Consider the following 43,944-nt stretch of genomic DNA (forward strand, 5'->3'; position numbering starts at 1 on the left):
CCGCCCATAATAACCAGCACGAGTGCTGGCCCGCTGTGCATTGCGTTCATAGCGCTTGGCCTGGCACAATGCTTCCGCTTCGGCATCCAGCAGACCGTTCAGCGTTTCTTCAACGCTCTGCCGGACAACCTCGGACACATGTGACCGTAATTCCTGCTCATCCACTGCGATAACCGGAACTTTCTTTTTCTCAAGCTCCTTGATACCTTTCATCCGTAGCCCTCCTTGTTGCTTGGGTGGTTTTGCTTAACCAAAGCCTAACCAACTTGGCGGGCTACTTCCATTTTTTAAATGTGCGAAAAATACCGTACGTTATCCAGGCCGCCCCCCTGACCACGCAGTATTACAGCCTGGATCTGCCTCCCGACTGGGTGGTGGTCAACGGCCCGGTCAAACTACAGGGCGCGGTGCAGGTGCTGCTGGGACAAAAAGACCACAAGGCCTCGGCCCTCATCATTGCGGGCCCGGCCCAGCCCGGCGAGGCCGAGCAGGCCGCCAGGGCCAACGCCCGTCGCCTGGGCGGCAACGAACCCGTGCGCCGCGCCGACGGGCAGTGGGAGTTCGCCTTCATCCAGGAGGGCGTCAAAGGCCTGGGGCTGGCCAGAGAAGACCCCGCCGCCAGACTTCTGCTTATGCTTGTGGTCAGCGGCGACGCCGCCCGCGCGGACTTCGTCTACCGCATGCGCGGCCCCTACAAAGCCCTGCTGCCCGTGGCCCCGGAGAAGCGCTGAGAAGTTGGGAGAGGGGGGGCGTTTTTTGTGGGGGAAAAGGAAACTTTTGAGCGCTGCTGTCTTTGCCCGTAACTAGCGCTGCTGTCTTTGCCCGTAACTTCCTTCGTCGTAACGGGCCAAGCTCCTCCGTCGTAACGGGCCAAGCTGACCAAACGTTTCCTCCCCCCACGCCCCGCCCCCCCTTTCTTCCCGGCAACGCCGCGGGCGCGGCCAGGATAAAAAAAGGGGGCCGCACGGCCCCCCGAAAAAAGTTTGTGGGGGCACGGCCCCGGCAGGGTTATCCCTTGGCTTTTTTGCCGGCCATCTGGTAGCGCTTCTGGGCGGAGAGCTCCAGCTTGCGCAGGCGGATGGACTGCGGGGTCACCTCTACCAGCTCGTCCTCGCGCACAAAGTGCAGGGCGTGCTCCAGGGTCATTTTTTTCACCGGCGTGAGGATGACGTTTTCGTCCTTGCCCGCGGCGCGCAGGTTGGTGAGCTTTTTCCCCTTGGTGGCGTTGACGTCGATGTCGTTTTCCCGGTTGTGCTCGCCCACGACCATGCCTTCATAGACAGGGTCGCTGGGTTCCACAAAGAGCACGCCGCGCGGCTCCAGGTTAAACAGGGCGTAGGCCACGGCGCTGCCGGCCCTGTCCGCCACGATGGAACCGGTGTAGCGGGTGGGAAAGTCGCCGCGCCAGCGGTCATAGCCTTCCAGGTAGGAATTCATGATGCCGGTGCCCTTGGTGTCCGTAAGAAATTCGTCCCGGTAGCCGATCAACCCGCGCGACGGCACGGAAAACTCCAGCCGCACCCGGCCCGTGCCGTTGTTGACGCAGTTGAGCAGACGGCCCTTGCGCTGGGCCAGCTTATCCGTCACCACGCCCATAAAAGTTTCGTCGCAGTCCACATAGAGGCGTTCCACCGGCTCCAGAGTGGCGCCGGTTTCGTCTTTTTTCAGGATAACCTGGGGCCGCCCCACGGAGAGCTCAAAGCCCTCGCGGCGCATGGTCTCAATCAGAATGGCCATCTGAAATTCGCCCCGCCCTTTGACCAGAAAGGCGTCCTTGTCTGTCGTGTCTTCCATGCGGATAGCCACGTTGCGCAGGGTTTCCTTGACCAGGCGGTCGCGGATGGCGCGGCTCTGCACAATTTTGCCTTCGCGCCCCGCCAGGGGGGAAGTATTGATGCCGAAGCGCATGGCCACGGTGGGCTCGTCCACGCGGATGCGGGGCAGGGCGCGCGGATTCTCGCGGGTGCAGATGGTGTCGCCGATGGTTACGTCCTCAATGCCGGCCATAACCACGATGTCGCCGGGGTTGGCCTGTTCCACCTCGGCCAGCTGCAGGCCGTCGTAAACCTGGATTTTGGTGGCGCGCAGGGGCCGGGGCTGGCCGTCTTCGCCGATGCAGGCCAGGGCCTCCTTGGCGTGCACGGTGCCGTGCATGATGCGGCCCACGGCCAGGCGGCCCAGGTAGTCGGAGTAGTCCAGGTCCGCCACCAGCATCTGGAAGGGCTGCTCCGGGTCGTGCACCGGGCCGGGGATGTGGCTGAGAATGGCCTCAAACAGGGGGGTAAGATCCTGCTGCTCGTCGTCCAGATTGTTCATGGCCACGCCCGTGCGGCCGATGGCGTAGAGCACGGGGAATTCCAGCTGCTCTTCGCTGGCGTCCAGGTCAATGAAGAGGTCGTAGATTTCGTTGAGCACTTCCTGGGGCCGGGCGTCCTTGCGGTCGATTTTGTTGATGACCACCACCACGGGCAGGCCGGCTTCCAGGGTTTTGCGCAGCACGAACCGGGTCTGGGGCAGGGGCCCTTCGGAGGCGTCCACCAGCAGGATGGCCCCGGTGGCCATGGAGAGGGAGCGCTCCACCTCACCGCCGAAGTCGGCGTGGCCGGGCGTATCAATAATGTTGATCTTGACCCCGCGCCAGGTGACGGCGCAGTTTTTAGCGGCAATGGTAATGCCGCGTTCGCGCTCCAGATCCATGTTGTCCATGACGCGCTCGTCCACCTGCTGGTCGGCGCGAAAGACGCCCGCCTGCTTGAAAAGCGCATCCACCAGAGTGGTCTTGCCGTGGTCCACGTGGGCGATGATGGCCACGTTGCGAAGATATTCATTGTGCTGCATGAAAAGGTGCCTCTATAGATCGCTGCAAAAATAGTGTAGGCCGCGCTTGTACGCATTTTTCAAAGTTTTGTCACCAGTGCCCGGATCAGGCGGCCCAGCTGCCTGCCCGTGGTCTGCGCCGCGGCAATGACCTCTTCCAGCGATACCGGGGCCATGCAGTCGGGGCGGTTTTTGTTGGTCAGGCAGGAAAGCCCCAGGACCCGCAGCCCCAGGTGGCGGGCGGCAATGACCTCCAGCACGGTGCTCATGCCTACGGCGTCGGCCCCCCACTGGCGGTAAAGGCGCGTTTCCGCCGGGGTTTCCATTTCCGGGCCGTGCACGCCGATGTAGACGCCGCGCTCCAGCCGGATGCCCATTTTGCAGGCGGTTTCCACGGCCAGATCCCGCAGCTGCGGGTCAAAAGGCTCGCTCATGTCGGGAAAGCGTGGCCCCCAGGCGTCGCAGTTGAGGCCCGTAAGCGGCGAAACCCCGGTGTGGTTGATCATGTCTGTCATGCACATGATGGAACCGGCGTCGAAATTGGGGTTGAGGGCCCCGGCGGCGTTGGTGACGATAAGGGTGCGCACGCCCAGGCCAGCCATGACCCGCACCCCCATACAGACTTCCGCCGGGCTGCGGCCTTCATAAAGATGGCAGCGCCCCTGCTGGATGATGACCGCCCGCCCCAGGCCCTCGTCCTCGCCGCAGCGGGCGGGGAAGCGCCCGCAGAGGAAGGCCCCGCTGTGCGAGGCCACGCTGGACGGGGGAAAGCCCGGCAGCGCGTCGTAAGGGACGGCGCGGGCGTCGGCCATTTTGTCCGCCAGGCCGGAAAGGCCTGTGCCCAGGACAATGCCCACGGGTTCGTCCGCGCCCGAGGGCGCGGGAAGGGCCGGTGCGGACAGCCCGGCCGACAGGCGCTTGGTCAGCTCGGCGGCAGCGCGCTGGACTTCCTGCGGATTTTGCATAAAATTATCCTCCCTCAGGGGCCCTACCCGTGCGGCACGCCGCGCGGCCCCGGCCGCGGCGCGGGTTTTGCGCGGGGACCAGCCCGCGCCAGTGGATTTTCTTGCTGAAAGCGGCTATATTGTGCCGCTGCAGCGTATGTATAGCCCGCCCGGCCCCGTCCCACAAGGGCCGGCGACGCATGCGCCCCGGCCCGGCGGCGCGCCGTCGGCCGGAGCAACCGCCACTGAGCGCCGCCCGGCGCGGATTTTTTACAGGAGATACGGCTTGGATACCCTTCAGGAAGGCTCTGCCTTGCAAAACCACAAAGTCCTGGTGGCCAACCGGGGTGAAATAGCCATGCGCATCATGCGGGCCTGCCGCAAGCTGGGCCTGGCCTTTGCCGCCGTGTACACAGCGGAGGACGCGGCATCGGGCCATGTGCGCCTGGCCCAGGAGATCGGAGGCGAAAAAAGCCTCTACCGCGTGGCCTCCTACCACGACGCCAATGAGCTGATGGCCGTGGCCGATGATGCGGGCTGCACCGCCGTGCATCCCGGCTACGGTTTTTTTGCCGAGGACTTCCGCTTTGCCCGGCGCGTGGCCAAACGCGACCGCAAGATGATTTTCATCGGCCCTTCGTGGAAGATCATCCGCGAGCTGGGGGACAAAATCAACACCAAGCGCCTGGCCCGCAGCCTGGGCGTGCCCACGGTGCCCGGATCGGACAGGCCCATTTACGACGAAATGGAAGCCGAGCGCATTGCCAAAAGCGTCTTTGAGTTCCAGGCGCAGCAGGGCATCAAGCGTCCGCTGGTGCTGGTCAAGGCCTCAGCGGGCGGCGGCGGCATGGGCATTGAAGAAGTGTACGATCCGGACCAGTTCCGCTCCGTGTTCCGGCGGGTGCGCAGCTACGCCCTCAGGCAGTTCAAGGACGAAGGCGTGCTCATTGAGCAGCGCATCACTGATTTCAACCACCTGGAAGTGCAGGTGGTTTCTGACCGCAGCGGCGCGAACCCCGTGCATTTCGGCACGCGCAACTGCTCCATCCAGTCCACGGGAAGGCAGAAGCGCATTGAGGTGGCCCCCGGCTTTGCGCCGGAAACCCTGGAATATACTTTTGACGCCACCAAGGTGCTGCACGACATTGTGGACTACTCCCTGACCATGGCCCGCAAGGTGGGCTACGACAACGTGGGCACCTGGGAGTGGATCGTCACCCGCCAGGGCGAGCCTTTCCTTATGGAAGTGAATACCCGCATCCAGGTGGAAAACGGCGTTTCGGCGCGCATCTCCAAGGTTAAAGGGCAGGGGGACGTGGACCTCATTGCCGAGCAGATCCGCATCGGGCTGGGCGAAGCCCTGGGCTATGCCCAGGCGGACATCAGCTTTGAAGGCGTGGGCATAGAATACCGTCTGATCGCTGAAGACCCGGACAACAACTTCACCCCCTGGGTGGGGCGCATTGAGAAGTTTGCCTGGCGCGATCAGCCCTGGCTGACGGTGCTGACCCATGTGCCCAGCACGGAGCCCTATGAAATTCCTACGGAATTTGACCCCAACTTGGCCCTGGCCATTGTCTGGGGCCAAGACCTGGAGGAAGCCAAGGCCCGTGGGCTGGAATTTTTGGGCGATCTCAGGCTGGAGGGGCACAATGGCGCGGGCGAGGCCCTCAAGTCCAACGTGGGCTTCCTGACGGCCCATACGGAGCGCATCCTGCGTTTCTGACGGCGCCGTCACCATGGCGCAGAAGTGTTGCGGCCATTATCCTAAGGAGTCTCCGTCCATGAGCAGCCTTACCCCGCCGCATTGCGCCGCCTGTCCGTTCAGGCGAGAAGAGCGGCTGTGCATGACCCCGGACGGCAAGCACCCGCCGGATTGCCCCACGGCCCTCTGCGCCGCCCAGGCGGAAGCCTGCCTGGCGGACTACGAACAGCCGGAAGTCCGGCGCATGGCCCGTGAAGCGGCCATTGTGGAGCGCGAAAGCTATGCCCTGCGCCCCGACGGCATGCGCCTGCCCTGTCGGCCGCGCATTCTGGAAATTGTGGCCTTTGCCAAGGCCATGGACTACCGGCGGCTGGGGCTTGTTTTCTGCATCGGCCTGCGCGCCGAGGCTAAGGAAACGGCCTTGATCTTTGAGGCCCACGGTCTGGAGGTGGTTTCGGCCGTCTGCAAGGTGGGGCGCATCCCCAAAACGCGCCTGGGGCTTGCGGAAGGGCAGCTCTTGTGCCCCCGGAACCCCGAAAGCATGTGCAACCCCTTGCTTCAGGCCCGACTCATGAACGAAGCCCAGGTGGAGCTCAACGTACTGCTGGGCCTTTGCGTGGGGCACGATACCCTGGCCCTGCGGCAGCTCAAGGCCCCGACCACCGTACTGGCCGTCAAGGACCGCATGCTTGGGCACAATCCCCTGGCCGCCCTGTATTCCGGCTATTTCGCCTATCTCAAAAAACCAGTGTAGCTGGCCGTACCCATTATGGACAATACGATAGAAAAACATATTCAGAATCTGCGCGACAGGCTCGCCTATCTGGTGGATATCTTCGCCGGCAAGCACAAGGACAACGCCCAGCTGCTGGAAGAAAAGCTCGCAGCCTTCGCAAGCCGCGCCCGTGCCGGGCAGCTGGAAGACCCTTTTGCCGAACTGGCCACGGTGGAGGATCTTTTTGGCTATGTGGAGCGCCGTCTTGACGCCGGCATCACGCCCATGGACCGGGTGCGCATTGTGCGCCACCCGCAGCGCATCTGCCTGCGGGACATCCTGGAAAACGTCTACGACAACTTCACGGAAGTGGGCGGCCAGGACGAGCACAGCCTGGACCCCAGCATGCTCATTGCCCGCGCCGTCATCACCCGCCGGCGCGGCAAAAAGACCTACACCCAGTCGGTCATGGTCATCGGGCAGGAGAAGGGCCACGGGGCGGAGTTTCGCAACGGCGGTTCGGTAAAGCCCTGGGGCAACGCCAAGGCGCAGCAGTATATGCGCGTGGCTGAAACCGAGGGCATCCCCATCCATACCTATATTTTTACGCCCGGTTCCTATCCCCTTGAGGACTACCCCGGCGCGGCCCAGCAGATCGCCCGCAATATTTACAGCATGGCGGGCCTGCGGGTGCCGGTCGTTACGGTTATTTCCGAAGGCGGCTCCGGCGGGGCCGAGGCCATCGGCCTGGCGGACAAGCGGCTTATGCTCTCCCACGGCTACTATTCCGTCATTTCGCCCGAAGGGGCCGCCGCCATTGAGGGCCGCCTCAAGGCCGGGCAGCGCGCCACGCCGGAGCTTATTGAGCACTGCGCGGAGCACCTCAAAATTACGGCGCAGGACAACCTGAAGTTCGGCTATATCGACCGCATTGTGCAGGAGCCCCCCTTGGGGGCGCGGCCCTGGCATTTCGACTTTTTCCGTCAGCTCAGGCAGGAAGTGCTGCGCGCCACGGACGAGGTGGTCATTTCCACCCGCAAGATGCCTGTGCTCAAGCGCCTGGCGCTTTCGCGCGTGCGGCGGCCCGACGCCAATCTGGACGACATGTACACCCGCTGGGGGCTTTCCTCCGCGGCCAAGGACCGCCTGCGCGCAAAGCGGCAGCAGAAGTTTCTGCGGCTCTCGCGCCAGGCCGCGCGCGACCGCCGCCCCTTCCTCACCAAGATGGCCGCCGCCTCCTGGGACTGGATCTCCAAACCCTGGATCAGCTTCAAGTACGATTTCTACCGCAAGCACCAGCGGCAGATACGCACCTTTGTGGAAGAGATGGGCAACGAGTGGGAGGTATTCAAGGGCAGGCTGCTGGCCCCTTGGCGTCGGCTCACCCGCAAGCTGCCCAGCGCCCGGCCAGATAACAAGGCCAAGGAGCTGACGGCCCTTTCCACCTGGTCGGACGACGGCCGCCGCAGCAAGTGGAACTACATCTCGCCCCGCTACAAGATCGACCGCGCCGTAACCTGCCCCAACAGCGCCTCTTACGGCTGCCTGGACCTCTGGGGGCCGGACCTTTTTGCCGAATTTGCCGGCGTGTGCAGCCACTGCGGCTACCACTTCCCCATGGAGCCGGAATGGTATGTGAAAAACGTCTTTGACCTCGGCTCGGTGTTTGAATTTAACAGCGAAATTGAGGCGGGCAACCCCCTGGACTTTCCCGGCTTCGGGGAGCGCATCGCCGCCGCCCAAAAGAAGACCGGGGCCAAGAGCGGCTGCATGACCTTTGAGGCCCGCATCGACAACATCAAGATGGTGGTGGCCATGCTCATGGGCACCTTCCGCGGCGGCTCCGTGGGCGCGGCCGAAGGCTATAAGTTTGTGGAGGCCGCCCAGCGCGCCGCCAAAAAGCGCTACCCCTTCCTGGCCTATGTGCACGGCACCGCCGGCATCCGCATCCAGGAGGGCACCCACGGCGTCATCCAGATGCCGCGCTGCACCGTGGCCGTGCGCCGCTACATTGAATCCGGCGGGCTGTACATGGTGCTCTACGACACCAATTCCTTTGCCGGGCCGGTGGCCAGCTTTCTTGGCTGCTCGCCCTACCAGTTTGCCGTGCGCTCGTCCAACATCGGCTTTGCCGGGCCGGGCGTCATTAAAGAAACCACGGGCATGGACGTGCCGCCCAAGTACCACCGCTCCTACCGGGCCCTCTCGCGCGGGCACATTCAGGCCATCTGGGACCGGCGGCAGATTCGCGCCAACCTCAAACAGGCCCTGCTCACCATCGGCGGGCGGAACCTGTATTATCGCTAGGACGTTATGATCAACATCTCCGCACTGCTGGACGAAATCAAGGCCGCGCCCTACCGCGAAATCGTCATCAGCACCCCCCACACGGGGCGCGTGACCTTCGCCGGGCTGCACCAGGGGGAAACGGCCCTGGGGCCGCAAGGCCTCTGGAAGGAAAAACCCGGCACCCTCGTGGCCACCCTGGAGCGCGAACACAACCCCAAGCCCATCTGCGCCCCGGAAAAAGGCGAGGTCAGCCGCATTCATACGGAGCTGGAAGGGGCCTTTGTGGAGGCGGGCACGCCTTTGGCCGTGCTGCGGCACAAGCTCACCCGCGCCGAGGTGGAGCACATCATTCTGCAAAAAGCCCTGCACCTCTTCCTTGCGCCGGAGCGCGCCAAATACTACTTCACGCCTGAGGTGGACAAAAAAATCCGCGCGGCGGACGCCCAGTCCGTGGCGGTGCGCGACGGTATGGAAATTCTGATCATGTCGCGCATGAAGCGGGAAGTGCCCCTCAACTACACGGGGCCGGACGGCGTCATCTACGCCGTTTACTTTAAATACAACGAGAATATGGACGTCGGCGCGCCGCTTATCGGCGTCTGCCCCAAGGACCAGTTGTCCGCCATTCAGGAAGTGGTCATGCGCGTGCGCACGGAATGGTCTGAAACGGAATAGTCGAGGCCCCGCAGCGCTCGCTGTCCTGGCGGCGCACAGGCGCACGCCGCCGCAAAGGCGCACGGCGAGGCCCTGCGACGCTGGGCGGGAGGGCCTGCCAGCCTGCGCGAAGGCGCATTCGCAAACCCCAATGAGCTGAAAATCCGTTGCGCTTTGGGCGGGCTTCGGCCCGCGCCCGGAGCCGGTTTTTTTGAGGAGGGCGTATGGGTAAGGCCCTGCAGATTCGCGTCACAGCCGTGACCTGGAACGAAGACCTGCTGGAGCAGCTTTGGCCGCAGCTGACCGAGCTGGCTTTCAGCGTGCCCATCAAACACGAAAAGCACGGCGTGCTGGAAATGGTGCGCGCCCTGGACGAGGGCCTGCAGTTTCTGCCCTGGTCCGAAGCCCGGCGCGCGGCCCTGGGCCCCGGCATCCGCGAGGCGGCCCGCATCAAGACCGCGCTGGAGGCCGCCCTGGCCGATTGGCAACCCCGTGAGGCCAACGCCCTGAGCGACAAGCTGGAAGACGTGCTGGACAGCCTGGAACAGGCCTTTGTGGCCTGACGCACGGCCCAACGCAACCTAACGGAGAATACTCCATGCTGAACAAAGTAATGATCATCGGCCGGCTGGGGCGCGACCCGGAGCTGCGCTACACGCAGAGCGGCGCTCCTGTGGCTTCCTTGAACGTGGCTACGGACGAATCCTATACCGACCGTGACGGCAACAAGGTGGAGCGCACCGAGTGGCACCGGGTTTCGGTGTTCCAGCGCCAGGCGGAAAACTGCGCCGCGTACCTTGCCAAGGGCAGCCTTGTCTATGTGGAGGGCAGCCTGCAGACCCGCAAATGGCAGGACCAGCAGGGCCAGGACCGTTATACCACCGAGATTAAGGCCCAGCGGGTGCAGTTTCTGGACCGCAAGGGCGAAGGCCCGCGCGGCGGCCAGGGCGGCCCCGGCGGCTATGAGGACGACTATGGCGCGCCCGCGCAGCGTCGCGGCGGCCAGGGCGGCGGCCCGCGCGGTGGGCAGCAGGGCGGCGGCAAGCCGCAGCCCCGGCAGCCGGAAGAAGACTTGGGTCCGGCTTTCCCTTCCGAGGCCTCCAATATGGACGATGTGCCCTTTTAGCGCAGATTACCTTTGAGAATATGCCTTCTCAAAGGTTACGCACGCTCGTTTCGGCGCTTACCAGCGCAGATGCAGGGCGCTTACGCTTCCACAGCGGGCGTCAGTCGCCAGGGCATTCCAATGTTGCAATGCCGTGCGGGCGGCAAGCCGCGCGCTCGCGAGCCGGAACGCCGCCACCAGCGTGATTGTTATACAAAGTCCACGGACGTCCCTGCGCAGCGTCCGTGGGCTTTGGCTTTGTTTGCGCGGCGGCCAAGGCGGCCCCGGCGGCTATGAGGACGACTATGGCGCGCCCGCGCAGCGTCGCGGCGGTCAGTCCGTTTCTTCGGGGATTGTCAGGGTGCCCAGAATGCGTTTTTCTTCGTGCGCCGGTTCCATGGTCACCTGGCCCACATCCGTTGGGTCGGTCAGCTCCCCATAAAACACGCAGCGGTTTCTTCCCTGGCGTTTGGCCGCATAGGTGGCCATATCCGCATGGTTGAAAAGCGTGGCGAAGTCCCGCCCGTCCTGGGGATAACAGGCCACCCCCAGGCTGGCGGTAAGGGAGAGGCTTGCCTCTGAGGCGCGGCACTGCGTGCGCAGCTGACTGACCAACCTTTGGGCGCGCTGGCGGATCTGCTCCCTGGACATCCTGGCAGTGCAAAAGACCAGGAATTCGTCCCCGCCCACCCGGCCCACGATGTCCGTATTGCGGAAGTTGCGGCTGATGATCCGGGCCATTTCAATGATGGCCTTGTCGCCCGCCGCGTGGCCCAGCCTGTCGTTGACGCTTTTGAAGTTGTCAAAATCGATCATGAACATGGCGTTGCCGCCGTCGTCCCCCGGCGCGTCTTCGTGCTGGTTAAGCATGTCCAGCATCCGCGCGGCGGCCTGCTCCGTAGCTTTTTTGTTGCGCATGCCCGTGGCGCTGTCCCTGTTGGCCTGGGAGCGGAGCTGAAATTCCAGGGCTTTTTGCTGGTCAATATCCGTAATAATGCCGAAAACATAAATGGGTTTGTCCTGGGCATTGGTCAGGTTGGAGGCCTCAATGCGGTACCAGCGGGCTTGCCTCTCGGCGTCGTAGAGGCGCAGATCCAGGGCGATTTTGACGTGGTGCGGGCGTTGGCGCACGGCCGTCTGGAAGGCGGCCAGGCGTTCCCGGTCCTGCTCGTGCACGGGGATGCCGGTGTGCTGGGGATCCGGCTCCAGGATGTTGAATACGCGGCCGAAAGTCTGCAGCCATTGGGCGGAACAGGAAAAATGGCCTGATTCCAGGTTCTGCTCAAAGATGATGATGTCGTGCTGCTCCAGAATGAAATGGTAGCGCTCGTCGGAAATGCGTTTGGCCTGAGCGGCCTCTTTGTTGTGGCTCACGTCAAAGATGATGCTCTGGATGTAGGGCGCGCCGTGGTCCACGCTGACCGGGGAGCCTTTGTGGCACATCCAGATGAGGGCCCCGCTTTTGGCCCGCACGCGGTATTCCGCATCAATGTGCAGCCCGCTTTCCAGCTGCTGTTCCATGGTGTTCAGGGCGCTTTCTCTATCGTGCTCATAGATGGTGGAGGCAAAGTCGTGGCCGAAATTGTGCAGAAATTCTTCCCTGGAATACCCGAGCATTTTTAAGAAATTGGGGCTGAGAAACAGGAAGGGCCCGTGCAGACCGGCGAACTTGATGACCCCGTCGGAAATGCTGGAAATGATGGAGCGGTAATCCTCCTGCTGCAGGCGCAACCTGTGGGCCGCGCGCCGCACCATGTACATCAAGGCCACGGCCAGCAGCGTAACCACCAGGATGATGCGCCAGATCAGGGTGGTGGTGATGGCGTTTTGCCGGGCCACCAGCTCTTTTTCCACTTGCTGCGGCAAGAGGGAAACCACCTGCCAGCCGAAGTCCGGCAACGGGCTGGTGTAAAGATAAAGGCGTTGGCCGGAATCGTGGTCGGCAAAATGCACAGCCGCGTTTTGCAGGCCTGCCTTGAACCGTCGCTGCAAAAAGCCGCGCAGGGATGGCGGCAACCCCTCCTGGCCGAACAGGGGCAGCAGATCCTCCATGCGTTTCTCCGGCGGGGGCGTCCAGAACAGGGCCTGCGCGTTGTCGTCCACCACCACGGTGTAGATGCTGCGGCCAAAGGCCATGGATTCCAGGCTTTGCTCCACCCGGTTCGGTTTGACGCCGCCCACAAGCACCGCCGCGACCTGGCCGCTGCGCCATACCGGCGCAGCCATGATCAGACATCGATCCTGCGGGCTGGTTTCCCGCATGCTGAAGCCTGCCGCGCCCGCGCGGGCCCGCAAAAAGGCCGGCGTATGGCTGTGGTCCACCGGGTTGCCATTGCAATCCGTTCCCTTGCCGTCCAGATCCGTCAGGCTGTAACAGCGCAGCCCTTGCGCCCGCAGCATGGGGGCCAGAGTGGTGACCATGCTGGCGGCTTCTCCCGGCGTTTTGTCGTCCAGCACTGCGGCCGCGCTTTTTAGTTCCGCCAGCTGTGCGGCGGCGGTCCGTTCCAAGCTGTTGGTATGGCGCTGGTGTATCTCCTGCAGCCGGGTAACCATGCTCTGGCTGAGGTTCTGGTTGGTCTGGTCCGCATAGTCATGTACAAAAAAAAGCAGCACCAGGAACAGTGCCGGCAAAAAAAGCGCCAAGGCGATGACGGTAACGGGCTTGGACATACGCACATCCGAGTGTTGGGTAAGGGCAGACTAATATCTTTGCCGGACAAAGGGAAGCTCTGGACCCGGCTTGAAAGATATTTTTAGGGTACGGAATTCTGTGAGACCCTTGGAAAACGCCGAAATGAGATCTATAGGTCTCAAGGGTTCCCCAGGATTCGGATGCGGCGGGGGGCAGGTGTTCCGGGGGCACGTTGTCGCGGTCTCAGGGGTTCCCCAGGATTCGGATGCGGCGGGGGCTTCAGCCCATGTAGTCCGGCGGCGGCGTGTCAAAACCCCGCAGGATTGCCAGCAGGCCCTGCGACCATTGGCTGCGGATGCTGTAGAAGTAGGGGTCCGTTTCCGTAATGCGCCTGCCCGCGGGCAAGGTCAGGCTGTCGGCCTTGTAGACCATGAGGTCTATGGGAAAGCCCACGGAAAGGTTGGAGCGGATGGTGGAATCGAAGGAGACCAGCGTGGCCCGCACAGCGTCGTCCAGGTTGCTTTCGTAATTGATGGCCCGGTCAAGAATGGGTTTGCCGTATTTGCTTTCGCCGATTTGAAAGAACGGCGTGTCACGGGTGGCGTAGATGCTGTTGCCCTCGTTGTAGATAAGATAGAGGCGCATGCCGTGCCCCTTGATCTGCCCGCCCAGCAAAAAGGTGCTGCCGAAGCCGCCGCCCTCCTGCACCATGGTGGCCATCTGCTTGGTCTGGTAGGCTACTTCAGTGGCGTAGCGGCCCACCATTTCCGCCGCTTCGGAGAGGCTGGGGATGTTGCCCAGGTGCTGGCGGTCGTCCTGCCGCAGTTCGCGCCGCAGGCGATTGACTACCGCCTGGGAGGTGGCAAGGTTGCCCGCCGTAAGCAGAAAAATGACCCGTTCCCCCTCCGCGCCGAAGGTGAACATCTTTTTGAAGGTGGAAATATGGTCCACCCCGGCGTTGGTGCGCGTGTCGCTGGCCAGAACCATCCCGCTTTTCAGGCGGATGCCGACGCAATAACTCATACTCTTCCCCGGAGAGGCTTGCAGGTTGCGGCAACAAAGGGCCTATGCCGTTCTGTATAAGCCCCCGGCGGCCGCGCCGCAACCGTTGGCCCGGAGCCTTTTGAACTTGCGGCATTGCAACCTGCAATGCCGTGGCGGCTGGCCAGCAGACACTCGCCGTGCAGGCGTGAGCGCAATGTATTTGCGCTGGTGAGCGTCGGAACGAGCCTGTCGTAACCTTTGCGAATGCCTGTGCGCAAAGGTAACCAGATCTGAAAGGGCCTTGGCGGCCGCGCCAGGCATTACTGCTGGGCCGCCACCTGCACGCGGTAGTCCATATGCTCGTGCCCGCCCCCCACGCGGATGCCCCGCACGGGCGCGGCGTCGTTGTAGTCCAGGCCCAGGGCGATTTGCACATGCCGGGCCGGGGCGAACAGCTGGTTGCTTACGTCAAAAACGTACCAGCGGCCGTCCAGCCAGGCTTCGGCCCAGGCATGGCTCGCCAGGTGCTGCTCTGACTCAGTATAAAGATACCCGGAAACGTAGCGCGCAGGCACGCCCATGGCCCGCGCCCCGGCCAGGAAAACGTGGGTGTGGTCCTGGCAGACCCCAACGCCCAGGGCAAAGGCCTCGTCCGCCGAGGTACTGACGCCCGTGCGGCCCTTGGCGTAGGGCATGTGGGCCAGGATGTCGGCGCTGAAGGCCTGCAGCGCCCTGCGGCTGACGCCCCGGCCCAGGCGGCGCGCGGCCATTTCCCGGATGGGGCCGGTGCAGCGCGTGAGCGGCGTTTCGCGCAGGAACAGCCCTGGCGGCAGGCGGTCGTCCTCCAGCCAGTCCAGGTCTTCTTCCAGTTCTACCTCGCCCTGGGCTTTGATGCGCAGGCACTCGTGCGGTTCCGGCAGGCTCAGCAGGGTGCAGCAGTTGCCGAAGCCGTCAAAAAGCTCGCTGCCGCAGCGGGGCAGGGCGAGGCTCCAGGAAAGCACTTTTTGTCGCCCCAGGCTCAGGGGCGTTACCCGCAAAAGCTGGATGCTGCGTTTGGTGGGGCTGTCATAGGCATAGCAGGTCTCGTGGGTCACCTTGATTTTCATACGCCATCCTCAAAAAGTTCGTTGAGCCGGTCAAGCCAGCGGTAAAACAGCTGTACGTCCAGGGTAAAGACCATGGCCTGGGCGGGCTGTTTCAGCTGATCCCAGGCCGTGCCCGAAGGCAGGCCCGTGGTCGCCATGGCCAGTTGCCGGAATTGCCCGGCGTGGCTGTCGCCGAAGCGGATATGGTTGTCCAGGGTTTCCACCGCGTCGCCCAGCTGCCAGAAAAGGCTCACCAGCGGCTCCTGGGACTGCATGGCCCGCTGGCAGGCCTGCAGCTGAAAGCAGGCCGCCCGCTGGCTGCCCGCCTGGCGCAGCCGGTTGACCGTGTTGAACAGGTCGTAGGCGTCCTGGTCGATAACGCCGCGCACGGTCTGCACGTTGTCGTTAACGCGCTCAAACAGGGCCGACAGCTCCTTGGCGCGCATGGTTTCGTCCAGGTCGGCCGGGTCCGCGCGCAGACCCATGGCCCGGACGCAGGCGGCCGCATTGACGGCCTGGGGGCCGAAAAAGCGGCCGTAGAGGCGCTCTGTGCGCTGCATGTAGCGGCCAAGCCAGTAGAGATCGCCGGCGGTGGAAAGCAGCAGGGTCATCACGCGCCCTCCGTTCCGGTCTGTAAGTTGCGGGGCGCGCCCTGGGGGCGCAGCACCCAGGTATCCTTGACCCCGCCGCCCTGGGAGGAATTGACCACCAGCGAACCTTCGCGCAGGGCCACGCGGGTGAGGCCCCCGGCCGAAAGACGCACCTTTTGGGGGCTGGTGAGCACAAAGGGCCGCAGGTCGATGTGCCGGGGGGCGATGCCTTCCTCCACGCAGGTGGGGCAGGTGGAAAGGGCCAGGGTGGGCTGGGCGATGAAATTGCGCGGCGCGGCCAGGATGCGCTCCCGGTAGGCGGCGATCTCCGCCCTGGTGGAACGCGGCCCCACCAGCATGCCGTAGCCGCCGGAGCCCTGGGTTTCCTTGACCACCAGCTCACCCAGGTGCTCCAGCACATAGGCGAGGTCGTCCTTTTTGCGGCACATCCAGGTGGGCACGTTGTGCAGGATGGGCTTTTCATCCAGATAAAAGCGGATCATCTCGCCCACATAAGGGTAGATGGATTTATCGTCGGCCACGCCCGTGCCCGGCGCGTTGGCCAGCATGACGTTGCCCGCGCGGTAGGCCGCCATAAGGCCCGGCACGCCCAGGACGGAATCCGGGCGGAAGGCGAGGGGGTCCAGAAAGGCGTCGTCCAGGCGGCGGTAGATGATGTCCACCTTCTGCCTGCCGCAGACCGTGCGCACATAGACTGTGTTGTTTTCCACAAACAGGTCGTAGCCGTGCACCAGGGGCACGCCCATGGAGCGCGCCAGAAAAGCGTGCTCGTAGTAGGCGCTGTTGTAGCGCCCTGGCGTGAGCACCACCATGTAGGGATCGTCCTTGCCGCTGCACTCGGCCAGGCTTTGCCGCAGCAGGGCGGGGTAGTCGTCCACGGGCAGCACGGCGTCCGCGTCCAGCACGCCCTCCAGCAGGCAGGCGCTCACGGCGCGGCTTTCAATCATGTAGGAGACGCCTGAGGGCGTGCGCAGGTTGTCCTCCAGCACATAATAGTCGCCGTCGCCGTGGCGCACGATATCGATGCCGCCGATGTGGGCGTAGATGGGCTGCGGCAGGCGGATGCCCAGCATCCACGGCTCGTAGCCGGTATTGGCGATAATCTGTTCCTGCGGCACCACCCCGGCGCGGATGATGGCGCCTTTGTGATAGACGTCGTCCAGAAAAGCGTTGAGGGCCCGGATGCGCTGGGCGCAGCCCGCCTCCAGAATGCGCCAGGCCTCTTCCGTGATAATGCGCGGGATGATGTCAAAAGGGATGACCCGCTCCGTATTGCTGGCGTCGCTGTAAACCGTAAAGGTCACCCCTTTGCGGTAGAACATGGCCAGCGCCTGTTGGTTAAGCGTCTCCAGCTTGTCCGGCCCGTTGCGTTCCAGCCAGGTCGCCACGGCGGCGTAGGAAGGGCGCACGCTGCCGTCCGGGGCGTACATTTCGTCATATGGCACGGTGGTATTCACGTTCAGGTCCATCCTTACAGCGGCGTGCGTCGGCTTGGGCGGGGCACGCAGGCCCCGGCGGGCGGGGCCCCGGCGGCCAAAAGACCGCAAGCTCCCGGCGCTAAAGCCCAACACACTGTAAGGGAAGCAAAGGCAGTGCCAAATATAAATTTAATAATTATTGATAGATAGAAAATACATGTGGTATAAAATTGTATTATTTGACCGGAATAAAACAATTTTGCATTGCAAGGGTGATTGCCCAGAGCGCCGCGGCCGTGGGAACGCGGCAAAGGCCGCCGCCATGCAGGCGTAAGCGGAAGCTATTTGGCTGGTAAGCGCCGGAACGCGCGTGTCGTAACTGTTGCGAAGGCATATTCTCGAAGGTAATCGGCTGCAATCGGTGCGGGGGCCTGGGGCGGCGGCTGCAATCGGTGTGGGGGCGCAGATGCGCGGCAGGATGCGCAGCCGCGGCGCGCGGACGCAAAAATCCCCGCAGCGGGCCGGGGCCGCGCGTGCGGGGATAGTGCGCCGGAAAGCGGCGGGTCGGGCGGCCGTCAGCCGCGCAGGATGTCTTCCAGGGCGGCGGCGAAAATGTCCAGATCGGCCTCGGCGATGTTCAGGGGCGGCAGCAGGCGCAAGGTGACGCCGTGGCTCAGGTTGCAGATGATGCCCCGGCGCAGCAGCTCCTCCCACAGGCCCTGGGCGGGGGCGGTCAGCTCCACGCCGATCATCAGGCCCAGGCCGCGCACATCGCGGATTTTGTCCGGCATGGCGGCCTGGAGTGCCCGGAGCTTGCCCATCAGGCGGCCGCCCAGGGCGGCCGCCCGATCCGCCAGATGGTCGCGCTGCATGATTTCCACCACCTTGGCCGCCACGGCCGAGGTCAGTGCGCCGCCGCCGAAGGTGGTGGCGTGGCTGCCGGGCCCGAAGCCTTTGGCCATTTCGTCCGTGGCCAGCATGGCCCCCATGGGCAGGCCGTTGGCCAGGGATTTGGCCACGCTGATGGCGTCCGGGGTGAGGCCGAAGTTCTGGAAGGCCCAGAATTTGCCCGTGCGGCACATGCCGGCTTGCACTTCATCGCAGAGAAAGAGGATGTCGTGCCGGCGGCAGAGGGCCTCCACCCCGCGCAGATAGTCTCCGGGCAGGGGCACGACGCCGCCTTCGCCCTGAACCACTTCCACTAGCACGGCGGCGGTGGCGGGGGTAATGGCGGCCTCCAGGGCTTCCAGGTCGCCGGTGGGAACCTGCACAAAACCTTCGGGCAGGGGCGTGAAGCCCTCGCTAAGGTTTGCGCGCCCCGTGGCCGCCAGGGTGCCCAGGGTGCGGCCGTGGAAACAGCCGCCCAGCGAAATAATGGTGTAGGCGTCCCGTTTTTTGACCGTGCGCATGTAGCGACGGGCCAGCTTGATGCAGGCTTCGTTGGCCTCCGCCCCGGAGTTGCAGAAAAAGGCCTTGCCGTGGTGGCTGGTGGACAAAAGCCGACGGGCCAGCTCCAGCTGCTCCTCCTGATAAAAGAGGTTGCTCACATGCCAGAGCTTGTGGGCCTGCTGTTCCAGGGCGGCGCAGATCTCGTCGTTGCAGTGGCCAAGGGCCGTCACGGCGATGCCCGCCAGGAGGTCGATGTATTCCTTGCCGTCCACATCCCAGAGTCGCGCGCCTTTGCCTCGGACCACAGCCAGGGGATAACGGCTGTACGAACGGCAGAGCAGGTGCTCTTCCTCGGCTTTGACGGCGGCAAAGGCTTGTGACATGGCTGTGCTCCTTCTGTAAGGATAGCAATGAGTTGATGAAAAACCGTCGCCACGGCACGCGCGGCGCGGCGCAGAGTGGGGCCGGATCAGCGGCCTGTGTGCCCGAAGCCGCCCGCGCCCCGGGCCGTGGGGGCCAGGGACGGGACTTCGCGCCAGCAGGGGCGCGCCACGGGCTGAAAAATGAGTTGGGCCACGCGGTCGCCGCGTCGGACGCGCAGCGGCTTTTCTGACGTGTTCAGGAGGTAGACCAGGATTTCCCCGGTATAGTCCGGGTCGATGACGCCCACGCCCTGGGCCACGGTGAGGCCGTCGCGCGCGCCGAGGCCGCTGCGGGAATAGATAAAGCCCGCCACGTTGGCGTCGCGCGGCTGCACGCTCAGGCCCGTGGGCGTCAGAAGGCGCGCGCCGGGCTGCACCACGGCCTCGTCCGCCTCCAGGCAGGCGCGCAGGTCCAGGCCCACGGCCTGGGCCGTGGCCGGCGCAAGGCAGGTTGCGGGTGCGGGAACGTACATTTCCCGCGCGGCGGGGCGCACAAAGGCCACGTCCACCTCAAAGGCGGCTGTGGGGACAAGGGGCTCAGGGGCGGGGTGGGGCGTATGCATGCCCGTGTAGTAGCGCAGGATGCTTCCGGGGGCAAGCGGGGAGTGCCCCTCTTGGGGCACACGCGGCCTCACGGGCTGCAAAAAGCCCGCAGCCGGGGCTGTGGTTCCCGGCTGCGGGCGCATAAGGTCAGGGAGAAGGCCCCTAAACCTCGAAGAGCATTTCCAGATCCTCGCGGGTCAGGGATTTCCAGGCGTCCTGGCCGGGGATGATGGCCTCGGCCACGCCGCGTTTGGCCTCCTGCAGCTTGAGGATTTTTTCCTCCACCGTGTTCTGGCAGATGAGCTTGTAAGAGAAGACCTGCCGGGTCTGGCCGATGCGGTGGGTGCGGTCCGTGGCCTGGCTTTCCACCGCCGGGTTCCACCAGGGGTCGTAGTGGATGACGTAGTCTGCCGAGGTGAGGTTGAGGCCCGTGCCGCCCGCCTTGAGCGAGATGAGGAAGATGGGAATATCCGGGCTGTTGTTGAAGCGGTCCACCTGGTCGAAGCGGTCCTTGCTGGCCCCGTCCAGATAGCAGAAGGGCACCTGAGAGAACTCCAGCCACTGCCGGATGATGTGCAGCATCTGCACAAACTGCGAGAAGACCAGCACTTTGTGCCCGCCCTCCACGATCTCCATGATCATATCCTTGAAGGCGTCGAACTTGCCCGAAGGCAGGTTGTTGGAGAAGCCGGGCAGGTCCAGCTTGAGCAGGCGCGGGTGGCAGCAGATCTGGCGCAGCTTGAGCAGGGCGTCCAGAATGGACATCTGGCTTTTGGCCAGGCCTTTTTCGTCCACATCGGCCAGCACCTGGGCGCGCAGCTTGCGGGCCAGGGCGGCATACAGCTCGGCCTGGGCGTCCTCCAGGGCGCAGCAGGTGACGCTTTCCACCTTGGGCGGCAGATCTTTGGCCACCTCGGCCTTGGTACGGCGCAGGATGAAAGGCCGCACGCGGGTGCGCAGATAGTCCAGGGTTTCGGCGTCGCCATCCTTGATGGGCTTGACGATGCCGCGCTGGAAGGCGTGCTGCGAGCCGAGAAAGCCGGGCATAAGAAACTCAAACAGGGACCAGAGCTCAAAGAGGTTGTTCTCAATGGGCGTGCCCGAAAGGCAGAGGCGCATGCGGGCGTTGATGCGGCGCACGGCGCGGGCCGTGATGGTATTGGGGTTTTTGATGTTCTGGGCTTCGTCCAGGATGACGGTGTTGAACTCGTATTTTTCCATCTCCTCCAGGTCGCGCCGCAGCAGGGCGTAGGTGGTGATGATCAGGTCCGAGCCCGCGATATGCTTGAACATACCTTCGCGCCTGGTGCCGTAGATGGTCAGGCGCTTGAGCTCAGGCACGAATTTTTGCGCCTCGCGCTCCCAGTTGGGCAGGACGGAGGTTGGCACCACAATGAGGTTGGGGCCCTCGTAGCGGCGTTCCACCATATACTGGATGAAGGCCAGGGTCTGCACGGTTTTGCCCAGGCCCATTTCGTCGGCCAGAATGCCGCCGAAGCCGTATTCCGACAGAAAGTTGAGGTAGGAGAGACCCTGCGCCTGATAGGCGCGCAGGCTGGCGTTGAGCCCCTTGGGCGGGGCAATGGGCCGCACCTCGCGGAAAGAGCGGATCTTCTCGCGCAGGTTGTTCCAGAAGGAATCTGTGGCCGCGCCGGGCAGGTCTTCCAGCAGGCTGTCCAGCACCGGGGCCTCGAACTGTTTGAACTTCTGCTGCGGCGGTTTGCTGGGGTCCAGGCCCAGGGCAGTGAGCTTGTGGGCCAGCTTTTCCAGCCAGGCTTCCGGCAGGCTGGTGTAGGAGCCGTCCTTGAGCTGCACATAGCGTTTGCCGCGCGCCCAGGCCTTCCAGATTTTTTCCAGGGGCAGGGACTGGCCCTCGTAATCCACAGTAATGTCCAGGGAGAACCACTTTTCCTTCTCGTTGCTGGTGACCTGGGCCGTGATGTTGGACATGGCCGTGCGCACCTTGTAGCGGGAGAGGGCTTTTTCGCCGTAGACGCGGTAGTTTTCCACCAGTTTGGGGTAGGAATCCAGCAGGAAGGCGATGGCCTCTTCCGGCTCCAGAAACCAGAGCTTGTTGGAGCGGGCCTGAAAGCCCATGCCCGTAAGCTCGGTCATGAGCTGCGCTTCCTCCTCCTGATGGCGGCGCACCAGGTAGGTCTGCCCCCCGTAGCCGTAGCTGCCGGTCTGGAAGTCGGGGTTGGGCCCGTTGAGGGTGAATTCGCCGTGGCGGGTTTCGTAAACGTTGTCGATTTCCAGGGTCAGCAGGCTGCCTTCTTCGTCCAGGAAGAGCTTGGGGTTGTAGGTGGCGGGCTGGAAGACCGGCTCCATGAGCTTGAGGAACTGCTGCGGCTCGTAGAGCTCCGAGGCGGGCAGGCGGGTCCAGACCCGGTCCAGAAATTCCGAAATCTCTTCGTGGGGCACCACGGGGCGTTCATAGATGAGGTTGCGCACCAGGGAGGGGTAGAGGCCCGTCTGCACCGGGTAGAAATTGTGCTGATAACAGACCCAAAGGGGCATCTGTCCGTGGAAGGTGATGGGCGCGTCTTCAGGGGCGGTGCTTTCAGGCTGGCTGCCCCCGCGCTCGTTGCCGGTGGCGCGTCCCGCCCGGATGGGCAGGGGGGGGCGGCCCTCCCGCTTGAGCAGCACGTCAAAGTGGAAGCCCGTGTCGTCCAGGATGGGCTTGAGCTTGAGGGAGAAGGGCGTGCTCTCAATGCGGCAGGGCATGTCCGTATCTTTCCACAGCAGGTAGTATTCTTTGCGCACGGACCAGAAAAACCAGGAGGTGAGCCCCTGGGGGATCTCCACCCGATGGCCGTAATAATCGAGGTGCTGGCCGATCTGTCGGGCCACATGGGGCAATTGGGGCGAAAATTCGCACCATTCGGGGTTCTGGATGATCTGCTCCAGCGTTATTTCGTTGTGCACGCTGGAGAGGCCGGATTTGTTCTGCCGCCCGCGGAAGAAGGAGACCAGCAGCCGCCCCTGTTCCGGTTCAAAGCGAAAAATGAGATAGTGGCGGCCGGGCTCCGGCTCCATATCAGTGGAGAAAAAGTTGCGGAAGCTCTGCTTCCAATCCGTGCTGGGGGGCGGGGTATCCTCCGGGTCGCCCTGTTCCTTGCGCAGCTCTTCCATCAGGCGCAGGGCCAGGGCCGCCACATGACGGCAGATGCCCGTAAAGGCGTCGGAGCAGTTGCACTGGTGCCGCGTGCTGCGGTCGGTGATGGTGAAGCTCAGGCTCGGCGTGTAGACCTGCAGGTCGCCCCCCTGGATGACGCCCTGTACGTCCCAGGTTTCGCCTTCCTGGATATTTATTTTTTGCACCTCTCCCTCGGAGAGGATATAGTAGGCTGCGTCGCGGATGTACTCCGGCACGCTGTCGTGCAGAAAGGTCTGGCACATTTCGCGAACGACGCTCTGTTCTGATCGGCTCATGCGTTCCTCAAAGAACCCCTGAATCTGCGCCCGTACGGACGACTGCGGGGCGATGTTATGACGTTTGCGACAAATAGCACAGGTGGGGGGGCAAAAGCAATATGAAGTGTCTGGCAGATGGAAAAAATATTTTTTGAGCGCTCAATCAATCGGCGGGTTCTGCTGGCGGCGGCTGTGCTGGTTCTGCTCTGCACGGCGGCATTGTGCCCGGCGGCGGCTTCCTCCACGGGGCAGGGCGGCAAGGGCGAGGCTGCGGCCGCCTTTGGCGCGCCCGTGGACGGCGGGCGCATCCTTTTCGGCTCCATAGGTGAGGCCTCCAACCTCATCCCTTACCTTACGGCGGACGCGGCCTCGCACGAGATTGCGGACCTGCTCTATGTGGCGCCCCTGCGCTACGATAAAAACCTGCGGCCAGAGCCCTGGGCCGCAGAGAGCTGGAGCCTGGAGGACGGCGGCAAGCGCCTGCGCTTTACCCTGCGCAAGGGCATCCTCTGGGAGGACGGGGAGGAGCTGACCACGGCAGACGTGGCCTTTACCTGCAAGCTGGCCGCGGACCCGGCCACGGGCAGCCCCTATGCCGAGGACTTCCTGCGCATCAAGGAGCTGCGCGTTATCGACCGCTATACCTTTGAGGCGGTGTATGACCAGTTCTTTGCCCGGGCCGTGGCCACCTGGATGAACCCCATCCTGCCCAAGCACATTCTGGAGGGGCAGAACATCCGCAGTACGGATTTCGCCCGCAAGCCCATAGGCGCTGGGCCTTACCGGCTCACGTCGTGGGAGTCGGGCAGCCGCATGGTGCTTACGGCTTCGCCCACCTACTTTATGGGGCGGCCGCATATCAACAAGGTGGTCTACCGCATCATCCCCGATACCGCCACCATGTTTATGGAAACGCGGGCCGGACGGCTGGACGTTATGGATCTCTCGCCCCTGCAGTACCTGCGGCAGACCTCCGGCCCCGTATGGGAGCGGGAATTCCGCAAGTACCGCTATCTGGCCTCCATGTACGTCTTTCTGGGCTTTAACCTGGAGCATCCTTTTTTTAAGGATGTGCGGGTGCGCCGGGCCATCTCCCTGGCGCTGGACAGGGACGCCCTGGTCAAGGGCGTGCTGCTGGGCCAGGGCATCCCCGCTTTCGGTCCTTTCAAACCCGGCTCCTGGGCCAACCACCCCACGCTCCAGCCCGTGCGCCAGAACCTGGCCGCGGCCCGCGCTCTGCTGGCTCAGGCCGGCTTTGCCGACCGCAACCACGACGGCATTCTGGAGCGGGACGGCAAGCCGCTGGCCTTCACCATCCTCACCAACCAGGGCAACGAGCAGCGCATCCTTACGGCCACGGTCATCCAGTCGCAGCTGCGGGCCGTGGGCGTGGAGGTGCATATCCGCACGGTGGAGTGGGCCGCCTTTATCCGCGAATTTGTCAACAAGGGCCGCTTCGACGCCGTGCTTCTGGGCTGGACCATCCCGCAGGATCCGGACATCTATCAGGTCTGGCATTCTTCCCAGGCGGTGGAGGGGGGGCTCAACTTCACCCACTACCGCAATCCGGAGGTGGACAAACTGCTGGAAGAGGCGCGCTCACTGCCGGATCAGGGCCGGCGCGCCCGGCTTTACTGGCGCATCCAGGAGATTCTGGACCGGGAGCAGCCCTATTGCTTCCTTTTTGTGCCCTACGCCCTGCCTGTGGTGCAGCGCCGCTTTCAGGGCATAGAACCGGCCTTGGCCGGCATTATGTATAATTTTGAACAATGGTGGGTGCCCAAGGAGCTGCAGCGCAGCGCCCTGGAGCCCTGAGAACGCCCGCGCGCGGCCTTGGCGCATTGACAAGGCCGCGCCAGTCGGAACATAGTTTACACAAGGCCGCCTTTGCGCGGCATTTTTGTCCGCAGCGGGGCGCACGCATGATCCGTATTCAGGAAATTCTCGACAAGGTGGCGGCCAACAACCACAATGCCGATCTGGAGCTCATTCAGAAGGCCTACGTTTTTGCCGCCACAGCCCATGCGGGGCAAACCCGCCTTTCGGGCGAGCCGTACCTCTCCCACCCCCTGGCCGTGGCCGATACCCTGGCCCAGATGGGCTTTGACGAGCCCACCGTGGCCGCCGGGCTGCTGCACGACACGGTAGAGGACACCAAGGCCACCATTGAGGAAATAGAGGAGAACTTTGGCGAAGAAGTGGCCGACATTGTGGACGGCGTTACCAAAATCAGCAAAATTACCTTTGAAAATAAGGAAGAAGCCCAGGCGGAAAACATCCGCAAGATGATCCTGGCCATGAGCCACGACATGCGCGTGCTCATGGTCAAGCTGGCCGACCGCCTGCACAACATGCGCACGCTGGATTTTCAGAAAGCCTACAAGCAGAAGCGCATCGCTCAGGAAACCATGGATATCTACGCCCCGCTGGCCAACCGGCTGGGCCTCTATATCATGAAGCGCGACCTGGAGGATCTGAGCTTCAAATACCTGCGGCCGGACATTTACAATCAGATCGACCACTGGCTGGACAACCACCAGGTGGTGGAAAAACAGATCATTGAAAAGGTCGTGGCCCTGATCAAGGATCTGCTGGCGACCAACGCCATTGAAGGGCAGGTCTACGGGCGCATCAAGCACAAGTACAGCATCTACAAAAAAATGCAGTCCCAGTCCCTGACCCTGGACGAAATGCACGACATCATGGCCTTCCGCGTGCTGGTCAAGGACATCAGAGATTGCTACGCCGTGCTGGGGCTGGTGCATTCCCAGTGGCGGCCCGTGCACGGGCGTTTCAAAGACTATATTTCCATGCCCAAGGCCAACGGCTACCAGAGCCTGCACACCACGGTCATCGGGCCGGACGGCGAGCGCATCGAAATCCAGATCCGTACGGAGGAGATGCACCGCCAGGCCGAGCACGGCGTGGCCGCCCACTGGCTGTACAAAGAGAAAGGCCGCGTCAACAGCAAGGATTTGGAGCAGTTCGCCTGGCTGCGCGAGATTTTTGAGCGCCAGCGCGAGGAGAGCGACTCCCGCGAGTTCATGCACTCCCTCAAGATGGACCTCTTCAAGGACGAGGTTTACGTCTACACCCCGGCCGGCGACGTGAAGGAGCTGCCCGAAGGGGCCACTCCCCTGGATTTTGCCTTCATGATCCACAGCAATGTGGGCCAGCACTGCACCGGGGCCAAGATCAACGGGCGGCTCATGCCCCTGGGCACGGAGCTCAAAAACGGCGACGTGGTGGAAATCGTCACCGATCCTTCGCGCAATCCCAACCGGGATTGGCTCAAGATTGTCAAAACAGCCCGGGCCCGCAGCCGCATCCAGCGCTACCTGCGCACTGAGGAACGCAGCCACGCCGTGACTCTGGGCCGCGAACTCCTGGAAAAGGAAGGGCGCAAGGTCAGCCTTAACGTGGGCAAGGCCGCCAAGGAAGGCCAGCTCGCCCTGGTGGCGCAGGAGATGAATTTCGACAGCGTGGACGACCTAGTGGCCGCCGTGGGCTACGCCCACCTGACGCCGCGCAAGGTGCTCAACCGCCTCTACGCCGTTATCCACCCCGAAGAGCCTGCAGCGGCCGAGCCCGCGCCGCCTTCAGTCAAGGAAAGCAAGGAGGCCGCCGCCCGCAAAACCGAAGGCGTGGGCATTTCCGGCGTGGACGGCGTGCTCATGCGCTTTGCCAAATGCTGCAATCCCGTGCCCGGCGACCCCATCATCGGCTACATCAGCCGGGGCCTGGGCATCAGCGTGCACCGGGCGGATTGCCCCAATGTGGCCAATATGGAGCCGGAACGCCTCATTTCCGTCCACTGGGACGGCATGGAAGAAAAGCCTTACGAGGCCGGCATCTTTATTATTGCCAAGAACGAGCAGGGCGTGCTGGCCACCGTGGCCCAGACCATGGCCAAAAACAACGTGAACATCACTGGCCTGAACATGGATAACCAGGTGGACGGCCGGGCCAAGCTGCGCTTTACCGTTGAAGTGCGCGACGCCACCCAGCTCTATCAGCTTATTGAAGCCATCCGCGCCCTGCCCGCCATCCTGGAAGTGGTGCGCGACGCCGAAGACGCCTGACGCGCCTCCCAAAGGGCTTCGCGCATTTCGGGCAGAATGCCCCGCACGCTGCAACGCGCCCCAATGGTCGTTGCGGCGCGGCGGGGCTGTTTTTTTGCCTGGATGCGCTGCCGTGGGTTGCGAAAAAGAGCCCAAGCTGGACACCACCAGAAAAAATATGTTTTATTACAAGAAATGTCATAAAGATGGATAAGATATGTCCGATAATAAGGAGGAACACTTACCTGATATCGGCAATGGGGGCTTGCGCGTATGCGGCAGACGTCATGCGGAGGGTGACGGGGCTGCAGCGGCCTGCTGTTATGTCTTACGGCAGGCAATTTTAGTGTAAAATCCATTTTTCAGGGGCGCAGATCGTGGCCTGCGCCACTGATGTTGGATATTCCATGTGGCCTTATACGGAGTTAAAGATGTCTCATAGTATCAGAATGGCATTGTTGTTGGCGATCAGCGTTGTTGTATTGTTTGTCCAATCCTCCCTCATCGGCGTGGTGGCCAAATTGTCCTACGAAGCCAATGTGGACGCCCGCACGCATGAGATGGGGCTGGTGGTGGAAACCATCGCCAAATCCATGGGGGATTTCGGCGAGCAGTTGTCCACCCTGGTCAATGGCGCGGCCAAAACCCCCCAGGTGCGCCATTACCTGGAAACCGGCGAAGGCGGCGAAGGCGTGGGCGGTTTTATCGCCGCCATGTCCCAATCCTCTGCCAGCATCAACACCCTGTATGTTTTTGACGCCACCGGGCAACAGCAGGTCGTCACCACTCAAGGCAAACTGGTGGAAAAACACAGCAACCTGGCGCACCGCGAATACGTGCGTGCGGCTCTGGACGGCAAGCCCGGCTTCAGCACCACCCCTACCAAGAGTTTTGTTACCGGCAAGATTATCGTCAGCGTGACCGCGCCGGTGCTGGACAAGGCCGGTAAGGTGCTGGGCGGCATCGGTATGTCCTACGCCATTGACGAATTGGAAAAAAATTATATCAAAAGCGTCAAAATAGGCCAGACGGGCTATCCGTACATCGTTTCCCCCAAGGGGATCTTTGTGGCCCACCCGGACAGCAGCCTGGCCCTGCAGGACCGCAGCGACAAGCCTGGCGTGCGTGAAATGCTGGCCGCGCCTTCCGGCCAGGGCGTGCCCTATGTGCGCAAGGGCGAGGCCAATATGCTGTCCTGGGCCACTGTGCCCCACTGGGGCTGGAGAGTGGGCCTGACCATGGATATGGATGAAATCCAGGCTCCGGCCCGGCAGCAGCGCAATGTCATGCTGGGCCTGGGGGCGGGCGCCATTGTGCTGTTAGTGTGCATCTCTTTGTGGGCGCTGGAAAAGGTGGTCATCCGTCCCCTGCACCAGCTGGAAGCCTACGCCGGCGTGGTGGCCGGCGGTGACCTCAACGCCAGCCTGGACCTGCGTCTGAAGAATGAAATAGGCAAACTGGCTGACGCCCTGCGCACCATGGTGGCTAACCTCAAAGCCAAAATTGCCGAGGCCGACGAAAATACCCGCAAGGCGCAGGAGGAATCGGAACGCGCCGCCCAGGCCACAGCCGAGGCCGAAACCGCCCGCGCCGCGGCCGAACGGGCCAAGGCCGAGGGCATGCTTCAGGCCGCGGACCAGCTGGAAGGCGTGGTGACCACGGTGAGCACCGCCTCTGAGCAGCTCTCCGCCCAGGTGGAGCAGTCCAGCCGCGGGGCCGAGCGCCAGAGCGCCCGGGCCAGCGAAACCGCCACGGCCATGGAAGAAATGAACGCCACAGTCATGGAAGTGGCCCGCAACGCCGCCGAAGCCGCGGATTCGGCCAAGACAGCCAAAACCAAGGCTGCGGACGGCGCGGGCGTGGTGGCCCAGGTGGTGGACGGCATCGGCCACCTGCGCGAACAGGCCCTGGGCCTTAAGGACGAAATGACCGTGCTGGGCCAGCAGGCCGAAAGCATCGGCCAGATCCTGGGCGTTATCTCCGACATTGCGGACCAGACCAACCTCTTGGCCCTCAACGCGGCCATTGAAGCCGCCCGCGCGGGCGAAGCCGGGCGCGGCTTTGCCGTGGTGGCCGATGAGGTGCGCAAACTGGCCGAAAAAACCATGACCGCCACCAAGCAGGTGGGCGACGCCATCCACGAAATCCAGTCCGGCACGCGCAAAAACGTGGACAATGTGGAGCAGGTGGTGGAAGTGGTGGTCAGTACCACAGATCTGGCCGGAAAGTCCGGCGCAGCTCTGCACGAGATTGTCTCCCTGGTGGACGCCACGGCCCAGCAGGTGCAGTCCATTGCCACCGCGGCCGAAGAACAGTCCGCCGCCAGCGAGGAAATCAACCACTCCATAGAGGACGTGAACCGCGTCTCCGCCGAAACCGCCGAGGCCATGCGCCACGCCGCCGGCTCTGTCTCGGACATGGCCCGCCAGGCCCAGGTGCTGCGCGACCTCATCGAACAGATGAAGCGGGGGTAGGGCATTTCAACGTTGAAATGCCCTGGCGTGCCGTTCTGAGAAGGGGAAAAATGTTTGCGGGGTGAGGGGTGGGAAAGGGGCGCTTTTTGAAAAAAGCGCCCCTTTCCCACAAAAACAAGATGTGCGTATAACCTACAGGTTTTCCACAACCTTCGCGCCCATAGCGGCGCAGCCCAGGCAGGTTTTGCCCGGTTCCATGATGTCGCCGGTGCGGAAGCCCTGGGCCAGGGTGGCGCGCACGGCCGCTTCCACGGCATCGGCCTCGTCGTTGAGGCTGAAGCCCAGGCGCAGAAGCATGGCGACGGAAAGGATGGTGGCCAGGGGGTTGGCCTTGTCCTGTCCGGCGATGTCCGGGGCGGAGCCGTGGATGGGTTCAAACAGTCCGGGGCCGGAGGCCCCCAGCGAAGCCGAGGGCAGCATGCCCAGAGAGCCGGTAATGACAGAGGCTTCGTCCGAAAGGATGTCGCCGAAGATGTTGCCGGTGAGGATGACGTCGAACTGGGAGGGATCACGCACCAGCTGCATGGCGGCGTTATCCACGTACAGGTGGCTCAGCTCCACGTCGGCGTAGTCGCGGTGCACTTCCATGACCACTTCCCGCCACAGGCGGGAGGTTTCCAGCACGTTGCTTTTTTCCACGGAGCAGACCTTGTGGCGGCGCTTGCGGGCCGTTTCAAAGCCCACCCAGGCAATGCGGCGGATTTCTTCCTCAGTATAGACCATGGTGTTGAAGCCCGTGCGCAGGCCGTCGCGCGTTTCTATGCCGCGCGGTTCGCCGAAGTAGACGTCGCCGGTAAGCTCGCGCACCACCACCAGGTCCAGGCCTTTGGCGGCGATGTCGGGGCGGAGCAGGCAGGCCCCGGCCAGCTCGGGCAGCAGCAGGGCCGGGCGCAGGTTGGCGAACAGGCCCAGGGCCTTGCGGATGCCCAGCAGGCCTTTTTCCGGCCGTTTTTCCGGCGCAAGTCCGTCCCACTTGGGGCCGCCCACGGCGGCCAGGAACACGGCGTCAGCCTCTTTGCAGGCGCGGACTGTGGCTTCGGGCAAGGGCTCGCCTGTGGCGTCAATGGCGGCGCCGCCGATCTGGGCTGTCACAAAGCGGAACTGGTGGTTGTATTTCTGGGCCACGGCTTCCAGCACCCTGACGCCCTGGGCCAGGATCTCCGGGCCGATGCCGTCGCCCGGCAACAGGCAGATGGTCTTGTTCATGCGTGTTCCCCGTTACTGTTTTGGGCTTGTTTGACCAGGCGTTCCTTTACGTAGCCCACCAGGCCGCCCTTGGCCAGGATGTTGGCCATGGATTTGGGCAGAGGCGGGCAGACGATCTCCGCGCCGTTGGTCAGATCGCGGATGCGGCCCGTGGCGGCGTCGATTTCCAGGCTGTCGCCGTCGTTAATTTTGTTCACTTCGTCGCCCACTTCCAGCAGCAGAAGGCCCATGTTGAAAGCGTTGCGGTAGAAGATGCGGGCAAAGCTGTGCCCCACCACCACAGGAATGCCCGCGCCCAGGATGGCGATGGGGGCGTGCTCCCGCGAGGAGCCGCAGCCGAAGTTGCGCCCGGCCACCAGGATGTCGCCGGGGGCAACGCGCTTGACCCAGTCCGGTTCCAGCCCGGCCATGCAGTTTTCGCCCAGTTTTTTGGCGTCGGTGGTGACCAGGAAGCGCGCCGGGATGATGGCGTCCGTATCGATATGTTCGCCCACTTTGTGGGCCGTGCCTTTGTATTGCATGTTCAAACCCTTATCAGCGTTGGAGCGGTCACGGTCGGGCCGTTACAGTTGGTCCGGGCCGGCCACGTGCCCGACCACGGCTGAGGCCGCGGCCACCACGGGGCTGGCCAGGTAGACTTCGGCGTTGAGACTGCCCATGCGGCCCTTGAAGTTGCGGTTGGTGGTGGACACGGCGCGTTCGCCGTCGCCAAGGATGCCCATATGCCCGCCCAGGCACGGCCCGCAGGTGCTGGGGCCCACAATGCAGCCGGCGTCCATGAAGGTCTCGATAAGGCCCTCTTTGAGACACTGCCGCCACACAGTGGGGGTGGAAGGCAGCACAATGCAGCGCACGTTTTTGTCCACCTTGCGCCCGTGCAGCACGGCGGCGGCGTCGCGCATGTCGCTGATGCGGCCGTTGGTGCAGGAGCCGATGATCACCTGCTGGATGGGCGTGCGCCGCACCTCTGAAACTGGCCGCACGTTGGAGGGCAGGTGCGGACAGGCCACCACCGGTTCCTTGCCCGTGACGTTGATTTCCACTTCGCGTTCGTACAGCGCGCCGGGGTCGGCGGCCAGGTCGTCAGTGACGCCGGGGCGTTTGTGCTCCGCGCAGTAGGCGCGGGTTTTTACGTCCACGGCAAAAAGCCCGACCTTGGCCCCGGCTTCAATAGCCATATTGGCCATGCACAGGCGGGCTTCCACCGAAAGGTTGTCCACCACCGGCCCGGCAAATTCCAGGGCCTTGTACAGCGCGCCGTCCACGCCGATGGCCCCGATGAGCATGAGCATAAGATCCTTGCTGCGCAGCCACTTGGGCATAGAGCCCATAATGTTGACGCGGATGGTGGGCGGCACCTTGAGCCAGGTTTCGCCCAAGGCCATGGCCGCGGCAATGTCCGTGGAGCCCATGCCCGTGGCGAAGGCCCCGATGCCGCCGTAGGTGCAGGTGTGGCTGTCCGCGCCGACCACCAGGTCGCCGGGGCCCACCAGCCCCTGTTCGGGCAGCAGGGTATGCTCCACGCCGCAGTCGCCGCCTTCGTAGTAGTGGGTCAGGTTCTGCTCGTGAGCGAATTTGCGGCTCACCAGCACCTGATTGGCGGAATCAATGTCCTTCTGCGGGGTGAAGTGGTCCATAACCAGAATGACCCGGTCCCTGTTGAAGACCCGATCCGCGCCCATGCCGCGGAAGGATTTGATGGCCAGGGGGCCGGTGATGTCGTTGGCCAGCACCGCGGAGACGCGGCACTGGACGATCTGGCCGTCCTGTTCCACTGCTGCGTCGGTGTGGGCTTGCAGAATTTTTTGTGCAAGCGTTTGAGGCATAGGGGTACTCCTTTCAACCTGTGAGAATCTTACAACCAGGGGAAATGCCAGGGCGCGCGGCCCGTGGCGGCATGCCGCGGCGGGGCGGACCCGTGCCGCCCCGACCCCGCAACGTATCGGCGTATGCCGTGATCAGTCGTGCTGACAGTGCAGACGCGGTCCTTCCTGTTCCTTTTTGAAGAGGTGGTTCAGGGCGTTCACATACGCCCTGGCGCTGGCCACAAAAATATCCGGATGCGTGCCGCGGCCCACGGCGCTGATGTCGCCGTCGCGCAGGCGCACGGTCACTTCGCCCTGGGCGTCGGTGCCGCCCGTAACGGCGTTGATGGCGTATTGCTCCAGATCCGGCTGGCGGCCCACCAGATCGGCGATGACGTTAAACAGCGCGTCCACGGGGCCCACGCCGAAGCCCGCGCTGCTGCGCTCCAGGCCGTCCACATCCATGAGCACTGCGGCCGTGGGCGGCACGCCGCCCGCGTCGGAGCTCTGCACGCTCACATGGCGCAGGCGGAAGCGGTCCGGCATGCGGTAGATTTCTTCCTGCACCAGGGCCATGAGGTCGTCGTCGAGGAGGGTTTTTTTGCGGTCGGCCAGTTTTTTCACCGCTTCAAAAACAACGTTGAGCTGGGCGTCGTCCAGGGTGTAGCCCATGCTCTCAAACTTGCTGCGCACGGCGTTGCGGCCCGAATGCTTGCCGATGACCAGGCTGCTTTCAGTGCGGCCCACGGACTGCGGGGTCATGATCTCATACGTTTCGCGGTTTTTGAGCATGCCGTCCTGGTGGATGCCCGATTCGTGCGCAAAGGCGTTGGCCCCCACAATGGCTTTGTTGTTGGGGATGGGCTGGCCGATGGTCATGGAGAGCAGCCTGCAGGAGGGGTAGATCTGCTCGGTGACGATTTTGTGGGTAAGGCCGAAGTGGTCGTGCCGCACATGCAAGTTCATGACCACTTCTTCCAGCGAGGCGTTGCCCGCGCGCTCGCCGATGCCGCAGAGGGTTACCTCCGCCTGGCGCACGCCCACCTTAAAAGCGGCCAGGGTGTTGGCCACGGCCAGGCCCAGGTCGTTGTGGCAGTGCACGCTGAAGATGGCTTTATCGCTGTTGGGCGTATTTTTGATCACATAGTCGAGCAGGGCGGCGTATTCGTCCGGTTCGGCGTAGCCCACGGTATCGGGCAGATTGATGGTGGTGGCCCCGGCGTTGATGACGGCCTCCACCACCCGGCAGACAAACTCGCCCTCGGAGCGGGAAAAGTCCTCGCAGGAAAATTCCACATTGTCCGTGAGGGCGGCGCAGCGTTTGACGCCTTCCACGGCCATGCGCAGCACGTCTTCAGGGTCTTTGCGCAGCTTGTAGCGCATGTGCAGGGGCGAGGTGGACAAAAAGACATGGATGCGCGGATGGCGGGCCACCTTCACGGCTTCCCAGCAGCGGTCAATGTCATTGGCCACGCAGCGGGCCAGGCCCGCCACCTGAATGTCCCCGGCCTGGGCGGCGATGCGTTGCACGGAGGCAAAGTCGCCGGGGCTGGAGGCCGGAAACCCCGCTTCCATTACGTCCACGCCCAGGACTTCCAACTGGTGGGCCAGGCGCAATTTTTCCTGCAGGTTCATGGTGGCGCCGGGGGATTGCTCCCCGTCGCGCAAGGTGGTGTCGAAAAAATATACGCGGTTGTTCATGGCTTTCTCCTCTGGTTGCACAAGGGGTAGGTATATCGTGCATAACGGCCGTCGTAAAGGGCGGCTGACCAGGGAGCGTTCCGCCCTTTTGGGGCGGCGAACCGTTACGCAACCTCAATCGCTCTGGGGCGATAGGGCGCGTAGTAGCTGGCGGTTGCGGCGGGGAAGAATGACCATGGTATAAACCAGGCCCCCGGCAATATAAGCGGCGCTGAGGGTGAAGCCCATGATCCGCGGGGCGGAAATCACTGTGCCCAGCACCAGCAAAAAGCCCAGCATGGCGCGAATGGGGTGCAGGCGCAGGAAATCGTATTCCTTGAAGGAGAAATAGCGCGTCCTGCTGACCATCAGTACGCCTGTGAAGACGCTCAGCGCCAGGGCCAGGTAGGGCAGGGCGGGGCGCAGGGCCCCTGGGAACAGAGCGGCGAAAAAGACGAAGGTCACCAGGGTGCAGCCGGCGGCCGGGATGGGCAGACCGATAAAGAAGCGCTTGCCCACCGCGGCGGTGCTGATGTTGAAGCGCGCCAGGCGCAGGGCCCCGCAGGCGGCATAAATAAAGGCGGCGGCCACGCCCACCCGGCCCAGAGCCGAGAGTTGCCAGTGCCAGAGCAGCATGGCCGGGGCCAGACCAAAAGCAACCAGGTCGGAGAGGGAATCGTACTGCACGCCGAATTCGCTGGCCGTGTTGGTAAGCCGGGCCACCTTGCCGTCCAGACCGTCCATGACGGCGGAGAGCAATATGGCGAAGCAGGCCGACTCAAACCGGCCCTGCCCAGCCCAGACCATGGACAGAAAGCCCAGAAACATGCTCAGTGTGGTGATCATGTTGGGCAGGAGGTAAACTCCTTTGCGCGGTTTTCTGCGTTCCACGGCCATGCGGGCATCCATCAGGGTAAATCGGCTTTTTCGGGCAAGGCGGCGTCAGCCCGGCGGGGCGGGCGTCGCAAAGGCGCGCTCAGCGGGGGCGGGCCAGCACGCTCTGTCCGGCCAGCACGGTTTCGCCCACGCGCGCAGCCGCAACATAGCCTTCGGGCAGGTAAAGGTCAACTCGCGAGCCGAAGCGGATCATGCCGTAGCGTTCGCCGCGGGAGAGGGCGTCGCCTTCCTCCACCCGGCAGACGATGCGGCGGGCCACCAGCCCGGCGATCTGCACCATGCTCCAGAGGTCGCCGTTGGCGTCGCGCAGGCTGTAGGCGCAGCGTTCGTTGTCCGTGGAGGCCTTGTCAAAGGAAGCGTTAAGGAATTTGCCGGGCATGTAGCGGATGCTCTGCACCGTGCAGGCGACAGGGGCACGGTTTACATGGACGTTGAAGACGTTCATGAAAATGCTTACGCACTGGCGCGGCTCCCCGCTGAAGGGATCCGGCCTGGTTTCCACGCGGATGATCCTGCCGTCGGCCGGGCTCACGGCCAGATCCGGGCCGGTGGGCACGACCCGTTCCGGATCGCGGAAGAAGTGGAGGCTGAACCAGCACAGGGCCAGAAAAATCACGGCCAGGGGCCACCACTCCAGGCAGGCGAAAACCAGGGCCGCCAGGGCGGTGAGGCCGATGCAGGGCCAACCTTCAGGGGTGATGCCGCAACGGGCTGGGCGCATGGAGTCCTCCTCAAAAAAGGGCGTGCGGAAAAAATTGCACGAAGCCAGCCTAGTCTTTTCCGGGGCGCTTTGGCAAGCCGCCCCTTGCCGGGCGCGCCGCCCGGAGCTATACTATGAATTATGAACATGTCCTTTTGCCGTCTGCGCGTTCTGGCCGTCTGCCTGGCCCTTCCCGGCCTGCTCTGGGCCTGCGGCCCTAAAGACGTCGGCACGGGCACCTCGACGGAAGCTGCGGGCGAACCGCAAGGGGTGAGCGTGGAGGATCAGCTGCGCTACCCCGTGTACGGTTCCAGCAACACGCAGCGTATGCTCTATTGGCAGAATCGTCCGGACGTCATGGCCCAGACGCAGGACTGGCGCGCGCGGCAGTTCCGCCGCACGGAGGGGCTGGACGCGGCCCCCGGCCCCGCGGACCCGGCCTACCGGGCTGTGCCCAGACAAAGCAGCCCGTTCAGGCAATAAAAAAATATGGATCCCATCACCCACGCCGCCAGCGGCGCCGTGGCCATGCTGGCCATGCCCCACCGCCCCGCCGCCCGCTGGGCCGTGCCCCTGGCCGCTCTGGCCGCCGCCGCGCCGGATGTGGACGTGCTCCTGGCCCACAGCCCTTTGCAGTTTCTGCTGCTGCACCGGGGCCTGACCCACTCCCTGTTTTTTGCGCCCGTGCTGGGGCTGTTGCTGACGCTTCCGGCCCGCTCACTCTGGCGGGCGGAGACGCCGGGCCACTGGCGGCCGGCCTTTGTCTGGCTGTTCATGACCTGCATGGTGCTGCTGCATATCTGGCTGGACTGCATCACCACCTACGGCACCATGATTTTTGTGCCGTTTTCGCATTTGCGGGTACGGCTCAATGCCGTGTTCATCATTGATCTGTTCCTCACCCTGCCGTTGCTGCTGGCGTTTTGGCGCTGGCGCGACCGCTGGTGGCGCATGCTCCTGGCCTTGGTCTGGCTGTTCGTCTATCCCTTGGCCGGGCTTTCGCTCAACGCCTGGCACACGGCCCAGGTGGAAGCGCGCCTGGCCGCCCAGGGCAGGGACGTGCGGCAGGTCACGGTGCTGCCCGACGCCTTTGCCCCTTTTTTCTGGCGCGTGCTGTATGAAGAGGAAACCCCGCACGGCATGCTGGTGCATTTGCAGGGCCTGGACGCGCTGGGGCGCTTCCGGGCGGAAGAAAGCGTCAGCCCGGCGGCGTCGCCGCGCCTGCTGGACGCTCTGGCCCGGCAATCCGTGGCGGCCAGGGCCTTTTTTGACTTTGCCCTGCTGCCCGTAACGCGGCCCGTGCCCCCGGCTGAGCTGCCGCTGTCGGCAGTGGCGGCGGACAGGGCCGCGGGCGGCCCGGCGCCCCTCTATATCATGGTGTACGACCTGCGGTTCGGCAGCAATCTGGCCGTGGTGCGCAAACTTTTGAATCTGCGGCCGCATGCGGATATTCCCTTCAAATATTTTGCCGAAATGGACTGCGCCCGGCCTGCGGCCCCGGCCGTGGACGCGGGCATGTGCGTTGCGCCACGCCTGCTGCGGGAGCGGCTGCGGTTTTCCGACAGCCGGCAGGATTCTTTGTGGCGCGCGCCCCGGCCGCCAGGGCCCGTGCCCTGGCAATCCTGGCTGGTGGGCCTGTATTGAGCGCGGGGGGTTCCTTTGTCTTGCGCGGCGGCCCCACATGGGGTATGCCGCCCCATGGCGCGTCTGTTTGGCCGCGCTGGATTCTGCAGCATGGAGGCCCGCTATGGACGCATCCTTTTCGCACCTGGACAGCCAGGGCAACCTGAGCATGGTGGACGTGGGGTCCAAACCCCCCACCGAGCGCGTGGCCGTGGCTGAAGCCGTGGTGGAGCTGGCCCCGGCCACCATGCAGCTGCTGCGCCAGGCGGCCTTGCCCAAGGGCGACGTGCTCACCTGCGCCAAGGTGGGCGGCATTATGGCCGCCAAGCGCGTGGGCGAGCTTATCCCGCTTTGTCATCCGCTCAACCTCACCTATGCGGATGTGCGCTTTGAGGTCACGGACGAGCCGCCGCGGGTGCGCATTGAGACGGAAACCCGCACTGTGGGCCCCACCGGCGTAGAAATGGAGGCCCTGGTGGCGGCGCAGACGGCGGCCGCCGTCATTTATGACATGTGCAAGGCCGTGCAGCGCGATATCGTCATCAGCCGGGTGCGCCTGCTGCACAAAAGCGGCGGCCGGAGCGGCCGCTACGACGCGCCGGAGCTGCCGTGAGCATGCCGGTAGTGGATCCTGTGGCCCTGACCCTGGGCCACCTGCAGGTGCGTTGGTACGGCCTTATGTATCTGGCGGGGTTTGCCCTGGGCTGGATTCTGGGCCGCTATCGGGCCACCAGGCCCGGTTCCGGCTGGACCGCAGCCGATGTGGACGACCTGCTGACCTGCGTTATGGTGGGCATTATCCTGGGCGGCCGTCTGGGCTATGTGCTGTTTTACGATCTGCCTGTGTACCTTAGCGATCCGCTGGAAATCCTGCGCATCTGGAACGGGGGTATGTCCTTCCACGGCGGGCTGCTGGGCGTACTGGGGGCCTTCTGGTACTATGCGCGCTCGCGCGGGCGCAGCTTCCTGGAAGTTTCGGACTTTATTGCACCGCTCATCCCGCAGGGGCTCTTTTTCGGCCGGCTGGGCAACTTCATCAACGGCGAGCTCTGGGGCAAGGTCAGCGACGTGCCCTGGGCTATGGTCTTTCCCGGTGCGGGCCCCTTGCCCCGGCATCCCTCGCAGCTGTATGAGGCTGTGCTGGAGGGCCTGGTGCTGGGCGTGGCGCTCTGGATTTTTTCCGCCAGGCCGCGTAAGGAAGGGGCGGTCTCCGGGCTGTTTGCCCTGGGCTACGCCATATTCCGCTTCGGTGTGGAATTTGTGCGCGTGCCGGATGTGCAGCTGGGCTATCTGGCTTTCGGCTGGCTGACCATGGGGCAGGTGCTTTGCCTGCCGTTGTTCCTGGCCGGCCTGTGGCTGCTCTGCCGCAAGGCAGAACCCGTGCGGCCGACGCCGCCCCCGCGCCCCGCGTCCGGGAAAAAGGGCGGCAAGAAGCGGCGTTAGCGCGTGGCGCAGGGCAATGCGCTGTGGCAACTGCGCAGACCGCCGCAAGGCGCAAGCGCCGCACCGCTGCGCGGGGCAAAGGTCGCGGTGAGCGCCCTGCCTGCTCTTGCGCAAGCGCGTTCCAAAAACGAGATGCCCGGCTGAGCGTCCCGCTATTTTCCCCCTTCCTTCTTGCGGCTTGCCGCCGATTGATAACGGCGGCGCTGCTGTGGAGCAAGGGGCAACGCCCGGCGGAAAATCGCCGCCTTGCCGCAACGCGGGGCAAGGGCGCGTCCGCTCTGCGGTGAAGGGACGGTCACGTCCGCCGGTTGACAGCCCGCAACTTTTCTGGGAAACTGACGGGCGTTTATCCGTTTATATCAAGGAGGCCATATGGCTAAGGAAGGGTCTATTGAAGTGGACGGCGTGGTGCAGGAAGCTCTGCCCAACGCCATGTTTCGCGTGGAGCTGGAAAACGGCTACGAGGTGCTGGCCCACATTTCCGGCAAAATGCGCAAATTTTACATCCGCATCCTGCCCGGCGACCGCGTGAAGGTGGAGCTTTCGCCCTACGATCTCACCCGCGGCCGCATCACCTATCGCATGAAGTAGCGCGCCCGTCCCCGCCTCAGGGGGCCGGCGAGCCGCAGCGCCAGTCTTTCCCGGAATGCCCGTTCGGGCCTTCCCTCACACCAGGCCCAGCCAGCGCAGCAGGGCCACGCACGCCAGAGCCCACAGGCCCGCCAGCACATCGTCAATCATTATGCCGAACCCGGCGGGCAGCCAGTTTTCCGAAGCCCGCACGGGCCAGGGCTTGAGAATGTCAAACAGGCGGAAAAAGGCGAAGGCCGCCAGCACCAGCCCGAAGCCCGGTCGGGGAAAAGGCAGCAGCACCAGCCACACGCCTACCAGCTCGTCAATGACCACTTCGCCGGGGTCGCGGCATTCCAGGATTTTTTCTGCTCTGGTGGCGGCCAGCCCGCCCAGAAAAAAGAGCGCCAGCAGCAGAAGCGCGCGCCAGCCAGGGCCCAGCGGCAGGAAAACATAAGGCGCCAGCAGGCAGGCCATGGCCGTGCCCCAGGTGCCAGGGGCCTTGGGGTCAAGCCCGGCCACGCCCAGACGGCAGAAGGATAATACGGCAGCATCCCAGAAGCGCATGGCATTTCCTGATTGAGGGTGGAGGGATGAAGCATAATATAGCACTGCCTGCTCCGGACCGCAATCGGCGGTTCGCCCCGCACCCGGCCCGTGGGCGGGCCCGACGGTGGGCCGTGCCGGGCAGTGGGCACGCAGATTTGCTATGAGGCTTGCGCCTGCTGCTGACCGCGAGGCTTGCGATCCGCTGCGGAGGGGAGCGGGGCGCGTCGGCATGGCCCGTTCGCGCGACAGGAAGCCCGTGGCGGCGTTTTTGTTGCCGGGCAGGACTGTGGCGTGCGGCGATTGTATTGACAAACCAGCGCGTTGCCGTATAGGCAAGAGCATGGACAAAAACCGCAGCGAACTGTTTGGCCGCTTCAGCTATGACGAGAGCCTGAGCTATGAGGCCCTGCTGGACGCCGAAGAGCAGCTTACCGGCCGCCTGGAAGCGCTGCTGCAACGGGCCGGGGCCGCGCATCTGGATTTTACGCCTTTGGGCGATGCGCTTATGTTCCAATGCGCCTTTGCGGAGCACAAGCCCTATGTGTACCGCAAAATCGCGCTGGAGACGGCGGCCTTGCTGCCCCAGGGGGTGCGCGGCCGGCTGCTGTGCCTGCACAAGGATTTTTCCGCCTTACATCTGTACTGGCTGGAACCGGGCCAGTGGCAGGAGGAAGCGCGGGACTTGCCGGAATGCCCGCCCACCGGGCTGAAAATCTGGCGCGTGGGTTGTGCGGCGGCGGCGCAGAGCCCGCCCCGGCCTTTGGAGTAGGCCCAAGGAAAAGGCCGAGCCTGTTCCCCCTTGCGGCGGGAGCGGACCCGATTTTTACGAGTCCTGTTTTTGGGAGCAAACCCCGTTCCCGCGCGTGCCGGGGGGCGGATTCAGGCCCGGCATCCCGGCCTGAACATGCGCAGCCGCAGAAGGCACGCTGCGGCGGGGCGATGCACAGTCGCTCTGCCGTCAGCCTGCGCGGAGGCCCCCTGGAGAACATTACGCCCGCTGTGTCCGCCCGCTGCGCAGCGGACAACGCCTGTGCCCGGATGGTGGAACGGTAGACACAAGGGACTTAAAATCCCTAGCCCGAAAGGGCGTGCGGGTTCAAATCCCGCTCCGGGTACCATAGACATATTCCATAAGGCTTCATGAGGCGTCAAAACCCTTGTGAAGCCTTACTTTTTTGCCTTTATCCTTCTCACCATGTGGCATATAGCGTCGTAAGATGCCCTTTTTGGGGGGGCAAATTCTGGGGCATAATCTCTCTAAGCAAAATCTGTAGAGGGAGGTGCCCCGCTTTATGCCCCTATCCGATTTAAAAATCCGCTCCGCCAAGCCTAAGGTCATTAGGGGCAGCCTCAGCGGACAAGAAACGGCAACTCTCGGACGAAGAATTGAAAATTAAAAAAGAGATCGTAGAGAGCCTGTTGATGTAATTACCCGGATTCAGCGGGCACAAAAAGCCCCTCGGTGTGAGGGGCGGGAGAAAAGATGAATTTTCCCCAATGAGGCACGAAGAAGATTCCACTGCATATGCCAGATGGCTTTGAACTATTGTTATTGCTTTGGCGTTAATCTTGGCTGCTTCCGTGCGGCCCTCAGCATAATTGCAGCGCCATCGCTATAAAAATATATAGTCGTCATTGTGCCTTGTCAGCCATTCTTCTGCCTTTTAACATTGACATTCCTTGTTGTTGTGAAAGTAATGTAGCGGCAGGCACTCCAGATTTTTTTTCAGAAACTAAGATGAAATAATATCTATTTTCTTTCATTGTGACTTTAAATCTAGCCTTTTTCCCTGTCCTTGCAGATTTAAGTTCAAATTCGAATGCATCATATGCCGGATCTGAAATCGTTATGTATGTATTTTTTGACAAAGAAAACTGCATACTGATGGCCTCGTTAGCGCCGTCAATATCTGGTGTGGTATAGAAGTTTGAAAATACAACAGGATGGTCAATTTTGTTATCAAAAATTAAAAATGCATAGTAATGCCCATTTACAATGCTGGGAAGCTGGATGGAATTAGCTGCATAAGATTGATTGCATATCAACAAAAAGCAAAACGTAAAAATCATTTTTTTGACAGACAAGATCCACATGGTGTCCCTCCATTTTTCAAGGCAATTTCTCTTTCTTCTCTCTTTCTGCTCCAACCAATAATCATTACTGTGCGGACAATAAAGAAGATGTTTGAGCGTATACATGTCTTTGCCCATTTCTTAACTTCTTCGCTCGTTCCCCATCTCTTACTGCTTAGTTTTTGTAGGCGTTGCTCAGCACAGCTGCCAAATCCAGACGACGCGGCCCAGCACAACATTGGCGTACCCCTCATAGGGCAGGGGGATGGGACTGTATGCGCTATTGTCCGAGTGCAGGACAATGGCTCCGTCAGCGCCCATGCGAAGGCGTTTGATGACCCGGCCGAAGGGCGGCATGTGCACAAGGTAGATGCCGCCTTCGGCGATATCTCCGGCAAAGGGAACAACCCCCACATAGGCCCCTTTGAGAATGGTGGGCTCCATGCTGTCGCCGTCAACGCGGAAGGCGGCCACATCTGGGAAGTTGTACTGCGGCAGAACCCGAATGAAGGATTCCGGGGAGCCGGAGAACAGCCCCGTAGCTGCGCCGGCCCCAGTATTGCCATAGACCGGCACTGCTGGCAGGGCGTCGCCCTCCACGAGCTCCTTGGGAGCTTGCGGGCCTGTGCGTGACATGACGGCCCCTTCAAAAAACGCCTCTGGCCCTGCGGCCTGGACAATTTTTGAGATTGTTTCCATGGAAGGGTTTTTGGTTTCCCTGCTTATAATTTTGCTCAAAGAATTTTGAGTAATCCCCGCCTGTTTGGCGAAGCGAGCTTGCCAACCGCGTTCATCCTTCCTGGCTCTGAGATATGAATAAAACCTTTCAGAAAATTCCATTTTTATCACCTATTCCAAACGGAATACCAGTGTCAAATTCTTATAGGAATTGTGTTTGAAAATATTTTCCCATAGGAATATCATTGAGGCATGAACATAGAAACTTTCCGCACAGACCTGCAGCGCGCTATCCGTGAAAAGGGGTTATCCCAAAGCGAACTCGCACGCCTGGCAGGAATCCGTCAGGGCACGCTTTCCAAGTTTCTGACCGCAGAAAATGGCAGGGATATGAACCTTTCCACTGCGCTCCGCCTTTGGCCGTTCGTCTACGGCGCCCCGCCTATCCCAGCCACCCCTGCCACGTCACCCGCATCTGCACAGGCTCAGGCAGCAGCGCAGTAGCGATAGCCGCAGCGTGGCCGAATGACCTTACCCCATTGCGTATCCCACTTGTAAGTTAGCGGTTCCTGTTGGGTTATGGGTTCTGTTCTGCCGGCAAAATTCTTCTGGCGTCAGCCAGCCCAGCGAACTGTGCGGCCGCCGCTGGTTGTAATCCTGCCTCCAGGCTTCAACTGCTTGACGGGCGTCATGTACGGATAAAAACACATGTTGATTCAAACATGCATCACGGAATTTCCCGTTAAAACTTTCAATATGCCCATTGTCCGTGGGTTTCCCCGGGCGAGTAAACTCTATCGCAACGCCATGCGCAACTGCCCAGGCATCCAGTGCCTTGCCACTAAATTCCGGGCCGCTGTCAACTTTTATACGTTGCGGCTTTCTCCCTCGGAGGCGTAACCTTTCCAGCACTCGCACAACACGCAGGCCTGGCAGTGACATGTCTACTTCCAGCGCCGGGCTTGACCGATCCCACAGATCCGCAATCGTCAAAATCCGGATGCGACGTCCATCCATAAGGGCATCGCTTACAAAATCCATCGCCCACAGCTCATCCGGACTTGTAGGGCACACCTGCTCGACACGGGTATGACTTGGGCGCTTCGCTCGTTTCCGTGTCCGCAGAGAAAGCCCCTCCTCCTGGTAGATTCTTTCTGTCCGCTTATGGTTCTGCACCAGGCCCTCACGCCGCAGCAATTCATGCAGGCGAGGAGAACCGAAGCGCCGCCGCTCTTCCGCCAGCTCCCGCAAGCGGGTACGCAAAAGCAGATCACTATCCTCGGGTGGCGGCCGCCTGGCGGAACAGCGGTTCAACTGGATCACTCGGCAGGCCCGCCGCTCTGAGAGGCCGTGTTGCGCCTGGATATAGCGCACGGCTTCCCTCTGGGCTGCGGGCTTCAGAAGTTTTTTGAGAGCACGTCCTTCAGGACGACAATATCCAGAGCCTGTTCGCCCACA

Annotated in this window: 38 protein-coding genes, 1 tRNA gene and 1 pseudogene; 18 read left to right on the plus strand and 22 right to left on the minus strand. The window is 62.9% G+C overall.

What is annotated here, in order from left to right; translation table 11 throughout:
• The coding region (locus BLS55_RS10795) for a transposase (RefSeq protein WP_180365459.1) at nt 1–213 on the minus strand (213 nt) is incomplete at its 3' end.
• 80 nt (nt 214–293) lie between these two features.
• Here BLS55_RS10795 and BLS55_RS10800 point away from each other — a divergent pair.
• Complete coding sequence (locus BLS55_RS10800) at nt 294–731, plus strand: hypothetical protein (protein WP_180365460.1); 438 nt, start codon at nt 294–296, stop codon at nt 729–731.
• A 277-nt stretch (nt 732–1,008) separates the two neighbouring features.
• Here the strand turns inward: BLS55_RS10800 and typA are convergent, their stop codons facing one another.
• Both typA and BLS55_RS10810 read right to left on the minus strand, forming a co-directional pair.
• On the minus strand, nt 1,009–2,838 hold the full coding sequence (typA, locus tag BLS55_RS10805) for a translational GTPase TypA (protein WP_092155093.1): 1,830 nt from the start codon (nt 2,836–2,838) through the stop codon (nt 1,009–1,011).
• A gap of 59 nt (nt 2,839–2,897) precedes the next feature.
• Entirely contained in the window at nt 2,898–3,782 is an 885-nt protein-coding gene (locus BLS55_RS10810) for a purine-nucleoside phosphorylase (RefSeq protein ID WP_092155095.1), read from the minus strand.
• A gap of 265 nt (nt 3,783–4,047) precedes the next feature.
• Here BLS55_RS10810 and BLS55_RS10815 point away from each other — a divergent pair, with 265 nt between their 5' ends.
• The 6 genes from BLS55_RS10815 to BLS55_RS10840 all read left to right on the plus strand — a co-directional run bounded on the left by BLS55_RS10815 (nt 4,048) and on the right by BLS55_RS10840 (nt 10,250).
• Complete coding sequence (locus BLS55_RS10815; RefSeq protein ID WP_257243228.1) at nt 4,048–5,487, plus strand: ATP-binding protein; 1,440 nt, start codon at nt 4,048–4,050, stop codon at nt 5,485–5,487.
• Between the two features lie 58 nt (nt 5,488–5,545).
• Nucleotides 5,546–6,220 (plus strand): DUF1847 domain-containing protein, encoded by a 675-nt coding sequence (locus BLS55_RS10820; protein WP_092155097.1) that lies wholly within the window; start codon nt 5,546–5,548, stop codon nt 6,218–6,220.
• Nucleotides 6,221–6,235: 15 nt separating this feature from the next.
• Nucleotides 6,236–8,488 (plus strand): acetyl-CoA carboxylase carboxyl transferase subunit alpha/beta, encoded by a 2,253-nt coding sequence (locus tag BLS55_RS10825; RefSeq protein WP_092155099.1) that lies wholly within the window; start codon nt 6,236–6,238, stop codon nt 8,486–8,488.
• A gap of 6 nt (nt 8,489–8,494) precedes the next feature.
• Nucleotides 8,495–9,145, plus strand: a complete 651-nt coding sequence (locus tag BLS55_RS10830) for a biotin attachment protein (protein WP_092155100.1) — start codon at nt 8,495–8,497, stop codon at nt 9,143–9,145.
• Nucleotides 9,146–9,348: 203 nt separating this feature from the next.
• Nucleotides 9,349–9,687 (plus strand): hypothetical protein, encoded by a 339-nt coding sequence (locus tag BLS55_RS10835; protein ID WP_092155102.1) that lies wholly within the window; start codon nt 9,349–9,351, stop codon nt 9,685–9,687.
• A 35-nt stretch (nt 9,688–9,722) separates the two neighbouring features.
• A complete protein-coding gene (locus BLS55_RS10840; RefSeq protein WP_092155104.1) occupies nt 9,723–10,250 on the plus strand; it encodes a single-stranded DNA-binding protein in 528 nt (175 codons plus the stop codon).
• Between the two features lie 312 nt (nt 10,251–10,562).
• Here BLS55_RS10840 and BLS55_RS10845 read toward each other — a convergent pair whose 3' ends face one another.
• From BLS55_RS10845 to BLS55_RS10880, 8 genes are all read right to left on the minus strand, one after another.
• Entirely contained in the window at nt 10,563–12,899 is a 2,337-nt protein-coding gene (locus BLS55_RS10845) for a sensor domain-containing diguanylate cyclase (protein WP_092155106.1), read from the minus strand.
• A gap of 241 nt (nt 12,900–13,140) precedes the next feature.
• Nucleotides 13,141–13,884, minus strand: a complete 744-nt coding sequence (locus BLS55_RS10850; RefSeq protein ID WP_092155108.1) for a proteasome-type protease — start codon at nt 13,882–13,884, stop codon at nt 13,141–13,143.
• Between the two features lie 281 nt (nt 13,885–14,165).
• The gene (locus BLS55_RS10855) at nt 14,166–14,951 is read right to left on the minus strand and encodes a transglutaminase family protein (protein ID WP_092155110.1); all 786 of its coding nucleotides are present in this window, start codon (nt 14,949–14,951) and stop codon (nt 14,166–14,168) included.
• Nucleotides 14,948–15,544 (minus strand): alpha-E domain-containing protein, encoded by a 597-nt coding sequence (locus BLS55_RS10860; protein ID WP_143339556.1) that lies wholly within the window; start codon nt 15,542–15,544, stop codon nt 14,948–14,950. The genes BLS55_RS10855 and BLS55_RS10860 overlap by 4 nt, the downstream gene beginning before the upstream one ends.
• Complete coding sequence (locus tag BLS55_RS10865; protein WP_257243229.1) at nt 15,541–16,998, minus strand: circularly permuted type 2 ATP-grasp protein; 1,458 nt, start codon at nt 16,996–16,998, stop codon at nt 15,541–15,543. Before BLS55_RS10865 ends, BLS55_RS10860 begins: the two co-directional genes overlap by 4 nt.
• Before the next feature lie 536 nt (nt 16,999–17,534).
• Nucleotides 17,535–18,731, minus strand: a complete 1,197-nt coding sequence (locus tag BLS55_RS10870) for an aspartate aminotransferase family protein (RefSeq protein ID WP_092155116.1) — start codon at nt 18,729–18,731, stop codon at nt 17,535–17,537.
• 86 nt (nt 18,732–18,817) lie between these two features.
• Nucleotides 18,818–19,243, minus strand: a complete 426-nt coding sequence (dut, locus tag BLS55_RS10875) for a dUTP diphosphatase (RefSeq protein ID WP_257243232.1) — start codon at nt 19,241–19,243, stop codon at nt 18,818–18,820.
• 232 nt (nt 19,244–19,475) lie between these two features.
• Nucleotides 19,476–22,745 (minus strand): DEAD/DEAH box helicase, encoded by a 3,270-nt coding sequence (locus BLS55_RS10880; RefSeq protein ID WP_092155118.1) that lies wholly within the window; start codon nt 22,743–22,745, stop codon nt 19,476–19,478.
• 117 nt (nt 22,746–22,862) lie between these two features.
• Between BLS55_RS10880 and BLS55_RS10885 the strand changes: the two genes are divergently transcribed.
• The 3 genes from BLS55_RS10885 to BLS55_RS10895 all read left to right on the plus strand — a co-directional run bounded on the left by BLS55_RS10885 (nt 22,863) and on the right by BLS55_RS10895 (nt 29,262).
• Nucleotides 22,863–24,542, plus strand: a complete 1,680-nt coding sequence (locus BLS55_RS10885; RefSeq protein WP_092155120.1) for a peptide-binding protein — start codon at nt 22,863–22,865, stop codon at nt 24,540–24,542.
• Nucleotides 24,543–24,649: 107 nt separating this feature from the next.
• Nucleotides 24,650–26,809, plus strand: coding sequence for a RelA/SpoT family protein (locus tag BLS55_RS10890; protein ID WP_092155122.1), 2,160 nt, complete (start codon nt 24,650–24,652; stop codon nt 26,807–26,809).
• A gap of 410 nt (nt 26,810–27,219) precedes the next feature.
• Nucleotides 27,220–29,262 carry a methyl-accepting chemotaxis protein gene (locus BLS55_RS10895; RefSeq protein WP_092155124.1) on the plus strand — a complete coding sequence of 681 codons (2,043 nt, stop codon included), beginning with the start codon at nt 27,220–27,222 and terminating at the stop codon, nt 29,260–29,262.
• A gap of 132 nt (nt 29,263–29,394) precedes the next feature.
• On the opposite strand, the gene leuB is transcribed toward BLS55_RS10895, so the two are convergent.
• The 6 genes from leuB to BLS55_RS10925 form a co-directional block, all read right to left on the minus strand.
• Entirely contained in the window at nt 29,395–30,468 is a 1,074-nt protein-coding gene (gene leuB / locus BLS55_RS10900) for a 3-isopropylmalate dehydrogenase (protein WP_092155126.1), read from the minus strand.
• Nucleotides 30,465–30,989, minus strand: a complete 525-nt coding sequence (locus BLS55_RS10905) for a 3-isopropylmalate dehydratase small subunit (protein WP_092155128.1) — start codon at nt 30,987–30,989, stop codon at nt 30,465–30,467. The genes leuB and BLS55_RS10905 overlap by 4 nt, the downstream gene beginning before the upstream one ends.
• 42 nt (nt 30,990–31,031) lie before the next feature.
• Nucleotides 31,032–32,294, minus strand: coding sequence for a 3-isopropylmalate dehydratase large subunit (locus tag BLS55_RS10910; RefSeq protein ID WP_092155130.1), 1,263 nt, complete (start codon nt 32,292–32,294; stop codon nt 31,032–31,034).
• A 132-nt stretch (nt 32,295–32,426) separates the two neighbouring features.
• Complete coding sequence (locus BLS55_RS10915) at nt 32,427–33,974, minus strand: 2-isopropylmalate synthase (RefSeq protein WP_092155132.1); 1,548 nt, start codon at nt 33,972–33,974, stop codon at nt 32,427–32,429.
• A 114-nt stretch (nt 33,975–34,088) separates the two neighbouring features.
• The gene (gene pssA / locus BLS55_RS10920) at nt 34,089–34,850 is read right to left on the minus strand and encodes a CDP-diacylglycerol--serine O-phosphatidyltransferase (protein ID WP_092155134.1); all 762 of its coding nucleotides are present in this window, start codon (nt 34,848–34,850) and stop codon (nt 34,089–34,091) included.
• A gap of 79 nt (nt 34,851–34,929) precedes the next feature.
• Nucleotides 34,930–35,571 (minus strand): phosphatidylserine decarboxylase family protein, encoded by a 642-nt coding sequence (locus BLS55_RS10925; RefSeq protein WP_092155136.1) that lies wholly within the window; start codon nt 35,569–35,571, stop codon nt 34,930–34,932.
• A gap of 120 nt (nt 35,572–35,691) precedes the next feature.
• Here BLS55_RS10925 and BLS55_RS10930 point away from each other — a divergent pair, with 120 nt between their 5' ends.
• The 5 genes from BLS55_RS10930 to infA all read left to right on the plus strand — a co-directional run bounded on the left by BLS55_RS10930 (nt 35,692) and on the right by infA (nt 39,207).
• Nucleotides 35,692–36,033 carry a chemotaxis protein gene (locus BLS55_RS10930; RefSeq protein WP_257243230.1) on the plus strand — a complete coding sequence of 114 codons (342 nt, stop codon included), beginning with the start codon at nt 35,692–35,694 and terminating at the stop codon, nt 36,031–36,033.
• Between the two features lie 6 nt (nt 36,034–36,039).
• Nucleotides 36,040–37,194, plus strand: a complete 1,155-nt coding sequence (locus BLS55_RS10935) for a metal-dependent hydrolase (RefSeq protein ID WP_092155138.1) — start codon at nt 36,040–36,042, stop codon at nt 37,192–37,194.
• A gap of 103 nt (nt 37,195–37,297) precedes the next feature.
• Nucleotides 37,298–37,786 (plus strand): cyclic pyranopterin monophosphate synthase MoaC, encoded by a 489-nt coding sequence (gene moaC / locus BLS55_RS10940; protein ID WP_092155140.1) that lies wholly within the window; start codon nt 37,298–37,300, stop codon nt 37,784–37,786.
• A gap of 2 nt (nt 37,787–37,788) precedes the next feature.
• Entirely contained in the window at nt 37,789–38,616 is an 828-nt protein-coding gene (gene lgt, locus BLS55_RS10945; protein WP_180365461.1) for a prolipoprotein diacylglyceryl transferase, read from the plus strand.
• Between the two features lie 372 nt (nt 38,617–38,988).
• Nucleotides 38,989–39,207, plus strand: a complete 219-nt coding sequence (gene infA, locus BLS55_RS10950; protein WP_092155144.1) for a translation initiation factor IF-1 — start codon at nt 38,989–38,991, stop codon at nt 39,205–39,207.
• Nucleotides 39,208–39,282: 75 nt separating this feature from the next.
• Here infA and BLS55_RS10955 read toward each other — a convergent pair whose 3' ends face one another.
• Nucleotides 39,283–39,753 carry a phosphatidylglycerophosphatase A family protein gene (locus BLS55_RS10955; RefSeq protein ID WP_092155146.1) on the minus strand — a complete coding sequence of 157 codons (471 nt, stop codon included), beginning with the start codon at nt 39,751–39,753 and terminating at the stop codon, nt 39,283–39,285.
• 322 nt (nt 39,754–40,075) lie between these two features.
• Here BLS55_RS10955 and BLS55_RS10960 point away from each other — a divergent pair, with 322 nt between their 5' ends.
• Together BLS55_RS10960 and BLS55_RS10965 are read left to right on the plus strand one after the other, a co-directional pair.
• On the plus strand, nt 40,076–40,504 hold the full coding sequence (locus BLS55_RS10960) for a hypothetical protein (RefSeq protein ID WP_092155148.1): 429 nt from the start codon (nt 40,076–40,078) through the stop codon (nt 40,502–40,504).
• A 263-nt stretch (nt 40,505–40,767) separates the two neighbouring features.
• Nucleotides 40,768–40,853 (plus strand) — tRNA-Leu (locus BLS55_RS10965).
• A gap of 514 nt (nt 40,854–41,367) precedes the next feature.
• Here the strand turns inward: BLS55_RS10965 and BLS55_RS11955 are convergent.
• From BLS55_RS11955 to BLS55_RS12415, 3 genes and pseudogenes are all read right to left on the minus strand, one after another.
• Nucleotides 41,368–41,829: a hypothetical protein gene (locus tag BLS55_RS11955; protein WP_143339557.1), complete on the minus strand. Its 462-nt coding sequence runs from the start codon at nt 41,827–41,829 to the stop codon at nt 41,368–41,370.
• Between the two features lie 174 nt (nt 41,830–42,003).
• The gene (locus BLS55_RS10970; protein WP_257243231.1) at nt 42,004–42,444 is read right to left on the minus strand and encodes a S24 family peptidase; all 441 of its coding nucleotides are present in this window, start codon (nt 42,442–42,444) and stop codon (nt 42,004–42,006) included.
• A 45-nt stretch (nt 42,445–42,489) separates the two neighbouring features.
• Nucleotides 42,490–42,648 (minus strand): annotated as a pseudogene (locus BLS55_RS12415) (helix-turn-helix domain-containing protein); the annotation flags it as partial.
• A gap of 90 nt (nt 42,649–42,738) precedes the next feature.
• Here BLS55_RS12415 and BLS55_RS11960 point away from each other — a divergent pair.
• Nucleotides 42,739–42,990: a helix-turn-helix domain-containing protein gene (locus BLS55_RS11960; RefSeq protein WP_143339558.1), complete on the plus strand. Its 252-nt coding sequence runs from the start codon at nt 42,739–42,741 to the stop codon at nt 42,988–42,990.
• Between the two features lie 27 nt (nt 42,991–43,017).
• On the opposite strand, the gene BLS55_RS10975 is transcribed toward BLS55_RS11960, so the two are convergent.
• A partial coding sequence (locus BLS55_RS10975; RefSeq protein WP_143339559.1) for an IS3 family transposase occupies nt 43,018–43,944 on the minus strand: 927 nt, incomplete at its 5' end.

Origin of the sequence: Desulfovibrio legallii, assembly GCF_900102485.1 — a bacterium.
Taxonomy (GTDB): domain Bacteria; phylum Desulfobacterota; class Desulfovibrionia; order Desulfovibrionales; family Desulfovibrionaceae; genus Desulfovibrio; species Desulfovibrio legallii_A.

Bases quoted from the DNA above. Each gene is read 5' to 3' on its own strand.
- typA (WP_092155093.1), bottom strand. From the start codon at position 2,838: ATGCAGCACAATGAATATCTTCGCAACGTGGCCATCATCGCCCACGTG.
- BLS55_RS10810 (WP_092155095.1), bottom strand. From the start codon at position 3,782: ATGCAAAATCCGCAGGAAGTCCAGCGCGCTGCCGCCGAGCTGACCAAG.
- BLS55_RS10820 (WP_092155097.1), top strand. From the start codon at position 5,546: ATGAGCAGCCTTACCCCGCCGCATTGCGCCGCCTGTCCGTTCAGGCGA.
- BLS55_RS10825 (WP_092155099.1), top strand. From the start codon at position 6,236: ATGGACAATACGATAGAAAAACATATTCAGAATCTGCGCGACAGGCTC.
- BLS55_RS10830 (WP_092155100.1), top strand. From the start codon at position 8,495: ATGATCAACATCTCCGCACTGCTGGACGAAATCAAGGCCGCGCCCTAC.
- BLS55_RS10835 (WP_092155102.1), top strand. From the start codon at position 9,349: ATGGGTAAGGCCCTGCAGATTCGCGTCACAGCCGTGACCTGGAACGAA.
- BLS55_RS10840 (WP_092155104.1), top strand. From the start codon at position 9,723: ATGCTGAACAAAGTAATGATCATCGGCCGGCTGGGGCGCGACCCGGAG.
- BLS55_RS10845 (WP_092155106.1), bottom strand. From the start codon at position 12,899: ATGTCCAAGCCCGTTACCGTCATCGCCTTGGCGCTTTTTTTGCCGGCA.
- BLS55_RS10850 (WP_092155108.1), bottom strand. From the start codon at position 13,884: ATGAGTTATTGCGTCGGCATCCGCCTGAAAAGCGGGATGGTTCTGGCC.
- BLS55_RS10855 (WP_092155110.1), bottom strand. From the start codon at position 14,951: ATGAAAATCAAGGTGACCCACGAGACCTGCTATGCCTATGACAGCCCC.
- BLS55_RS10870 (WP_092155116.1), bottom strand. From the start codon at position 18,731: ATGTCACAAGCCTTTGCCGCCGTCAAAGCCGAGGAAGAGCACCTGCTC.
- dut (WP_257243232.1), bottom strand. From the start codon at position 19,243: ATGTACGTTCCCGCACCCGCAACCTGCCTTGCGCCGGCCACGGCCCAG.
- BLS55_RS10880 (WP_092155118.1), bottom strand. From the start codon at position 22,745: ATGAGCCGATCAGAACAGAGCGTCGTTCGCGAAATGTGCCAGACCTTT.
- BLS55_RS10885 (WP_092155120.1), top strand. From the start codon at position 22,863: ATGGAAAAAATATTTTTTGAGCGCTCAATCAATCGGCGGGTTCTGCTG.
- BLS55_RS10890 (WP_092155122.1), top strand. From the start codon at position 24,650: ATGATCCGTATTCAGGAAATTCTCGACAAGGTGGCGGCCAACAACCAC.
- BLS55_RS10895 (WP_092155124.1), top strand. From the start codon at position 27,220: ATGTCTCATAGTATCAGAATGGCATTGTTGTTGGCGATCAGCGTTGTT.
- leuB (WP_092155126.1), bottom strand. From the start codon at position 30,468: ATGAACAAGACCATCTGCCTGTTGCCGGGCGACGGCATCGGCCCGGAG.
- BLS55_RS10905 (WP_092155128.1), bottom strand. From the start codon at position 30,989: ATGCAATACAAAGGCACGGCCCACAAAGTGGGCGAACATATCGATACG.
- BLS55_RS10910 (WP_092155130.1), bottom strand. From the start codon at position 32,294: ATGCCTCAAACGCTTGCACAAAAAATTCTGCAAGCCCACACCGACGCA.
- BLS55_RS10915 (WP_092155132.1), bottom strand. From the start codon at position 33,974: ATGAACAACCGCGTATATTTTTTCGACACCACCTTGCGCGACGGGGAG.
- pssA (WP_092155134.1), bottom strand. From the start codon at position 34,850: ATGGCCGTGGAACGCAGAAAACCGCGCAAAGGAGTTTACCTCCTGCCC.
- BLS55_RS10925 (WP_092155136.1), bottom strand. From the start codon at position 35,571: ATGCGCCCAGCCCGTTGCGGCATCACCCCTGAAGGTTGGCCCTGCATC.
- BLS55_RS10930 (WP_257243230.1), top strand. From the start codon at position 35,692: ATGAACATGTCCTTTTGCCGTCTGCGCGTTCTGGCCGTCTGCCTGGCC.
- BLS55_RS10935 (WP_092155138.1), top strand. From the start codon at position 36,040: ATGGATCCCATCACCCACGCCGCCAGCGGCGCCGTGGCCATGCTGGCC.
- moaC (WP_092155140.1), top strand. From the start codon at position 37,298: ATGGACGCATCCTTTTCGCACCTGGACAGCCAGGGCAACCTGAGCATG.
- lgt (WP_180365461.1), top strand. From the start codon at position 37,789: ATGCCGGTAGTGGATCCTGTGGCCCTGACCCTGGGCCACCTGCAGGTG.
- infA (WP_092155144.1), top strand. From the start codon at position 38,989: ATGGCTAAGGAAGGGTCTATTGAAGTGGACGGCGTGGTGCAGGAAGCT.
- BLS55_RS10955 (WP_092155146.1), bottom strand. From the start codon at position 39,753: ATGCGCTTCTGGGATGCTGCCGTATTATCCTTCTGCCGTCTGGGCGTG.
- BLS55_RS10960 (WP_092155148.1), top strand. From the start codon at position 40,076: ATGGACAAAAACCGCAGCGAACTGTTTGGCCGCTTCAGCTATGACGAG.
- BLS55_RS11955 (WP_143339557.1), bottom strand. From the start codon at position 41,829: ATGTGGATCTTGTCTGTCAAAAAAATGATTTTTACGTTTTGCTTTTTG.
- BLS55_RS10970 (WP_257243231.1), bottom strand. From the start codon at position 42,444: ATGTCACGCACAGGCCCGCAAGCTCCCAAGGAGCTCGTGGAGGGCGAC.
- BLS55_RS11960 (WP_143339558.1), top strand. From the start codon at position 42,739: ATGAACATAGAAACTTTCCGCACAGACCTGCAGCGCGCTATCCGTGAA.